The sequence below is a fragment of the Aeromonas sp. QDB34 genome, from assembly GCF_027705405.1.
Classification (GTDB): Bacteria; Pseudomonadota; Gammaproteobacteria; order Enterobacterales; family Aeromonadaceae; genus Aeromonas; species Aeromonas hydrophila.
The window spans coordinates 1-56,174 of record NZ_JAPDBT010000021.1 but is presented as its reverse complement, the minus strand read 5'-3'; the positions used below and the strand labels follow the sequence as shown (position 1 = coordinate 56,174).

52 protein-coding genes and 1 riboswitch (1 of these 53 running past the window's edge) are annotated in these 56,174 nt (G+C 60.4%); of the genes, 15 read left to right on the top strand and 37 right to left on the bottom strand.

Annotated elements, in window-relative coordinates; translation table 11 throughout:
• On the bottom strand, positions 1-1,232 hold the 5' portion of the coding sequence (locus OKC29_RS19490) for a sigma-54 dependent transcriptional regulator (RefSeq protein ID WP_017409846.1). Its footprint begins 190 nt before the window's first position; 1,232 of the gene's 1,422 nt are visible here — the first part of the coding sequence; it begins with the start codon at positions 1,230-1,232; its stop codon lies off the left edge, out of view.
• Positions 1,233-1,510: 278 nt separating this feature from the next.
• Positions 1,511-2,380 (bottom strand): DUF2726 domain-containing protein, encoded by an 870-nt coding sequence (locus OKC29_RS19485; RefSeq protein WP_270669543.1) that lies wholly within the window; start codon positions 2,378-2,380, stop codon positions 1,511-1,513.
• Positions 2,381-2,591: 211 nt separating this feature from the next.
• Here OKC29_RS19485 and OKC29_RS19480 point away from each other — a divergent pair, with 211 nt between their 5' ends.
• From OKC29_RS19480 to ppx, 3 genes are all read left to right on the top strand, one after another.
• On the top strand, positions 2,592-3,104 hold the full coding sequence (locus OKC29_RS19480) for a glycine cleavage system protein R (protein WP_176228427.1): 513 nt from the start codon (positions 2,592-2,594) through the stop codon (positions 3,102-3,104).
• Positions 3,105-3,179: 75 nt separating this feature from the next.
• The gene (gene ppk1 / locus OKC29_RS19475; RefSeq protein ID WP_073350878.1) at positions 3,180-5,249 is read left to right on the top strand and encodes a polyphosphate kinase 1; all 2,070 of its coding nucleotides are present in this window, start codon (positions 3,180-3,182) and stop codon (positions 5,247-5,249) included.
• A complete protein-coding gene (gene ppx, locus OKC29_RS19470) occupies positions 5,239-6,729 on the top strand; it encodes an exopolyphosphatase (RefSeq protein WP_076361343.1) in 1,491 nt (496 codons plus the stop codon). Before ppk1 ends, ppx begins: the two co-directional genes overlap by 11 nt.
• 64 nt (positions 6,730-6,793) lie before the next feature.
• On the opposite strand, the gene mgtE is transcribed toward ppx, so the two are convergent.
• From mgtE to OKC29_RS19400, 14 genes are all read right to left on the bottom strand, one after another.
• Positions 6,794-8,137, bottom strand: coding sequence for a magnesium transporter (gene mgtE / locus OKC29_RS19465; RefSeq protein WP_024944833.1), 1,344 nt, complete (start codon positions 8,135-8,137; stop codon positions 6,794-6,796).
• 120 nt (positions 8,138-8,257) lie between these two features.
• Positions 8,258-8,427: riboswitch (M-box (ykoK) riboswitch) on the bottom strand.
• Positions 8,428-8,641: 214 nt separating this feature from the next.
• Positions 8,642-9,850 (bottom strand): flagellar hook-associated protein FlgL, encoded by a 1,209-nt coding sequence (gene flgL / locus OKC29_RS19460; protein WP_024944832.1) that lies wholly within the window; start codon positions 9,848-9,850, stop codon positions 8,642-8,644.
• A gap of 4 nt (positions 9,851-9,854) precedes the next feature.
• Entirely contained in the window at positions 9,855-11,855 is a 2,001-nt protein-coding gene (locus tag OKC29_RS19455) for a FlgK family flagellar hook-associated protein (protein ID WP_270669538.1), read from the bottom strand.
• A 3-nt stretch (positions 11,856-11,858) separates the two neighbouring features.
• Positions 11,859-12,950, bottom strand: coding sequence for a flagellar assembly peptidoglycan hydrolase FlgJ (gene flgJ / locus OKC29_RS19450; protein ID WP_024944830.1), 1,092 nt, complete (start codon positions 12,948-12,950; stop codon positions 11,859-11,861).
• A 44-nt stretch (positions 12,951-12,994) separates the two neighbouring features.
• On the bottom strand, positions 12,995-14,092 hold the full coding sequence (locus OKC29_RS19445) for a flagellar basal body P-ring protein FlgI (RefSeq protein WP_011706637.1): 1,098 nt from the start codon (positions 14,090-14,092) through the stop codon (positions 12,995-12,997).
• Positions 14,093-14,100: 8 nt separating this feature from the next.
• Entirely contained in the window at positions 14,101-14,772 is a 672-nt protein-coding gene (flgH, locus tag OKC29_RS19440; RefSeq protein WP_270669546.1) for a flagellar basal body L-ring protein FlgH, read from the bottom strand.
• A gap of 14 nt (positions 14,773-14,786) precedes the next feature.
• Complete coding sequence (flgG, locus tag OKC29_RS19435) at positions 14,787-15,575, bottom strand: flagellar basal-body rod protein FlgG (RefSeq protein WP_011706639.1); 789 nt, start codon at positions 15,573-15,575, stop codon at positions 14,787-14,789.
• Between the two features lie 14 nt (positions 15,576-15,589).
• Positions 15,590-16,336: a flagellar basal-body rod protein FlgF gene (gene flgF, locus OKC29_RS19430; protein ID WP_011706640.1), complete on the bottom strand. Its 747-nt coding sequence runs from the start codon at positions 16,334-16,336 to the stop codon at positions 15,590-15,592.
• Between the two features lie 135 nt (positions 16,337-16,471).
• A complete protein-coding gene (gene flgE, locus OKC29_RS19425) occupies positions 16,472-17,806 on the bottom strand; it encodes a flagellar hook protein FlgE (RefSeq protein ID WP_016351321.1) in 1,335 nt (444 codons plus the stop codon).
• Positions 17,807-17,816: 10 nt separating this feature from the next.
• A complete protein-coding gene (locus OKC29_RS19420; RefSeq protein WP_085735716.1) occupies positions 17,817-18,545 on the bottom strand; it encodes a flagellar hook assembly protein FlgD in 729 nt (242 codons plus the stop codon).
• A gap of 15 nt (positions 18,546-18,560) precedes the next feature.
• Positions 18,561-18,980 carry a flagellar basal body rod protein FlgC gene (gene flgC / locus OKC29_RS19415; RefSeq protein ID WP_011706643.1) on the bottom strand — a complete coding sequence of 140 codons (420 nt, stop codon included), beginning with the start codon at positions 18,978-18,980 and terminating at the stop codon, positions 18,561-18,563.
• On the bottom strand, positions 18,980-19,378 hold the full coding sequence (flgB, locus tag OKC29_RS19410; protein WP_011706644.1) for a flagellar basal body rod protein FlgB: 399 nt from the start codon (positions 19,376-19,378) through the stop codon (positions 18,980-18,982). Before flgB ends, flgC begins: the two co-directional genes overlap by 1 nt.
• A 63-nt stretch (positions 19,379-19,441) precedes the next feature.
• Positions 19,442-20,266 carry a CheR family methyltransferase gene (locus tag OKC29_RS19405; RefSeq protein WP_011706645.1) on the bottom strand — a complete coding sequence of 275 codons (825 nt, stop codon included), beginning with the start codon at positions 20,264-20,266 and terminating at the stop codon, positions 19,442-19,444.
• Between the two features lie 18 nt (positions 20,267-20,284).
• Positions 20,285-21,196 carry a chemotaxis protein CheV gene (locus OKC29_RS19400; protein WP_011706646.1) on the bottom strand — a complete coding sequence of 304 codons (912 nt, stop codon included), beginning with the start codon at positions 21,194-21,196 and terminating at the stop codon, positions 20,285-20,287.
• Positions 21,197-21,418: 222 nt separating this feature from the next.
• On the opposite strand from OKC29_RS19400, the gene flgA reads away from it, so the two are divergent.
• From flgA to OKC29_RS19385, 3 genes are all read left to right on the top strand, one after another.
• Positions 21,419-22,024, top strand: a complete 606-nt coding sequence (gene flgA, locus OKC29_RS19395; RefSeq protein WP_333562760.1) for a flagellar basal body P-ring formation chaperone FlgA — start codon at positions 21,419-21,421, stop codon at positions 22,022-22,024.
• Positions 22,025-22,114: 90 nt separating this feature from the next.
• The gene (flgM, locus tag OKC29_RS19390) at positions 22,115-22,435 is read left to right on the top strand and encodes a flagellar biosynthesis anti-sigma factor FlgM (RefSeq protein ID WP_011706648.1); all 321 of its coding nucleotides are present in this window, start codon (positions 22,115-22,117) and stop codon (positions 22,433-22,435) included.
• Positions 22,435-22,848 (top strand): flagella synthesis protein FlgN, encoded by a 414-nt coding sequence (locus OKC29_RS19385; RefSeq protein WP_011706649.1) that lies wholly within the window; start codon positions 22,435-22,437, stop codon positions 22,846-22,848. Before flgM ends, OKC29_RS19385 begins: the two co-directional genes overlap by 1 nt.
• A gap of 57 nt (positions 22,849-22,905) precedes the next feature.
• Here OKC29_RS19385 and yfcE read toward each other — a convergent pair whose 3' ends face one another.
• Both yfcE and OKC29_RS19375 read right to left on the bottom strand, forming a co-directional pair.
• Entirely contained in the window at positions 22,906-23,448 is a 543-nt protein-coding gene (gene yfcE, locus OKC29_RS19380) for a phosphodiesterase (RefSeq protein WP_270669533.1), read from the bottom strand.
• A gap of 10 nt (positions 23,449-23,458) precedes the next feature.
• Entirely contained in the window at positions 23,459-25,096 is a 1,638-nt protein-coding gene (locus tag OKC29_RS19375) for a peptide ABC transporter substrate-binding protein (protein ID WP_270669532.1), read from the bottom strand.
• A gap of 225 nt (positions 25,097-25,321) precedes the next feature.
• Here OKC29_RS19375 and OKC29_RS19370 point away from each other — a divergent pair, with 225 nt between their 5' ends.
• Complete coding sequence (locus OKC29_RS19370; protein WP_270669531.1) at positions 25,322-26,227, top strand: DMT family transporter; 906 nt, start codon at positions 25,322-25,324, stop codon at positions 26,225-26,227.
• A gap of 11 nt (positions 26,228-26,238) precedes the next feature.
• Here the strand turns inward: OKC29_RS19370 and rsuA are convergent, their stop codons facing one another.
• Entirely contained in the window at positions 26,239-26,931 is a 693-nt protein-coding gene (gene rsuA / locus OKC29_RS19365) for a 16S rRNA pseudouridine(516) synthase RsuA (protein ID WP_016351327.1), read from the bottom strand.
• A 174-nt stretch (positions 26,932-27,105) separates the two neighbouring features.
• On the opposite strand from rsuA, the gene OKC29_RS19360 reads away from it, so the two are divergent.
• Positions 27,106-28,302 (top strand): HD-GYP domain-containing protein, encoded by a 1,197-nt coding sequence (locus OKC29_RS19360; RefSeq protein ID WP_085735708.1) that lies wholly within the window; start codon positions 27,106-27,108, stop codon positions 28,300-28,302.
• Here the strand turns inward: OKC29_RS19360 and OKC29_RS19355 are convergent.
• The gene (locus OKC29_RS19355; protein ID WP_024942451.1) at positions 28,299-28,487 is read right to left on the bottom strand and encodes a hypothetical protein; all 189 of its coding nucleotides are present in this window, start codon (positions 28,485-28,487) and stop codon (positions 28,299-28,301) included. The two genes, OKC29_RS19360 and OKC29_RS19355, sit on opposite strands and share 4 nt — an antisense overlap.
• A 99-nt stretch (positions 28,488-28,586) precedes the next feature.
• Positions 28,587-29,237: a fructose-6-phosphate aldolase gene (gene fsa, locus OKC29_RS19350; RefSeq protein WP_270669530.1), complete on the bottom strand. Its 651-nt coding sequence runs from the start codon at positions 29,235-29,237 to the stop codon at positions 28,587-28,589.
• Positions 29,238-29,365: 128 nt separating this feature from the next.
• Here fsa and OKC29_RS19345 point away from each other — a divergent pair, with 128 nt between their 5' ends.
• The 5 genes from OKC29_RS19345 (at position 29,366) to OKC29_RS19325 (ending at position 36,589) form a co-directional block, all read left to right on the top strand.
• Positions 29,366-30,262 carry a glycyl-radical enzyme activating protein gene (locus OKC29_RS19345; RefSeq protein ID WP_270669529.1) on the top strand — a complete coding sequence of 299 codons (897 nt, stop codon included), beginning with the start codon at positions 29,366-29,368 and terminating at the stop codon, positions 30,260-30,262.
• A 62-nt stretch (positions 30,263-30,324) separates the two neighbouring features.
• Entirely contained in the window at positions 30,325-32,757 is a 2,433-nt protein-coding gene (locus OKC29_RS19340) for a formate C-acetyltransferase/glycerol dehydratase family glycyl radical enzyme (protein ID WP_024944819.1), read from the top strand.
• 92 nt (positions 32,758-32,849) lie between these two features.
• A complete protein-coding gene (locus OKC29_RS19335) occupies positions 32,850-33,596 on the top strand; it encodes a DeoR/GlpR family DNA-binding transcription regulator (RefSeq protein WP_011706659.1) in 747 nt (248 codons plus the stop codon).
• A 127-nt stretch (positions 33,597-33,723) separates the two neighbouring features.
• Positions 33,724-34,617, top strand: a complete 894-nt coding sequence (locus tag OKC29_RS19330) for an EamA family transporter (protein WP_270669528.1) — start codon at positions 33,724-33,726, stop codon at positions 34,615-34,617.
• A gap of 121 nt (positions 34,618-34,738) precedes the next feature.
• On the top strand, positions 34,739-36,589 hold the full coding sequence (locus OKC29_RS19325) for an extracellular solute-binding protein (RefSeq protein ID WP_270669527.1): 1,851 nt from the start codon (positions 34,739-34,741) through the stop codon (positions 36,587-36,589).
• A gap of 114 nt (positions 36,590-36,703) precedes the next feature.
• On the opposite strand, the gene OKC29_RS19320 is transcribed toward OKC29_RS19325, so the two are convergent.
• Positions 36,704-37,096 carry a DUF2750 domain-containing protein gene (locus OKC29_RS19320; RefSeq protein WP_005302792.1) on the bottom strand — a complete coding sequence of 131 codons (393 nt, stop codon included), beginning with the start codon at positions 37,094-37,096 and terminating at the stop codon, positions 36,704-36,706.
• Between the two features lie 93 nt (positions 37,097-37,189).
• On the bottom strand, positions 37,190-37,747 hold the full coding sequence (locus OKC29_RS19315; protein WP_270669525.1) for a hypothetical protein: 558 nt from the start codon (positions 37,745-37,747) through the stop codon (positions 37,190-37,192).
• Between the two features lie 250 nt (positions 37,748-37,997).
• Here OKC29_RS19315 and OKC29_RS19310 point away from each other — a divergent pair, with 250 nt between their 5' ends.
• On the top strand, positions 37,998-38,246 hold the full coding sequence (locus tag OKC29_RS19310; protein WP_011706664.1) for a TIGR02647 family protein: 249 nt from the start codon (positions 37,998-38,000) through the stop codon (positions 38,244-38,246).
• On the opposite strand, the gene OKC29_RS19305 is transcribed toward OKC29_RS19310, so the two are convergent.
• From OKC29_RS19305 to OKC29_RS19275, 7 genes are all read right to left on the bottom strand, one after another.
• On the bottom strand, positions 38,233-38,538 hold the full coding sequence (locus OKC29_RS19305; protein ID WP_049048036.1) for a hypothetical protein: 306 nt from the start codon (positions 38,536-38,538) through the stop codon (positions 38,233-38,235). The genes OKC29_RS19310 and OKC29_RS19305 overlap by 14 nt on opposite strands.
• Positions 38,539-38,659: 121 nt before the next feature.
• On the bottom strand, positions 38,660-38,869 hold the full coding sequence (locus OKC29_RS19300; protein ID WP_005331438.1) for a cold-shock protein: 210 nt from the start codon (positions 38,867-38,869) through the stop codon (positions 38,660-38,662).
• A gap of 204 nt (positions 38,870-39,073) precedes the next feature.
• Entirely contained in the window at positions 39,074-40,174 is a 1,101-nt protein-coding gene (locus tag OKC29_RS19295) for a dihydrolipoamide acetyltransferase family protein (RefSeq protein ID WP_270669523.1), read from the bottom strand.
• Positions 40,171-41,157 carry an alpha-ketoacid dehydrogenase subunit beta gene (locus OKC29_RS19290; protein WP_270669521.1) on the bottom strand — a complete coding sequence of 329 codons (987 nt, stop codon included), beginning with the start codon at positions 41,155-41,157 and terminating at the stop codon, positions 40,171-40,173. Before OKC29_RS19290 ends, OKC29_RS19295 begins: the two co-directional genes overlap by 4 nt.
• The gene (pdhA, locus tag OKC29_RS19285; protein WP_270669519.1) at positions 41,154-42,245 is read right to left on the bottom strand and encodes a pyruvate dehydrogenase (acetyl-transferring) E1 component subunit alpha; all 1,092 of its coding nucleotides are present in this window, start codon (positions 42,243-42,245) and stop codon (positions 41,154-41,156) included. The genes OKC29_RS19290 and pdhA overlap by 4 nt, the downstream gene beginning before the upstream one ends.
• 281 nt (positions 42,246-42,526) lie before the next feature.
• On the bottom strand, positions 42,527-43,552 hold the full coding sequence (gene astE, locus OKC29_RS19280) for a succinylglutamate desuccinylase (protein ID WP_270669518.1): 1,026 nt from the start codon (positions 43,550-43,552) through the stop codon (positions 42,527-42,529).
• 275 nt (positions 43,553-43,827) lie between these two features.
• Positions 43,828-44,037 carry a DUF1127 domain-containing protein gene (locus tag OKC29_RS19275; RefSeq protein ID WP_011706670.1) on the bottom strand — a complete coding sequence of 70 codons (210 nt, stop codon included), beginning with the start codon at positions 44,035-44,037 and terminating at the stop codon, positions 43,828-43,830.
• Between the two features lie 521 nt (positions 44,038-44,558).
• Between OKC29_RS19275 and OKC29_RS19270 the strand changes: the two genes are divergently transcribed.
• Positions 44,559-45,452: a DNA replication terminus site-binding protein gene (locus tag OKC29_RS19270; RefSeq protein WP_270669517.1), complete on the top strand. Its 894-nt coding sequence runs from the start codon at positions 44,559-44,561 to the stop codon at positions 45,450-45,452.
• Between the two features lie 122 nt (positions 45,453-45,574).
• On the opposite strand, the gene OKC29_RS19265 is transcribed toward OKC29_RS19270, so the two are convergent.
• The 7 genes from OKC29_RS19265 to OKC29_RS19235 form a co-directional block, all read right to left on the bottom strand.
• The gene (locus tag OKC29_RS19265; protein WP_270669516.1) at positions 45,575-49,417 is read right to left on the bottom strand and encodes a DEAD/DEAH box helicase; all 3,843 of its coding nucleotides are present in this window, start codon (positions 49,415-49,417) and stop codon (positions 45,575-45,577) included.
• Between the two features lie 214 nt (positions 49,418-49,631).
• Positions 49,632-50,285 (bottom strand): YceH family protein, encoded by a 654-nt coding sequence (locus OKC29_RS19260; protein WP_270669515.1) that lies wholly within the window; start codon positions 50,283-50,285, stop codon positions 49,632-49,634.
• Positions 50,286-50,436: 151 nt separating this feature from the next.
• Entirely contained in the window at positions 50,437-52,167 is a 1,731-nt protein-coding gene (locus OKC29_RS19255; RefSeq protein ID WP_270669514.1) for a PglL family O-oligosaccharyltransferase, read from the bottom strand.
• A 92-nt stretch (positions 52,168-52,259) separates the two neighbouring features.
• A complete protein-coding gene (locus tag OKC29_RS19250; RefSeq protein ID WP_270669513.1) occupies positions 52,260-54,323 on the bottom strand; it encodes a YjbH domain-containing protein in 2,064 nt (687 codons plus the stop codon).
• A gap of 17 nt (positions 54,324-54,340) precedes the next feature.
• The gene (locus OKC29_RS19245) at positions 54,341-55,099 is read right to left on the bottom strand and encodes a capsule biosynthesis GfcC family protein (protein WP_270669512.1); all 759 of its coding nucleotides are present in this window, start codon (positions 55,097-55,099) and stop codon (positions 54,341-54,343) included.
• A complete protein-coding gene (locus OKC29_RS19240) occupies positions 55,096-55,716 on the bottom strand; it encodes a YjbF family lipoprotein (protein ID WP_187364505.1) in 621 nt (206 codons plus the stop codon). Before OKC29_RS19240 ends, OKC29_RS19245 begins: the two co-directional genes overlap by 4 nt.
• A gap of 119 nt (positions 55,717-55,835) precedes the next feature.
• Positions 55,836-56,174: hypothetical protein (locus tag OKC29_RS19235; protein WP_270669510.1), on the bottom strand; the 339-nt coding region annotated here is incomplete at its 5' end.

Genomic DNA, 56,174 nt, shown 5'->3' with positions numbered 1-56,174 from the left:
GCGTGGCTGGCGGGCAGATCCAGCTCGGGCGGATCCTGGAACACGGCGGCCAGTGCATCGCGCTCGTCCATCTCGGTCAGCCGCTCGTCCCGCGGCTCGCACGGCAGCAAACGATAGCGGCTCGGCAAGTCAGCCACATCGACAATCTGCTGCGGATAGAGGATGAGCAGCCGCTCCAGCAGGTTGGAGAGCTCGCGCACGTTGCCGGGCCAGGGATACTGCATCAGGGATTCCATGGCGCGCTGGGTCAGGCGGATCATCCCCTGATGCAGCTCGGCATGGCGATTGAGCAACTCCTGCAGCAACAGCGGGATGTCGTCGGCCCGATCCCGCAGCGGCGGGGTCTCGATGGGGAAGACGTTGAGGCGATAGTAGAGATCTTCGCGAAAACCCTGGGTACGGATCATCGCTTCCAGATCCCGGTGGGTGGCCGCGATGATGCGCACATCCGCCTGGATGGGCTTGCCGCCGCCAACCCGATCAAACAACCGCTCCTGCAGCACCCGCAGCAGCTTGACCTGCATCGGCAGCGGCATGTCGCCGATCTCGTCGAGAAACAGGGTGCCCCCCTGTGCCAGCTCGAAGCGGCCGCGCCGGGCGGCGATGGCGCCGGTGAAGGCCCCCTTCTCGTGGCCGAACAGTTCACTTTCCAGCAGCTCAGCCGGAATGGCGCCGCAGTTGATGGGCACGAAGGGGCCCTGGCTTCGGCCGGACAGCTCATGGATGGCGCGGGCCACCACCTCCTTGCCGGTACCCGATTCGCCGAGGATCAGCACGTTGGCATCGGTCTCGGCCACCTGGCTGATGAGCCGACGCACCTCCTGGATCCCCTTGCCCTTGCCCACCAGCAGGCGCAGCAGCGCCTGCCCCTTGTCGTGGGTCTGCTGGCGAGGATGGAGGGAAACGAAGGCCTGGCAAAAGTGCAGATGGCGGGTCAGGGATTCGTAGGTGAAGGGCGCCTCGGCCACCCCGATAAAGTTGCTGTTGGGAAAGTCGGCCTCCACCAGCGACAGGAAAGGCACCCGGGGGAATCCGGTCAGCAGCTCGCCCAGCGGGCGGCCGTTGAGGGAACCGGTCAACACCCCCTGCAACGGGCCGGATGACTCGATGGCCACATCCAGATCGCCCTCGGCAACGTCCTGCCAGGGGATCCCCATGAACGAGAGAACTGTCCCCAACTGTTGGCGCCGCTGCGCATCGGCGTCAACAATCAACACTCCCATTGCCATCATATCCATCCCTCTATTCTCGACGTAACTTATTGTTTTATTGTGCTTATGTGGTCAAGCCACGCACTTTATGCAGGATGCACAAAGTGCCAAAATTCCGACGCATTGTCAAAATTTGTCGCATTTCACCTAAGTTTATCGACCCAACGGCGCAACAAGATAAATTTTGTCGCCTCTTTTTTTGGGTACGGTGGGCAGGCAGCGGGCAAACAAGAGAGGCAGGAACACCAGCAGGTGCGCCTGTTTGCGGCCGGCAGCAGGCCGCAAACAGGCGGTGGGGATCAATGGCGGGCGTGAGTATGGGGGGCGGCGTAGCGACACTCGGGGAAGCGGCTGCAGGCCAGGAACAGCCGGCCGGCATGGGGGCCCTTCTTGGCTTCCCGCTCCACCAGCGGCGCATCACAGCGCGGGCAGTGCGGCACCTGATGGGGATACTCGTCCTCATCCTCCTCCACCTCGGCAAACAGATTCTCCACCAGCTCGGCGTCGGCCGCCGGCAGCGGTGCACTGCGCGGCGATACGATCGCTTTGATGGGGGCTACGGCCGGAGCACGACCGCCATGGCGAGGCTCTTCCACCTCGACCCGATCCAGCTGCAGGGGGCTGAAGGTGGGCTCGCGGCGATCCCCTGGCAGCAGATCCTCATCCGGGGCACGGCGGGGACCGCTTAGCAGCGGCAGGATCTGTTCGCGCAGCTCCTCGACCTGATAATGGCTGCTTGCCGGGATCTGCAACAGCGGCAGACCAGCGCTGTCAAAGGCCGCCTTGAGGAAACTGTCGCGCACCTTGCGCTTCTGGTGACGATGGGAGCTGTCATCGAGCTCAATGGCGCAGATGAAGGAGAGATCGGAGGGGTGGCAGAGCAGATAGTCCACATGCTTGGCGCTGATCTTGTTGAACGCCTGCTGCCACTTGCTCTTGCCCATGCCCGTCTCCGGCGTCAGCACATCGGCCACCCGCACCTTGGCAAAGACCCGGACCTGGTCGCCGACCGCCAGATCCAGCACACCGAGGAAGGAGCGCTCAGCGGGGCTGAACAGGGTTTCCTGCAGATCATAGGGCAGCGCCTTGCCCTTCTTGCCCCTGCTCCAGAAGATCGCCAGCAGCAGCAACACCAACAACACCAATCCCGATACGACAAGGCTATTCATACGCGCACATCCCGTTCACAAGAGCTATCCGGTTCACAATACAAAACAGGGGCATCACTCTACCACGGTGCAGCGGGCGCAGGCAGTGCAGAAATGGCGCCAACCCCCTCCCGGCGGTGCTTTTTCGCCATATTTGCGGTGGGCGGGGCTTCATATGGCCTGTGACAGCAGGCACAATGCTACGGAGTACCCATTTTCCAAGGAGAGCAGGATGCAAAAGCAATTGGTCGTGACCGTGATAGGCGCTGACAAGCCCGGTATCGTCGAGAGTCTGGCGGACGTCATCACCCACCAGCAGGGCAACTGGCTGGCCAGCTCCATGAGCGAGCTGGCAGGACAATTTGCCGGCATCCTGCACGTCAGCGTGCCTGACGAACACTACCGCAGCCTGTGCGAGGCGCTGGTGATGCTGCCCGGCCTCACCGTCAGCTTCGCCGAAGGCCAGCTCAGCCAGGAGCCGGAACGGCAGGTGATGGTCAGCGTCACCGGCAACGACCGAGCCGGCATCGTCCACGAGGTGGCCAGCATCCTGCGCCAGCTCAACATCAACGTGGCCGACCTCACCACCGGCTGCGAACCGGCCCCCCACTCCGGCGCCCCGCTCTTCTACGCCCACGCCCTGGTGGCGCTGCCGCCCCGACTCGCACTGGGGGATCTCATCAGCGCGCTGGAGTCGCTGTCGGACGATCTGGTGGTCGACATCGATCAGGCCATCATCGACTGAGCGGATGGTCATCAATCTGTCATATTTCCACGCCATAACTGCCGCGCAGACGCGACCTGACCACAGAGGCATCACATGAGCACCGACAAGCAGTATGAAGAGAAGGAGCTGAGTTGGCTCTCATTCAATGAACGGGTGTTGCAAGAGGCAATGGACAAGACGGTCCCGCTCATCGAGCGGGTCCGCTTCCTCGGGATCTTCTCCTCCAACCAGGACGAGTTCTTTAAAGTGCGGGTATCGGACGTCAAGCGCCGCATCCTGATCAACGAAGTGCACGGCGGCGACGACGAGGCCAAGGTGCTGCTGCGCGCCATCCAGCAGAAGGTAATGGCGCTCGGCGAGGCGTTCGACAACACCTACAAGGAGCTGTTGATAGCGCTCGCCCGCCACAACATCTTCCTGGTCAACGAGTACCAGCTCTCCGAGTCCATCCAGCAGTGGCTGCGGGTCTTCTTCAAGGAGAAGGTGCTGCGCCACATCATCCCGATCCTGCTCAACAAAGAGGTCAACCCGGTCAAGTTTCTGAAAGACGAGTACACCTATCTGGCCATCGAGATGAAGAAGAACGGCCAGGTGATCCAGTACGCGCTGGTGGAGGTACCGACCGACGATCTGCCCCGCTTCTTCCAGCTGCCGCCGGAGGGCACCCGCCGCAAGAAGCAGATCATCATCCTCGACAACGTCATCCGCTTCTGTCTCGACGAGATCTTCAAGGGCTTCTTCGACTACGACGAGATAGCCGCCTACGCGGTCAAGCTGACCCGGGATGCCGAGTATGATCTCTCCGACCAGCTGGATCTGAGCCTGGTCGACAAGATGAGTGATGGCTTGAAGCAGCGCCTCACCGCCATGCCGGTGCGCTTCGTCTACGAGCGGGAGATGCCGGCAGCCATGATCAGCTTCCTGAAGCTCAAGCTGCAGATCAGCTCCTACGACGCCATCATGCCGGGCGGCCGTTATCACAACTTCAAGGATTTCATCGGCTTCCCCAACGTGGGCCGGGATTATCTGGAAAACCCCAAGCTGCCGGCGCTGGATTGCCGCGATTTTGACGGCTTCGTCAACGCCTTCGACGCCATCACCAGGCAGGACATACTGCTCTACTACCCGTACCACAAGTTCCACCACTTCACCGAGCTGGTGCGCCAGGCGGCGTTCGATCCGGCGGTCAGCGCCATTCGCATCAACATCTACCGGGTGGCCAAGAAGTCACGCATCATCCACTCCCTCATCGACGCCGCCAACAACGGCAAGAAGGTGACCGTGGTGGTGGAGCTGCGCGCCCGCTTCGACGAGGCGGCCAACATCGACTGGGCCAACATCCTGACCGATGCCGGCGTCAAGGTGGTGTTCGGGGTGCCGAGCCTCAAGATCCACTCCAAGCTCTGCCTCATCACCCGCCACGAGCAGGGTGAGGCGGTGCGCTACGCCCACATCGGCACCGGCAACTTCAACGAGAAGACGGCGAAGATCTATACCGACTTCTCCCTGCTGACCCGCCACCCGGACATCACCGCCGAGGTGGAGGGGGTGTTCGAGTACATCGAATATCCCTATCGGCGCTACAAGTTCAACCACCTGCTGGTCTCCCCCATCAACAGCCGCCGCCAGCTCTACCGGCTCATCGACAACGAACTGGCCAACGCCAAGGCGGGCCAGCCGAGCGGCATCACCCTCAAGATCAACAACCTGGTGGACAGAGACCTCATCAACCGGCTCTATGCCGCCGGTCAGGCCGGGGTGCCTATCCAGATGATCATCCGCGGCATGTGTGCCCTGCGTCCGGGCGTGCCGGGCCTCAGCGACAACATCAGGGTGATCAGCATCATCGACCGCTTCCTCGAGCACCCGCGGGTGATGGTGTTCCACAACAAGGGCAATCCCCAGCTCTATATCTCCAGCGCCGACTGGATGAGCCGCAACATCGACGGCCGCATCGAGGTGGGCACCCCCATCTATGACGAGCGGCTCAAGCAGCGCATCCTCGACATTCTCGAGCTACAACTGAGTGACACCTGCAAGGCGCGGGTCATCGATGCCGACCAGAAGAACGAATACGTGAAGCGGGGCAACCGCCGCAAGATCCGTTCCCAGGTCGCGATTTACGACTACCTCAAACGCATAGAGTCAAACAATGGACAATAGCCTGTACGCCGCCGTCGATCTCGGCTCGAACAGCTTTCACATGGTCATCGCCCGCCTCACCGAGGGACGGCTGCAGATCGTCGATCGGATAAAAGAACGGGTCCGGCTGGCAGAGGGGATGGACGGCCAGCGCCGCATGTCTGCCGAAGCCATGACCCGGGGCCTCGACTGCCTCGCCCTGTTTGCCGAGCGGCTGACCAACATCAAGCCGGATCAGATCCGCATCGCCGGCACCTATACATTGCGCCGTGCCAGCAACGCCCGCGAGTTCGTGAGCGAGGCGGCCAAGGTGCTCAACCACCCCATCGAGATCATCAGCGGCCAGGAAGAGGCGCGCCTCATCTATCAGGGGGTCGCCCATACCCAGCACATCGAAGGCCAGGTACTGGTGGTGGACATCGGCGGCGGCAGCACCGAGCTCATCATCGGCGAGGGGTTCGATCACAAGGCGCTCACCAGCCGCAAGATGGGGTGCGTCAGCTTCACCCAGAGCTTCTTTGCCAACGGCAAGCTGAGCGAAAAAGCCTTCAACAATGCCGTGCTGGAAGCTCAGCACCAGCTCGCCCCCATCATCAACCAGTACCGCAAGCTGGGCTGGCAGAGCTGCCTCGGCAGCTCGGGCTCGATCCGCACCGTGCGCGATGTGTTGCAGGGGGAAGAGTGGACCGATGGCGCCATCACCCTGGCCGGGCTCGAGCGGCTCAAGCAGGAGATGATCAGGCACAAGCGGGTCGGCGATCTCAAGCTGGCCGGCCTCACCGAGGAGCGTCAGGAGGTGTTTGCCGCCGCGGTGGCCATCCTGCTTGGGCTCTTCACCTCCCTGCCCATCGAGCGGATGGACTATTCCGATGGTGCCCTGCGCGAAGGGCTGCTGTACGAGTTCGAGGAGCGCTTGCAGCACCATGACATTCGCGAGCGCACCGCCCTGGCACTCTCCACCCACTATCGCATCGACAAGCGTCAGGCTGGCCGGGTTGAACAGAGCGTGCTGACCCTGTTCGATCTGCTCAGCGGCCCCTGGGAGATGCCGGAGGAGCCCTATCGCGCCATCCTCGGCTGGGCGGCGCGGCTGCACGAAATCGGCCTTGCCATCAACTACAGCGGCATCCACAAACACTCCGCCTACATCTTGCAAAACACCGACCTGCCCGGCTTCAACCAGGACGATCAGGCCCTGCTGGCCGCGCTGGTACGCTTTCACCGCAAGGGGCTCAAGCTCTCCGAGCTGCCCTCCCTGCCCAACCACGACGAACAGACGGTACTGCGCTGCATCCGCATCCTGCGCCTCGCGGTCGCCGCCCACCACAGGCGCCAGGACAACCTGCTGCCCGATTGGCATGTGCAGGCCGCCGGCGATCAGCTGGTGGTCACCCTGCCACTGGACTGGTGCGACGAGAACAAATTGCTGATGCAAAATCTGGAGAAGGAGCACCGCTACTGTCAGGAGCAGGGCTGGCCACTGCTGTTCCAGCTCGGCTGACGCCGACGCAGCGAGACAAAAAAGGCAGCCCATGGGCTGCCTTTTATATTTTCGGGATGGCGGCTTACTGCAGCTCGGGCAGCAGCAGCTTGGCAATTTCGAAGTAGATGATGAGACCGGTACCATCCACCAGAGTGGCGATGAAGGGGGCGGATACCACGGCCGGGTCGATGCGGAAGCGACGCAGCACCATGGGGATCACAGACGCAACGGTGGCGCTCCACAGCACGATGGCGATGATGGTCAGGGTGACGACCATGCCGATCTGGGGGCCAACGCCCAGGCTCCAGGCCCGTACCCAGGCGGCCAGCGCGATGGCGGCCGAGATGAGCAGACCGGTGGAGATCTCCTTTTTCAGCACGGTGCCGAGGTTGCGCAGGCTCACCTCCCCGACCGCCATGGCTCGCACTATGGTGGTGGTGATCTGGGTACCACTGTTGCCGCCGGTACCGATCAGGAGCGGAATGAAGAAGGCCAGCGCGATGGCCGCTTCCAGCTGCTCCTCAAACGCCCGCAGCACGGTACCGGTATAGGCTTCGGCCACGAACAGGATCAGCAGCCAGCCCACCCGCTTGCGCCACAGTTGCCAGGGAGTCGCCTGCAGATAGGGAGTGTCGAGTGGCGAGGAGCCACCCTGCATCTCCGCATCCTCGGTCGATTCGAGCTCCAGGATGTCGGCGGCATCGTCCACGTGGAAGATCCCCACCAGCTTGCCCTGATCCTCGACCGGCAGGGTCGAGATGTCGCGGTCAATCAGCAGGCGGGCGGCCAGTTCCTGATCCGCCCGGGCGTTGATGCGCACCGTCTCCCGGTCCATCAACTCGCTCACCGGCAGTTGCGGGTCGGCAATCAGCAGGGACTTGAGCGAGATGCTGCCAAGCAGGCGGTGGTCGTTGTTGACCACATAGAGGTTCTGGAACAGCTGGGCGTTGTCCCAGGCATCGTGGATCAGCTGCTTGGCACTACCCACCGTCTCCTGATCGCCGATGGCCAGGAATTCGTGGCGCATGTTGGCGCCCACCGATTCGGTCGGCCAGTCGAGCAGGGAGTAGAAGGTGGACTGCACCTGCTCCGGGAAGCGGGCAAGCAGCATGGTGCGATCACTGCTGCCCAGCCGGCGCAGAATGGTCAGCATGTCGCGACGGGGCATGGCCCCCTGCAACACGCTGACGATGCTGGCATGCAGCCGCATCAGCAGACGCCCGGCACAGTCAGCAGACAGCGAACTGAGCAGCGCCGCCCCATCGGCAGTGGGCAGGGTATCGAAGATGCAGTTGAGCTCTTCCGGACGCAGGGTCAGCAGCTGATCGGCACGCTGAACCGGATCCAGGTTGTGCTCCAGCCAGCCCTGCAGGGCAGCCAGATCGAGCAGTTGATGACGATTGAGTAGAGTCTGTGTTTTCTTCATCACAAATGACCTCATGTGATTTCAGGCAAGCCTGAGCGCGAACGGTGATCCGTCGCCGTCTGAAAGAAAACAGCAATTTGATTGACGAGTAATAGGCAGGAAATGACGCCGTCCGGCGTGTCATCATCCCCACGTACCAGCTTTAGCACTGCATAACGTATCCGGTATGCCGGAAGCCACTTGGGTTTACACCTTAATCCGATGAAAACTGTCCTGATCTTGGGCGTCTCTGGACGTCGTGAGATCAGTGGCCTGTGTTTATACAGGAGCCTCGCCTAACGAGATGCTGCAAATATGTGCACAACCCTCTGTTGTGCGGGCTGCATGATTATCGAATGCTCAATAGGAGTCAACCCGTCGCAATGCGCTAAATAGCCTGTGGCAACAGCTTGTTACAATTGGCCGACATGGGGAGTTGAATGAGGATAAACGAGCGGGAAAAACAGGGGCCAAGCGGGTAACCATCGCTCGCAGCCATCAAGGCCGCGAGCGATGAGTGACCAGTCAACGAATGTAGTCGAACAGGGTCAGCTTGCTGATCTTGCTGAAAGAGAGCTGGGTGGCGCTCAGCGCCGCATCCTCTTTTGACAGGGTGGCAATCACCTCATAGAGATCCGTTTCGGAGACCTTGGCCCTCGCCTGCTGGTTCAAGGTACTCAGCCCTTCGTTCGAGCCCATCACCTGCTCCAGGCTATTCAACCGACTGCCAACCTCCCCTAACCCCTGATCCATGTTCTGGCGGGCATTCTTCATGTGGGCGGTGGCATCCGCCACCTTCAGCTGGAAGGTATCCGGCGTGATGTTGGGATCCCGCAGCGCGGTGATGAAATCAGACATGCCATCGAGGATGTTGTTGTTCTGGGGTGGATCCAGTACGAAGTTTTGCGCCGCCCCTCCAGCTGGCAGCGACAGGGTCAGCTCCAGCCCGTTGAAGGGGATCTTGTTGCCTGCCACATAGTCGCCGCTTTGCAGCAAGGCACCGCCGCCATCCCTGATCTCATAGGTATCCGGCGTACCGGCGATGGTGTTCACCGTATACTGGTTGCTGGCGAGTGAGGAGTCGTAGTTGTTGCGATAGAAGCTGTCGAAGTTGCCCTGATCGGCCACCCCGACCTGAATATTGGCGCTCCCCGCGCTGCTGGTTCTGCGGGTCGGCACTATCTCGAACAGATTGAAGCCGGAATCGTTGGCAGGGATCTGCACCGTTGGCGACACCTGAATGTTGCGCTGGCCGGTATCCCCCTGAAAGACATAATTGCCGCTGGCATCCTTGATGAAGGGCTGGGTCTTGCTCTGGTTGCCGCCGAAAATGTATTCGCCCTGGGAGTTCTTGCTGTTCATCAGGTCGAACATCTGCTTTTGCAGCCCCTCCAGCTCGCTGGCGATAGCCTTGCGTTCTTCTAAATCCATAGCTGAATTATTTGACTTCTGGATCAGGGTCTGGGCACTGGTCATGGCGGTGTTGAGGGCGGTCAGCACCGTCTCCTCGTGGCCCAGGCTGTTTTCCAGCAGGCTGCCGTTGACCCCGTACTGCTTGAAGAGATCGATCTCCTTGGTGAGCGCCAGCTTCTGGCTCATGCCGGAGGGATCTTCCCCCGCCGTCTTGAACTTGTTGCCGGTCATCAGCTGCTCATACGCCGTGCTCAGCCGCTCGTTGGCGCCGTTCAGCGAGGAGATGTTGCGGTCATAGACCATGTTGGTGGTGATACGCATCGATTTACCTCACTGATGACAACAGGGTATCGAAGATGGTCTTGGCGGTGCTGACAATCTGGGCGGAGGCGGCATAGGACTGCTGATAACGGATCAGGTTGGCCGCCTCCTCCTCCAGGCTGACACCGGAGACACTCTCGAAAATCCCCTTGCTCTGGGTCAATTTCGTTTCGTCTGCCTTGAGCTGGCTCTTGGCCTGGCTGGCGGTATTGCCCACCCCGGTCACCAGACTGGAGTAAGCCTCGTTGAAGGTCATCTTGTCGTTGCTGGTGCCGGCGTTGCTGCTCTTGCGCACCAGATCCTTGTTCTGCAGATCCGCCAGAGCCAGCCCGTTGGCGTTGTCGGCAAAGCCGTCGGTGTTGTAGCTGAGGGTAAAGCTGTCCTTGGCCTCCACCTTGCCGGTAATGCTGAACTCGTAACCCGGAGTCTGGGTCGGAGTGGCATAAACCTTGGGGCCGCCCAGTGGACTCTCGAGGGCAGCCATCAGGTTCTGTCCCTTGCTGGAAGCGGGGGCTACCCCAATCAACGTGGTACCGTCCGCCGCATAGACCTCATAGTTGCCGCTGCCGTCTATCTTCACTATCTGAGGTGAGGCCGGATTCAGACTGTTGATACCAAAGCCTGAGCCGGCACCGGTATTGGTAATGCCATTGAGCTTGATCTCGCCCGAACCGAAGTTGTTCTTGCCTTTATCGGCCTTGAGCGGCGATGCCAGCGCCAGATCTTCGGCCCGGGTAGCCAGCTGACCCAAGCCGGCGGCTGCCCGCTTGGTCGGCTGCAGCAGGATCCTATCCCCCGCCGCCGGGGTACCGGAGAGATCGATCTGGATACCGTGACCCGCCACCTGCACCGTGGCGGGCGGCGTGGTACCTGTGGTCAACGAAGTGCGGTTGCCATCCTTGTCCACCGAAAACACCTCGTAACCGGTGGCGCTGCTGAACTGCACTTCGTAATCAAAGGTAGTCACTTCCGTGCCCTTGCCGGGCACGAAGCTCACCTTGGCGGCGCCACTGCCGGTGTTCTGGCTGTAGGTCAGACCATCGCTCGTACCGAGAGAAAAGAGATCCCCCCCCAGTTCGTTGTCCAGATCCATCCCCAACCGGTTTTGCTGGTTCATGGCATCGGCCATGGCGGCTGCCAATTGACCTAGCTCGCGCTTGGCCGGCTCCAGATCGTTGCGGGCGGAGAAGAGACCACCGAGACCGCCACCAATATCCTTGTTGTTCAGGGTGATCTTGTTGGGGTCCATGTTCAGCTGCAACTCGGACTCACGGGCATCGGGATTGCCCGGCACCACGCTGAGCTGGGCAACGCTGCCGTTGAGCACCAAGGAGTGGCCGGTGCTCATGTTGACCAGCATGCTGCCGTTGGCCTGCGGCACGGTACGGATCTCCATCTTCTCGGAGAGCTGGCGAATGGCCTCGTCGCGCTGGTCGAACAGCATCAGGTTCTCTTCCGGCGTGCCCTGGGTGCGAATGATGGCCTGGTTCAGATCGTTGATGCTGTTGATCAGGCTGTTCACCCGCTTGGCTTCATCGCCGATGGTGGTGTTGATGGTGTCGGTCTGCTTGTCCAGCTGGGCCGACAGGGTGTGAAAGCGGTTCACCATGCCACTCAGCCCGCTCAAGGTGGTCTTGCGGCCGGAGATGTCGGCAGGCGCTTCGTTGGCAGTATGGAAGCCCTCGAAATAGGAGCTGATGGCGGCGCCGACGCTGTTGCTGGTGTCACCCAGCAGGCTGTCGGTGTTGGCGAGTTGCTGATAACGGGTGGAAGAGGCATAGAAGGCGGACGTGTCGCGTCTGACCTCTCCCTGGGCATAGGCGTTGATGACCCGCTCGGTCAGCATGTCGCCGGTACCCAGTCCGTTGGCATTGGTATAGATCAGGGTCCGTTCACGCACATAGCCTTGGCTATTGACGTTGACGATGTTGTTACTGGTGGTCTGCAGCAGTCGCTGCTGGGCCATCACACCCGAGGTACCAATTCCAAGCAGATCGCTTGCCATGACTTACAGCTCCATTTCTGTATTGTTGGTCGCGGAGTAGCCGGCAATGGCATCACTGCGCAATACCTGTTTCAGTTTCCTGGCGTAGTGCGGGTCGGTGGCGTATCCAGCCTGTTGCAAGGCTTCGAAATAACGATCCGGACTGTCCACCTTGGCCAGGGCTCCCTTGTAGCGGGAACCCGAGGTCAGGAAATCGACATAGTCGTTGAAGCTCTCCTCGAACGACTCGTAGGAGCGAAACGCCGCCTTCTGGCGCGATGCCACTCCCTTCTCGTATTCCAGGGTGCTGACCACCGTCTTGGGCCCTTCCCAGCGCGGATCGGCCTTGATGCCGAACAGGTTGTGGGTCACCTGCCCCTCCCCGTTCTTGATCACCCGCTTGCCCCAGCCGCTTTCCAGCGCCGCCTGGGCTACCAGCACTGCCGGGCTCAATCCCAGCTTGTCGGCCGCCTTCTTGGCCAACGGCATCAGCCGGTTGACAAACTCTTCAGGGGTGTCAAACACCTGTGTCGTTTCATCGAGCGCCTTGGCACCGCGAATGCCGTGTCCCACTTGCGCAGGCCCCATCGGCGGTATGGTGCGGCGACTGCGATGAGCCGTTGCCAAAGGCTGCACATCGCCACTCATCTCCTTGTCAGCAAAATCTTTGCCAACTTTTGAAGCTGAGATGAGATCGTTGGCGGCCGAGGTGGGGGGTTGATAGGGTTTATAGACCCGCTCCGTACGCTGCGGCATCTTGAGCACCCGCCCGTCGTGATGGGTAAAGGTCTCCGGCGAGAGCTGCTTGGCCACCATGGCAGCCAGACCGATGCCACCCTTGCTCGACATGTCGGCGACCCGCTGCTCATCCAGCATCCCCTCGTAGAACTGGGTGTAGCTGCTGTTGAAGGGGCTGTCCTGGGTCAATACCTGGTTGGCCTGGCGCATACTCTGGAACAGGGTCTGGGTAAAAATGGACTCAAACTGGCGAGACGCCGCCATGAGCGCATCCGCCTTGCCCTCCTTGCTCTGGCTCAGCTGGCGCAGGCGATCCAGGTTCTGGATATCCTGCACCATGCCCAGATTCACGCCGCTGTTGGTATCTAACTCTGCCATTTTGCTTACCTCATTGCCGCCCGTGGCAACCCCTTGCCGCTTTATTACAGTATGACCAGCTGGCCTTCGATGGCGCCGGCCTGTTGCAGCGCCTCCAGGATCGCCATCAGATCGCCGGGCGCCACCCCGACCTGATTCACCGCCCGCACCAGATCATCCAGGGTGGCCCCGGTATCCAGCTTGAACATGCGTCCCTGCTCCTGCTGCACGTTGATGGTGGAGTTGTTGGTGACCGCCGTCTGCCCGCCGGAGAGAGGATTGGGCTGGGACACCTGCTGATTTTCCGCGATGGTGACCGTCAAGCCGCCGTGACTGATGGCCGCCGGCTTGAGCCGCACCTGGCTGCCGATGACGATGGTGCCGGTCCGGGAGTTGACGATGATCTTGGCTGCCTCGCTGGCCGGATCCACCTCCAGGTTCTCGATGGTGGCGAGGTAGGAGACGCGCTGGCCCGGGTCCCGCGGTGCATAGACCTTGACCGAGGTAGCATCGAGCGCCTGCGCCGTGTTGGGGCCGACCAGATCGTTGACCACGTCCGCCAGCCGGCGCGCCGTGGTGAAATCGGGGCGGTTCAGGTTGAAGGTGATGGTATCCCCCTGGCTGAAGGAATTCGGGACTTCCCGCTCCACGGTCGCTCCGTTGGCGATGCGGCCCACGGTCGGGGTATTGATCACCACCTTGGAGCCGTCAGCCCCCTCGGCACCCAGCCCGCCAACCACCAGACTGCCCTGCGCCACCGCATAGACCCGGCCATCCAGCCCCTTGAGGAAGCTTTGCAGCAGGGTGCCGCCACGCAGGCTCTTGGCCTCGCCGATGGCCGACACGGTGACGTCTATGGTCTGGCCCGGCTTGGCAAACGGCGGCAGATCCGCATGAATGGCCACCGGCGCCACGTCCTTGATCTTGGGCTTGATGTTGTCCGGCACCTTGATGCCGAAATTGTTCAGCATGGTGCGAAAGGTCTGCTCGGTGAAGGCGTTGCTCTTCTCACCCGTGCCCGGCAGACCGACCACCAGACCGTAGCCGATCAGCTGGTTGCTACGTACCCCTTCCACCGAGCTGATGTCCTTGATCCGGGAGGCATGGGCCATCCCCAGGGGCAACAGGCAGCAGAACAGGGCAACAAGACGGAGCGACTTCATAACACCTCCTAGAGCGGCCACCAGGGGCCATTGAAAAAGCTGGTGAGCCACCCCTGTTCCTGGGTATTGGCCAGATCGCCGGTGCCACCGTAATGGATGCGCGCATTGGCCACCTTCTGGGATGAGACGCTGTTGTCGGTGGTCACATCCTCGGGGCGGATCATGCCGGTGATCCGGATATATTCGTTGCCGTTGTTGAGCATGATCCACTTCTCGCCGCGCACCAGCAGGTTGCCGTTGGGCAGGACCTTGGCCACGCTGACGGAGATGTTGCCCTGCAGGCTGTTGCTCTGATCCGCCTTGGCCTGCCCCTTGAAGGCACCGTTCTGGCTGAGGGAAGCCGACAGATCGTAGGGACCGGCCGTCACCGGCACACCGCCCAACACAGCTGGATTCATGGTGAATTTATTATCCTTGCCGCTCTGGGTATTGGCCTTCTTGGAGGCGGAAGTGTACTCGGCCAGCTCGATGGTGATGATGTCGCCCACCTTGTGCGCCTTGATGTCCGAATAGATGCCGTTGACCTGATCGGGCTGGAAGATGGCACCGGTCGGCCTGACCGAGACCGGCTCCGACTCCCCGTAGACGGGGGCAAACTCGGGATCATCGGGCTTGGCGGTATTGGGCGTGCTGCTGCAGCCCCCCAACGCCAGCAGTCCCAGCATCCATATGGCTTTCATCATGCGCCTCCTACTTATGTGCGCTGGATCAGGAAGGACATCATGCCATCCACCGCCGAGAGAACCTTGGAGTTCATCTCGTACACCCGCTGGGCCTGGATCAGGTTCACCAGCTCTTCGGTCACGTTGACGTTGGAGGTCTCCAGCATGCCCTGCTTGATCACCCCCAGTCCGTCCGTCCCGGCGACACCCTGCACCGGCGCACCGCTGGACTGGGTCTCGACAAACATGTTCTCGCCCATGGGCTGCAGGCCCGAGGCGTTGACGAAGTCAGTGGTGTTGATCTGGCCCACCACCTGGGAGGCGCCATCCCCTTTGAGCTGCACCGACACCTGGCCATCCTCGCCAATCGTCACGCTCTGAGCGTTCTCCGGGATCTGGATCTCCGGCTGCAGCGGATAACCGTTGCCCGGCGTGACGATGGTCCCTTCACTGTTGAGGGTGAACTGGCCGTTGCGGGTATAGGCCGCGCTGCCATCGGGCAGCTGGATCTCGAAGTAGCCGCGGCCGCTTATCATCAGATCCAGCGAATTGTCCGTGGTTTGCACGTTGCCCTGGCTGTGGTTCTTCTGGGTGGCCACTACCTTGGCCCCCGCCCCCAGCATCAGGCCGGAAGGGCGCTCGGTGTCGGCCGATGAACGGCCACCGGGCTGGTTGATGTTTTGATAGAGCAGATCCTCGAAGATGGCCCGGGATTTTTTGTAACCCACGGTGCTGGCGTTCGCCAGGTTGTTCGAGGTAACCGAGATGTTGGTCTGCTGTGCATCCAAGCCGGTCTTGCTGATCCAGAGTGCAGGGTTCATGTAAAACTCCTTGGTTAGCTGATACGCAGCAGCTGGGTTTGAGCCTCGTCATTCTCTTCCGCGGTCTTCATTATTTTGACCTGGGTTTCAAACTGACGTTGCAACCGAATAAGGTTGGTCATTTCATCGACCACGTTGACGTTGCTCCCCTCGAGGGAGCCGGCAATCAGGCCGACAGTGGCCGATGCCGCTTCATTCTGGCCATCCTTGCGACGGAACAGGCCGTCCTGCCCCTTCTCCACCGCATCCACCGCCGGATTGACCAGCTTGATGCGCTGGAAATTCTCCGGCAGGTTGGCGGCCGCGCCTTCCGGACGGCCACTGATGGTGCCGTCCCGATTGATTTCAATTTTCTCCATCGGCAGCGGCAGCACGATGGGCTGACCGCCGTCGTCCACCACGTTCAACCCGGTGGAGGTTTGCAGGTTGCCGGTCGCGCTCAGTTGCAGATTGCCCATGCGGGTATAGGCTTCACCGCCCTTGGGATCCTGCACCGCAATCCAGCCCTGGCCGTCAACGGCAACGTCAAGATCCCGACCCGTGGTCATCAGCATGCCATGCTGCAGATTCTGGCCTGGCCGCTCCGCCATGGCGAACACCCGGGTGGGCAGCCCCTCGCCAAACGCCTGCATGCTGCGCGCCTGCTCGAAGTCGGACTTGAAGCCGGTAGTATTGGCGTTGGCCAGGTTGTTGCTTCGAACAGCCAGGCTGTTCATGCTCTCCTTGGCGCCCGACATGGCGATGTATAGCAGGTGATCCATAGGATCCTCCGTCAAACTGATGACTCTGACAGAGGAACTGCAATTTGAATGCCAATCCCCATTGCCTCGGGTCGCCAAGGCGGCAAATCCCCATGAAAAAGGGCGCCGAAGCGCCCTTTGTTAACAAGAGAATGATTAGCGGATCTGCAGTATGGTCTGCTGCAGGGAGCTGTTCACTTCCAGCGAACGGGAGTTGGCCTGGAAGTTGCGCTGCGCGGTGATGAGGTTGACCAGCTGGGAGGTCAAATCCACGTTGGATTGCTCCAGCGCAGAGGACTTGATGCTGCCCAAGGTGCCCGAGTTGGGGGTGCCGGGCAGCGCATCGCCAGACAGCAGAGACTGGCGCCAGGAGGTATCACCGACCTGGGTCAATCCTTGCGAGTTGGCGAATTTGGCAAGTGCCACCATGGCAACCTTCAACGTGGTCGCATTGCTGTAGGTCGCCGACACAATGCCGTCCGGCGTAATCTCGACCTTGGTCAGGTTACCAACGGTGGCACCATCCTGAGTCAGTTTGGTGACGTTGAAAGGCGAGCTGTATTGAGTCACATCACCGAGACGGATCTCCAATGTCTGGGTGGGATCGGCACCGTTGTTGATGATCCCGGCCGTCGTGCCAAGGGCGACGGTTTTGATCGGGTCAACTGGAACAGTCAGCGTGGGATCCAGTTTACCACCGGAGGTAAACGTCATCTTGACGCCTGTGGGGATGCCTGCAGCCGGGCTGGGTGAACCACCAGCGATATCAATGGGCTTGTTCCCTTCATACATGTACATGCTCCAGGTACCCGGTGTCAGCGGTGTTCCCGGGGCAGCCGGATCCTCATGGCGGACAAAATATTTGGTGATCACATGGGGAGCACCAAGCGAATCATAAATTGTCACCGAGGTTGAGTGGGCAAAGGTGGCCGAGTTGGTGGGGTCAAACGCAGCCGGTGACGTGGGTTTGGTTTTCGACTCGATACTCAGGTTGAAACTGGCTTCCACCAACTCGGTCATTTTTGGCTCACCCGCCCGGTCCGGTATTTGAATCGGTTTGGTGGCGTTGATGCTGACCGCCTTGGGCGTCCCATCCGTGTTGATTTCATAACCTTGCAGATAGTTGCCCTGATTGTTGACCATATAGCTGTTTTCATTCAGCTTGAAGGCGCCGGCCCGGGTAAAGGTACGATCCAGGTTGGTCAGACCGTCCGACGTCACGAAGAAGCCGTTGCCCTGAATGGACAAATCAAGGGCGTTGTTGGTGAACTGCAGCGCCCCCTGGTGAAACTGCTGTGCCACCGCCCCCGTTGCCACACCATTGCCGACCTGGGTCTTGGCATTGACGAAGATGGAGTTGGCGTAGACGTCCGCAAACTCGGCACGAGACTCTTTAAAGCCCGTGGTATTGACGTTGGCAATGTTGTTGGCGGTAACGTTCAGATCTTTCTGTGCCGCGTTGACACCGCTCAAGGCATTGTTAAATGACATATCCAGCTCCTTAGATCGATGCTGTTGGCGTGGGGGTTGATGGTGTTTTCACCGTACCTGCAATCTGCAAGATACTGTTCAGACTTGTTGTACCGAGTCCTTTCAAATTGAGCTGAGTCGGACTGCTTGCCGTACCCAGGATCACGCTGTCGACCTTGCCATAGGCAAAGATCGGGACACTCTCCGACTTCCCGTCCACGGTACCGTTTGCCTTGAGGGTGTATTTGCCCTCTTTGGCCGGGTTTCCGTCCTTGTCCTTGCCATCCCATGCAATCTCAATGTTGCCCTTCTGGTCACCTTCCAGCGGAAACTCCTTGATGACCTGCCCGCTCTCGTCTTCGATGGTGATTTTGACGTTGGAATACTTGTTTTCTGTGCCCACGGCGACCACGCCTTGCAAAGAGCCCTCTTTTTCCAGGTAACCGACATTGCTCTGCAGCAAGACGTTTTGTCCCACCAGCGCCGAGGCTTGCAGCGCCTGACTGGAGGTCATCAGGCTATTGAGGCTGCCAATCTGGTTGGAGAGGCTGCTGATCCCCTGTGACGTCGACATGGAGGTCATCTGGGACAGCATCTGGGCGTTGTCCACCGGCTTGAACGGATCCTGATAGGAGAGCTGCATGGTCAGCAACTTCAGGAACGACTCCTGATCCAGCTCCTTCTTGGGCGTCGATGTCGTGCCCGTGGTCTGGGTGGTCGTGCGGCCGATGCCGTTCACGCCACTGGTTGTATCTGCCATCTATGCGTCCCCCTGTCAGGACTTGCCGAGGTTGAGCGTCTGCTGCAGCATCTTCTTGGCAGAGTCTGCAACCTGCACATTGGTTTGATAGCTGCGCGAGGCGTTGATCATGTCCGCCATCTCTTCCACCATGTTGACGTTGGGTTTGAAGATGAAGCCGTCTTTATCCGCCATGGGGTGGTTGGGGTTGTACTCCTTGAGCAAGGGTGCCTCGCTCTCGACAATCCCCTTTACTTCAACCCCGGCCGACGCCTGCTTGTCCGACATGGCCTGATCCAGCTGGGCGGCAAAAATTGGCCGCCTGGCATGGTAAGTTTTTTCCACGCTGGAGCTGACGCTGTCGGCGTTGGCCATGTTGCTGGCTACCGTGTTGAGGCGAACAGACTGTGCACTCATTGCCGAGCCTGCAATGTCAAAGACCTTGAACAAACTCATCACTGCTCTCCTTTCAAGGCCTTCAGCAGGCCGCTGATCTTGCTGTTCATAAATTCAAGGGAGGTCTGGTATTCAAGGCTGTTGCGCAAAAACTCGCTGCGCTCCTGCTGCACGTCGACCGTGTTGCCATCACCGGTATCGGGCTGCAGGGGATTGCGATATTGCGTAACGCCTGGCGCATCCATCTGCAGGGCAAAATGCTTCTCACTGGTCGTGGCAAGGCCAAAGCCCTGTTGTTGCTGGGCCTCTTCCAATGCTTGCGAGAAGTTGATATCCCGAGCCTTGAAGCCCGGCGTGTCCGCGTTGGCAATGTTGCTGGACAACACCTCTGCACGCTTGGAGCGAACGCTCAGCGTGTATTGATGAATACCAAATGCCTTGTCGAATGAAATTGCCATAGCACACCTCCTGCTTGATAAATTATTAGCAAGAGGTGTGCCAAAGAGGGATTTAAGCGGGGATCATTTAACCTTGTAGACGATGCCGGGGTTGCACCGAATCATCTCGAACCTGTCGGTCAACCCGGCCAGCGACTCGGAAGCCCCCAGCATCAGATAGCCGCCGGGATTGAGGCTGGCAGCAAACTGGTTGAGGATCTTGGACTTCACTTCCGGTGCAAAATAGATGAGCACGTTGCGACAGAAGATGATGTCGAACTTGCCAAGCAGGCTGTAGCTTTCCAGCAGGTTCAATGGCCGGAAGGTGGTCAATTTTCTGACACGCTCCACCACCCGCATCTTGTTGTCACCATAAGGTTCGAAGAACAGCTTCTTGCGCTCGGGCGACAGACCGCGAGCCAGCGCCAGACTGTCGTACACCCCTTCCTTGCACTGATTGAGCATGGTGCTGGAAATATCAGTCCCGACAATCTGCACCCCACCTGGCAAGGTGCCCGGTTTTTTGACCTGCTGTTCCAGTGCCGTCATGGCAATGGAGTAGGGCTCCTGCCCAGAAGAGGAGGCCGCAGACCATATCTTGATCGGTCGGCCACTCTTGCCGAGCTCGGGAAATATCTTGTCCGTCAGCAGCTGGAAGGGGTAGGTATCGCGAAACCACAGGGTTTCGTTGGTAGTCATGGCATCAACCACTGCCATTTTCAGGTCACGCTCACGCACACTCATCGCTCGAGTAACCAGATCAGACAGACTCTCAATACCAAACTGAGTCATCAAGGGTGAAAGCCGACTCTTGACCAGATACTGTTTGTTGTCACCCAGCACGATTCCGCTCTGTACCGCCAGAAAATTGCTGAATTGTTTGTATAAGTCGTCCGAAAGTGTCTTCATGCAGTTTGTTCTTCTTGATTAGAGTGCGCCTTGTACGGCCTTGGCCAATTCATCCGGCTGGAATTTGGCAATGAAATTGTTCGCACCGACTTTCTGCACCATGGCCTGATTGAACACCCCACTGAGGGATGTGTGCAGAATAACATGTAAGTCCTTGAGATTGGGATTGTTGCGGATCTCGGCGGTAAAAGTATAACCATCCATTTCCGGCATCTCGATGTCCGAAATCACCAAGGCGATCTGATCCTTGATGGGACCGTTTTTGGACATCTCCAACAACATGTTGAGCGCTTCACGCCCATCCTTGGCCAGTACGCACTGCACGCCGATGGCTTCGAGCGCACGCTGTACCTGCTTGCGAGCCACGGAAGAGTCATCAGCCACCAGCACCGGACGGCCCAGGGTCGGATGCTCCACGCTGGCTTCCACCAGCTCTTTGCTGACCTCGGTCGATACCGGCGAGATTTCATTGAGAATGCGTTCCACGTCCAGGATCTCGACCAACTCACCGTCGACCTCGGTCACTGCCGTCATGTAGTTGATGCGCCCCGCCCCTTTCGGCGGCGGCAGGATGGATTCCCAGTTCATGTTGATGATGCGCTCGACCGAGTGCACCAGGAAGCCCTGAATGGAGCGGTTGTATTCGGAGATGATGATGAAACACTTGGTCAGATCTTCGATCGGACGCTTGCCCATCGCCATGCTGAGGTCAATCACCGAGATGGTCTGGCCGCGAATATGGGCCACCCCGCGAATGCAGGAGTTCAGCTTGGGCATGACAGTCAAGGGAGGACACTGCAACACTTCACGTACCTTGAATACGTTGATGCCAAATCTTTGACGTCCATTGAGACGAAACAACAATAACTCCAGCCGGTTTTGCCCAACTAGCTGGGTACGTTGGTTGACCGAGTCCAGGATACTGGCCATAAACACTCCCTAAAAACGCTTGGCATTAATCATGCATGCGTGTTGGCTTGCGTCAGACTATCGATGTCACTGCGAACGAATTCTGAAGCAAGCATAGTTAAATATGGTGATATACGTGAACAACTTATCGGCCAGCGAGCGAAAATGATTAGTAGACTTTTCCTCACCTTACTGCTGTTTTGCGGCATTTCTCACGCCACGGCATCCGAGGTGACCAGTTACTTGCAAGAAAAAGCGCAGGATTTTGTGCTCGGCCAGCTTGATGTCCCGCTCGATGCCCAGGTACAGGTGCAGGCAGCCTCCATCGATGAGCGCCTGCCTTTGAGTCGCTGCGACAAACATCTTGCCATCACGCTGCCCGCCAAGATGGAGATCCGCCGCAATACCACCGTCTACCTCAAATGTGAGGAAGAGAAGCCCTGGGATCTCTACTTGCCGGTGCGGGTCAGCATACAGAAGCCTTATGTGACCGTCTCCACCCCGGTGGCCAAGGGCGATATCCTGAGCGAAGGCGTGTTGACGCAGGCCTATCAGGATCAGACGCTGATCCGCGGCGACTATCTCAGCGATACCACAGCGCTCATTGGCGTGCGCAGCAAGCGCGAACTCAAGCCAGGCCAGCCTATCCGGCTCAGTCAGGTCTGCGTGGTCTGCAAGGGCGATCAGGTGACTCTCAGCGCAGAAAATAGCAGCATGCAAATCAAAACCATGGCCCGAGCCTTGCAAGATGGCAGCTTCGGAGACATGATCAGGCTCGTCAATATCCGCTCAGGCAAAACGGTGCAGGGTAAAGTCAACGCTGTTGGCTCCGTGGTGGTCACCTTCTGAGTGTTTTTCAGATCACTTTTTTTCTAAAGTTATGGCGATGACCACCGATAAACAGGTAAGCGAACAGCAAAGCAGACGAAGGTAAACACTATGGCTATTAACAATATCAACAACTTGGCGAACAACCGGTTGCAAAATACCGGCAGCAGCCAGGGTGCCAATACCAAACCAGCGACCTCGTCCCCCGATAACCGTGCGGCGACCGTCAAGACTGACTCCGTCTCCTTGACCAGCGAGGCGCAGCAATTGCAACAGATGCAGAAGAACCTCAACTCAGCTTCCACCGGCAATGAAAGCCGGGTCGAGAGCCTGAAGAAAGCCGTGGCCAATGGTGAATATCAGGTCAACAGCGAAGCTGTGGCCAAGAAGATGTTCAGCTTCGAATCCAACCTCGACAAGTTGCTGGGATAATGGATTTACCTTCGCTGCTGCACACGCAAGACGACTACCTCTCCCAGATGCAAGGCTTGCTGGAGGAGGAGTTCAATCTGCTCAAGCAGCACCAGGCGCTGGCGCTGCCCGAGCTGGCAGAGCGCAAGCAGAAGCTGCTTGCCGATATTGAAGAGCTGGACAAGGCCATGGCGCTGCTGCCAGACCTGAAGCAGCAACTGAATGCCTACCCCGAGCAGATGCGCACCCTGCGTGAGAAACTCGATGCCTGCCAGGAACAGAACGATCTGAACGGGCGCCTGCTCGAGCTCAGCATCGTCTCCAACCGCCGGCTGGCCAGCTACCTGAGCAAGCTGCGGGATCGCAACTCCCTGACCTATGACGCCAAGGGCAATACCCGCTCCGGTACCCGCTCCATCGGCATCAAGGCCTGATCCCCCCGTTATGACGGCTGGCTGCTCCGCAGCACGACCATCCCAACCCCTTCTCTTTTACAGTTCCAGCCGCAACAGCTCTTCGCTGTCCGCACAGGCGTGAATACCGAGCACTCCATTCTCGTAGCGGCCATAACTTGCCGCCAGATTGCCGCGTGGAAAACAGATGGATCCCGGGTTCATCAGCACCAGCTCCCCTTCGCGCTGCAGCACGGGCAAATGGGTGTGACCGTTGATGAACAGGCTGCCGGCAGGTAGCGGCACCTCTGCAGGCCGATAGAGATGGCCGTGGCTGACAAACCAGCGCCGACCATCCACCAGCATCTGGTTGTAAGGGGCTGTGATGGGGAAATCCAGCAGCATCTGATCCACTTCCGAATCACAGTTGCCCCGTACCGCCATGATGCGGGAAGCCAGCGTATTGAGTCGCTCGGCCACGGCCGCAGGGGCATAGCCCGGCGGCACCGGGTTGCGCGGGCCGTGGTTGAGCAGATCGCCGAGCAGCAGGTAGTGATCCGGCTGCCAGGGGGCAAGCTGGTCCAGCACCCGCTCCAGCGCACTCAGGCTGCCGTGCAGGTCGGAAAGAATGGCAATTTTCATGGCAAGCTCCTTACTGCTGGCTGAAGTAGAGATCCTTGGTAGCGATCGCCCCCTTGAGGTTCTGCACCGGCAGGCCGCGCAAGGTGGGATCCACCAGCCGCATCTGGTTGTAGTGATAGACGGGAATGGCCGGCATCTCGTCCATCAGCAGCTGCTCGGCCTGGTGGTAGAGCCCGCTCCGCGCATTGCCATCCAGGGTATCAGCCGCCTGCTGCAGCAGGCCGTCAAAGGTCGGGTTGCAGTAACCGCTCTCGTTCTGGGGATCCTGGCAGCGGAAGCTATTGAGCATGGCGGAGGGCTCCACGTAATCCCCGAACAGGAAGGAGCGGGCCAGCATGAAATCGCCGCTGTCCTTAGCCACCTGATAGGCATTCCACTCCATGTTGTTGAGCGTCACTTCAACCCCCAGCGGCTTCCACATGGATGCGACCGCCAGCGCCAGCTTCTTGTGATTCTCCGAGGTGTTGTAGGTGAGCGTCAGCTTGAGAGGATGTTGACTGTCATAGCCCGCCTGGGCCAGCAGCGCCGAAGCCTTGGCCAACCGAGTCGGCTGATCCTGCAAGGCCAAGGGGGAGCTCAGCGCTTCATAGCCCGGCATGCCGGGCAGCAGCGACCAGGCGGCCTGCTCTCCCTGCCCGCTGACCTTCTCGGTCAACAGGTGCCGATCGATGGTCATGGCCAGCGCCTGGCGCACCCGCACATCCTGCAGCTCGGGGCGGCGCAGGTTGAAGGTGTAGAGGTAGGTGCCCAATAGCGGCAGTCCCCAGATCCGCTCAGGGGTCGCCTCCTTGGTCTTCTGGTAATACTCCAGCGCCACCTTGTTGGTGAGCTGGATCTCCCCCGCCTCGTAGCGCAGCCGCTCGGCATGCTGGGAGGCGAGCGGCAGGTAGGTCACCCGCTGGATCCGGGTGTGGGCATCATCCCAGTACTGGACGTTGCGCTCGGCCTCGATGCGCTCATTGGGCACCCAGTTCACCAGCTTGTAGGCGCCATTGCTCACCAGCTTGCCAGGCTGGGTCCACTGCTTGCCAAACTGGCTGACCGCTTTCTGGTTGACCGGCACGAAGGGGCGCTGGCTTATCAGCTGCAGGAAGTAAGGCACCGGCCGCTCCAGCGTCACTTTGAGGATCTGGTCGCTTTCCGCCTCCACCCCCAGGGTGTTGAGATCGAGCGCACCGGCGTAGATGGACTGGGCATTGTTGATGCCGGTCGCCAGCAGCAGGCCGGCTGAGGGCGAGGCCTGGGCCGGATCCAGCAGACGGCGCCAGGCATAGACGAAATCGGCGGCGGTGAGCGCGTCACCATTGGACCACTTGAGCTGGGGGCGCAGGAAGAAACGCCAGACCAGCCCGTCCTCGCTGGTCTCCCAGCGCTGGGCCTGGGCCGGCACGATCCGCCCCTGCCCATCTTCGCTCACCAGCCCCTCGAACAAGTCCACCAGCACCACTTCACCGGGAAAACCCGAGCGGATCTGGGCCGGATCGAGGGACTCTGGTTCGGCGCCATTGCCCTTGACCAGGGTCTGGCGATCAGACAGCGCAGGCTCCTGGGATACCGTGGTCGCCTGCAGCGGCGGCGCCAGCAGCAGACCCAGCAGCAAGGGAGAGAGCCAGCGACGGGCTGGCCGGGAAGCGGGGCACAAAACCATGACATAAACCTCGTTCAAAACACTTATTTCAAGAAGGGGGAAGGCCGGCGGCGCGCCTGAATACGAATGCATGATGCCGCGCTTGTTATCCCCGAAGACGCCCCGTATTGTATCGGGCTTGCCCAAGAGATGGAGTCTCTCGGGCTATTTTTTTCCGTAGTTTTTTATGAGGTGCGAGCGGTTGTCGCCTGCGTCCTGCATCTGGCTACATTTTCAGGAGTTTTTATGGGGTACGAGTGGCTGGCACTGGCAGCAGCCAGTTTATGGGCGGTAGCTGCCCTCATCTCCGTCAAACCGGCGCGCCACCTGGGGGCATTTGCCTACAGCCGCTGGCGCATGTTGCTGGTCAGCCTGATGCTGGGGTCGGCCAGTCTGGCCACCGGTGGCTGGCAGACCCTGACCCAGAGCGCCCTGCCCCTGCTGGCACTGTCGGGGCTAATCGGCATCTTCGTCGGCGACACCGCCCTGTTTGCCTGCATGAACCGGCTGGGGCCAAGACGCAGTGGCCTGCTGTTTTCCTGCCACGCCCTCTTCTCCGCCCTGCTCGGCCTCTGGCTGTTTGGCGAACAGCTCGGTGGCTGGCGACTGGTGGGGGCCATGCTGGTGTTTGCCGGCGTCATGCTGGCCATCCTGTTCGGCCGCCGTGGCAATGCTCAGCAGAGTGAATGGGAACAGGTGCGCGGCCATCTCGTCATCGGCATCGGTCTGGGCCTGACCGCCGCCTTCTGCCAGAGCCTGGGTGCCATCATCGCCAAACCGGTGATGATGAGTGGTACCGTGGATGCAATCAGCGCCTCCGGCATCCGCATGGGCAGCGCCCTGCTGGCCCACTGCACCCTGCGGGCGCTGAGAGTACCGCTGTCATTGCCGCACAACCCCATCAACCGCCAGGTATTGGGGATGATCGGCATCAACGGCTTTCTGGCGATGACCATGGGCATGACGCTGATCCTGGTCGCCTTGCGCCAGGGGGACGTCGGCATGGTGGCGATCCTCTCCTCCACCACGCCGGTCATCCTGTTGCCACTGCTGTGGTGGCACTCGGGTCAGCGCCCTTCCCTGGCAGCCTGGGCCGGGGCCCTGCTGGCGACCCTGGGCACCACGCTGGTGCTGGGAGCCAGCGGACACTGACTCCCGAAGGGTCAGAACCGGGCGATCTCGTCGGCGGTGAGCTCGCGATATTCGCCCGGTGCCAGCTCTTCATCCAGCGTCAGGTCGCCCACCCGCTCCCGGTGCAGTCCCACCACCTTGTTGCCGATGGCGGCAAACATCCGCTTCACCTGATGGTACTTGCCCTCGTGGATGGTTAGACGCGCCTCGCACTCTCCCAGGATCTCCAACTGGGCCGGCCGGGTCTTCTCGGTCTCGCTGCGCAGCAGCACCCCTTCGGCAAACAGCGCGATGGCATCCGGGCTGACCGGGTCTGCCAGCCAGACGTGGTAGGTCTTGGCACACTCATGACGGGGGGAAGTGATGCGATGGGACCACTGACCGTCGTCGGTCACCAGCACCAGGCCGGTGGTGTCGAGATCGAGCCGCCCCACCACGTGCAGCTTGCCCATGGCCGGCTCATCCATCAGGAAGAACACGGTGGGGTGATCCGGGTCTTCGTTGGAGCAGACATACCCTTCCGGCTTGTGCAGCATGAAGTAGCGGTTGCGCTGATCCAGGGTCAGGGTGACACCGTCAAATTCCACCTGGCTCTGCTCGTTGATGTGGAAGGCGGGCTGCTTGACCACGATACCGTCCACCATCACCTCTCCCTGCCGGATCAGTTTGCCCGCCAGCGAGCGGGTCAAGTCGGAACAATCGCAAAGAAATTTATCGAGCCGCATGCACAACCTCAGAGTCCATCAAGAAAGGGGCGTCATTATATCGGCCGGGGCCGACAACTCCAGCACTAAGCGCCGCGGCCGCCACGCATGTCGCCATGACGAACCGGGGCGCCGGTGTTAGACTGCCAACAGAGGGCCTAACGTTACGCATAATAATAAAGTTCAGGAAGCCGTATGAAGTCGCAAACACCTCATCCCGTTATTCCCGTCAACCAGCTGCAACCCGGCATGTACGTGATCGCCATCATCAGCCAGACCGGCGGCATGGAGATTGCCCAGATGGGGCTGGTGACCACCCGCCAGCAGATCAACGATCTGGTCAAGCGCGGCGTACTCACGGTGCGAGTCGATCTCGCCCGCAGCAAACTACCCGGCATCGAGCAGGTCATCTCCCCCGATCCGGCCATCTCCCCGGCCAGCACCCAGCGTTCCTCCGGCAGCGGCAACAGCGAGGGGCGCGAGCTGAAGATCCGCCGGCTTTATCAGGAGGCCCGCGAGCTGCAGGGCAAGTTCATCCGCCACCTCAAGGCGGGGGAGCCCATCGACATCACGCCGCTGGCGGCGGTCGCCGAGGAGATGGTGGACACCATGTTCACCCACGGTGACGCCATGCTCTGCCTGGCCCGCATTCGCGCCAAGGATGCCTACCTGATGGAGCATTCGATGAACGTCGCCATCCTGCTGGCGAACTTCGGCCGCTATCTGGACCTGGATCGCAGCGTGCTCAAGGAGCTGACCCTGGGCGGCCTGCTGCACGACGTGGGCAAGATCATGACCCCGGACGAGGTACTCAACAAGCCGGGCAAGCTCACCGACGAGGAGTTCGCCGTCATGCGCCAGCACGTGGTGCACAGCTACGAGATCCTGAGCAACACCCCCGGCATCACCGCCACCATGCTGGAGGTGGCCGCCAACCATCACGAACGGCTCGACGGCACCGGTTACCCGCAGCGGCTCAAAGGCGAGCAGCTCTCGCTCTATACCCGCATGAGCGGCATCGTCGATGTCTATGACGCCGTCACCGCGGATCGGGTCTACAAGCAGGGCATGCAGCCAACCCAGGCGTTTCGCATTCTGCTCAAGGGGATCAATCACCACTTCGATGCCGAACTGGTCACCAAGTTCATCAAGTGCATGGGGGTCTATCCAGTGGGGACGCTGGTGCAGCTCTCCAACCAGCGGCTGGCCATCGTCATGCAGCGCAATCCTCATGAGCCGCTCAAACCGGTGGTGAAGGTGATCTATCACGGGACCCAGCGCCACTATCTAGAGGTGCAGTGGCTGGATCTGGCCAAGAACGGGGTGCAGGAAACCATCGAGAGCACGGTCGATCCCAAGGAGTTCGGCATCAACCTCGCCAACTTCGTCTAGTCGGCATCCCCCTCCCGCAACCGTTCGGCGCAGTGCTGGATGAGAAACTCCTCATCCAGCGGCGACAGATCGAAGCGGATGCAGGCCTCTTCGATGGCCCGGATGTCGTGTTGATGGTGCTCGCTGAGCCAGCGCACGGCGCGGCGCAGATCTTCACCATGGGGCAGCAGGGTATGGTCGCTCATGGGGCACCTCCGATCAGCCATCGATAGTGGCCCATCACTGCGGGCCCTCTCTTCTAGCTTAGCCCGCCTGCCGCCCCTTCATCCTGCCTTCAAGCAGCCTCAGGCAAACGCCCGCTGCCAATCCTCGTCAAACTTCGCCAGCGCCGCATCCACCGCCGGCACCCGCAGCAACTGTTCGGCCACGTCGAGCGGTAATGTGATGGACTGGCAACCCGCCAGCAGGCAGTCAAGCGCCTGGCGCGGAGTGCGGAACGATGCCGCCAGCACCTTGCTGTGCGGCGCATGCAGCGCCAGCAGCTGTTGCAGCTCCTGTGCGGTGGCGATGCCATCGCCCCCCTGGGCATCCAGCCGGTTGACGTAGGGCGCCACGTATTCCGCCCCCGCCACCGCCGCCAGCCAGCCCTGCAGCGGGGTATAGACCGCCGTGCCCAGGGTCGGTACCCCGTTGGCCGTCAGGGTCTTGATGGCCGCCAGCCCCTCTTCACATACCGGGATCTTGATCACCAGGTCCCGGTCCAGCTCACGCAGGGCAAATGCCTCGCGCACCATCTCGGTCTCGGTTTTGGCCATCACCTGGGCAAACAGCCGCGCCTTGGGACCCAGCACCTCCCGCAGGGCGGGCAGCAACTCGGTCAGCGGCATACCGCCTGCCGCGGTAATGGACGGGTTGGTGGTGACGCCGGCCAGCGGCAGGATCCGTGACCAGCGGCGCACCGCAGCCACATCGGCAGTATCGAGATAAAGCTCCATCTCTGACTCCTTAATGGGATGTTCAATCTGTCGCCATTCTAGCGAGATAACATCCGCACATTGTTTGATCAAAATCAAATCATCTTTCGAATGAAAGAAAATAGAATGCAAAAACAAAAGGAGGCGGTATGATTTTCGACCTGCAACGCTATTCAACTCACGATGGCCCCGGCATTCGCACCCTGGTGTTTCTCAAGGGGTGCTCGCTGGCCTGTCGCTGGTGTCAAAACCCGGAAAGCCGCTCTCCCAAGCCGGACATACTACTCGACCGGCGCCAATGCATCGAGGGATGCCGGCTCTGCAGCGACGCCTGCGCGGCAATCTTGCGTGACAGCCAAGGTGTCCAGCTCACCCGCTCAACCCTCGGCAATCAAGATGTGGAACGGCTGCGCGGCCTCTGCCCCAGCGAAGCGCTGCAGGTGTGCGGCCGGGAGGAGAGCCTGGACACCCTGATGGCCACCATCCTGCGGGATCGCCCTTTTTTCGAGCGCAGCGGCGGCGGGGTGACCCTCTCCGGCGGCGAGCCCTTCATGCAGCCCGAATTTGCCGCCAGCCTGCTGGCCCGCTGCAAGGCCGAGGGACTGCATACCGCGGTAGAAAGCTGCCTGCACGTGCCTTGGCACCAGATTGAACCTAGCCTCCCCCACCTCGACCTGCTGCTGGCTGATCTCAAGCATGTGGATGAGGAGCGCTTCTTCGACTGGACCCGCGGCAAGGTCGCCCTGCCCCTGGCCAACCTCAAGCGTCTGGCCGAGCGCGGCGTGGCCATGCAGATCCGGGTGCCGCTCATCCCCGGCTTCAATGCCGACCGCGCCTCCATCGAGGCCATTACCCAAGCTGCCGCCACTCTTGGCACAGTGCAGGAGATCCACTTTCTCCCCTACCACACCCTGGGCGCAGGCAAATACGCCCTGCTCGACCAACCCTATCAGGCGCCCCTGCAGCCACTCGATGACCCGGCACTGCTCGCCTTTGCCCATGAGTGTGCCCGTGCGCAGGGGCTGACCCCGCTCACCCGGGGCTAGCAATACCCATGACATCCGCCACTTACCGTCAACTCACCGTCCTATGACCAGAGGATAAGACCATGACCCAGCTCGACCTCACTACCCTGCCCCCGCGGATCCGTGCCCACAAGGAGAGCCTGATCCACATCGTCCAACCGCCGGTCTGCACCGAGCGCGCCCGCCACTACACGCAAGCCTATCAGGCCCATCTGGCCCGGCCGCTGCCGGTGCGCCGCGCCCTGGCGCTGGCCCACCACCTCAAGGAGCGCACCATCTGGATCAAGCACGACGAGCTCATCGTCGGCAACCAGGCGAGTCAGGTGCGGGCGGCGCCGCTCTTTCCCGAATACACGGTGGGCTGGATCGAGAAGGAGATCGACGAGCTGGCCGACCGCCCCGGCGCCGGCTTTGCGGTGAGCGAGGCAGACAAGCTGGCCATTCACGCCCTCACCCCCTTCTGGCGTGGCCAGACGGTGCAGGATCGCTGCTACGGCCTCTTTACCGACGAGCAGAAGGGGCTGCTGGAGAGCGGCATCATCAAGGCCGAGGGCAACATGACCTCGGGGGATGCCCACCTCGCGGTCAATTACGAGCAACTGCTTGCCCTCGGCCTCGACGGCCTCAAGGCCAAGGTGGCCGAGCGGCGCGGCCGGCTCGATCTGGCGGACTGGGCCGATCTGCAGCGCGAGCAGTTCCTGCAGGCCGTCGCCATCACCTTCGATGCCGTCAGCCAGCACATCGAGCGTTACGCCGCACTGGCCCGCGAACTGGCGCAGCAGGAGCCGCGCCCAGAGCGCCGCTGCGAGCTTGAGACCATAGCCCTCAACTGCGCTCACATCGCCCACCGGCCCCCCGAGACCTTCTGGCAGGCGCTGCAGCTCTGCTACTTCATTCAGCTCATCCTGCAGATCGAGTCCAACGGCCACTCGGTGTCGTTTGGCCGGATGGACCAATACCTCTATCCCTGGTATCGCCGCGAAGTAGAGCTGTCGGAATCCCTGCCGCGCACACGCGCCATCGAGCTGCTGCAAGGGTGCTGGCTCAAGTTGCTGGAGGTAAACAAGATCCGCTCCGGCACCCACTCCAAGGCCTCCGCCGGCAGCCCGCTCTATCAAAACGTCACCATCGGCGGCCAGAACTGGCGGGATGGCAAGGCCCATGACGCGGTCAACGGCCTCTCCTACGCGATTCTGGAGTCCTGCGGCCAGCTGCGCTCGACCCAGCCCAACCTCTCGGTGCGCTACCACGCACGAATGAGCGAGGATTTCCTCGACGCCTGCATCCAGGTGATCCGCTGCGGCTTCGGCATGCCCGCCTTCAACAACGACGAGGTGGTGATCCCCGAGTTCATCAAGCTCGGGGTGAGCGAGGAGGATGCCCACCACTACGCCGCCATCGGCTGCATCGAAACCGCGGTGCCCGGCAAGTGGGGCTATCGCTGCACCGGCATGAGCTTCATCAACTTCGCCCGCATCCTGCTGGCGGCGCTGGATGGCGGCCGTGACGCCACCACCGGCAAGGTCTTCCTGCCCCAGCCCCAGTCACTGCGGCAAGGCTCGTTCGGCCACTTCGACGAGGTGATGGCCCGCTGGGATGAGCAGGTGCGCTACTTCACCCGCAAATCCATCGAGATCGACTGCGTGGTCGACAGCGTGCTGGAGGCCCAGGCCCACGACATCCTCTGCAGCGCCCTGGTGGATGACTGCATCGAACGCGGCAAGACCATCAAGCAGGGGGGCGCCGTCTATGACTGGGTCTCCGGCCTGCAGGTGGGGATCGCCAACCTGGGCAACAGCCTGGCGGCGCTGAAGAAACTGGTGTTCGAGCAGGGCGTGGTGGATCAGCGCGAGCTGGCCGAAGCGCTCGAGCAGGATTTTGCCGGGCTCGAGGGCGAACAGCTGCGCCAGCGCCTCACCCACGCGGCCCCCAAATACGGCAACGATCTGGACGAGGTCGACCTGCTGCTGGTGCAGGCCTACCAGAGCTACATCGACGAGCTCAAGGGGCTGCACAACACCCGCTTCGGCCGTGGCCCCATCGGCGGCACCTACTATGCGGGCACCTCCTCCATCTCGGCCAACGTGCCGTTTGGGGCGGCCACCATGGCCACCCCGGATGGCCGCCACGCCCGCACCCCGCTGGCGGAAGGGGCCAGCCCAGCGTCAGGCTCGGATCGCCTCGGCCCCACGGCTGTGTTCAACTCGCTCGGCAAGCTGCCCACGGCGGCCATCCTCGGCGGCGTGCTGCTCAACCAGAAGCTGAGCCCGGCCAGCCTTGAAAACGAGCGGGACAAGACCAAGCTGATGAGCCTGCTGCGCACCTTCTTCGAGGTGCACAAGGGGTGGCACGTGCAGTACAACATCGTCTCGCGGGAAACCCTGCTGGCCGCCAAGGCCCATCCCGACCAGTATCGGGATCTGGTGGTGCGGGTGGCGGGCTATTCGGCCTTCTTCACCGCCTTATCCCCCGATGCGCAAGATGATATCATCGCCCGCACCGAGCACAGTCTCTGACGGGCCCCACCAGGGGCAGCTGTGCCCCTTTATGACCGGCAAGCCACCCGCGCGGTGGCTTGCCGCTATCCACTGCCAGCCAGCGAGGCCCCATGAACCCACGCCACCAACTGATCCTCACCCTGGTCCATCAGGCCCGCAAGATGAGCGTGAGCGAGCTCTCCCAACGTACCGGGGTATCGGAGGTGACGGTGCGCAACGACCTGACCGCGCTCGAAAAACAGGGGCTGCTCAAGCGGGTGCACGGCTCGGCCATGGCGCTGGAGAGCGACGATCCCGACGCCCGGATGAACATCAATTACCTGCTCAAGGAGCGCCTCGCCGAGCGAGCCGCCCAGCTGGTAGAGGATGGCGAGACGGTCTTTATCGAAGGAGGCAGCGCCAACGCCCTGCTGGCCCGTCATCTGGCCCTGCACAAGCGGGTCACCATCATCACCATCAGCAGCTACATCGCCCACCTGCTGCGCGACACCCAGGCTCAGGTAGTGCTGCTCGGCGGCCTGTTCCAGCATCAGAGCGAGAGCGTGGTGGGGCCACTGACCCGGCTGTGCATCGAGCAGGTACACTTCTCAAAGGCCTTCATCGGGGTAGACGGTTTTCATCCCGAGATGGGCTTCACCGGCCGCGACATGATGCGGGCCGACGTGGTCAACAGCGTGCTGGCCAAGGGGGTGACTAATGTGGTCATCACCGACAGCAGCAAGTTCGGCGCCATCCACCCGAGCCCGCTCGGCACGCCAGGCCAGATCGGCGTGCTGGTCACCGACGACGCCCTGCCCGCCCCCATGCGGGCCACCCTGGCCGCACGCGGCATCACAGTGCACTGCGTCGCCGCCTGAATCGCACCTTGCCCCCCGTTGCCAGGTTGCTCCCCCGCCTGGCGGCTTGACGGCGCCCACCGAGGCTGGGGTATGCTCGTCCTCTTTTGGCCTCTCCTGCCAGAGGCCACAGACCGAAGGACGCTGCATGCACACCAAGGACAAATTTCTGGCTGCTCTGGTCATCCTCTGCTGGGGGCTCAACTTCGTCGCCATCAAGTGGGGGCTGGAGGGGATTCCCCCGCTGCTGCTGGGGGCGCTGCGCTTCGTCGGGGTGGTCTTTCCCGCCATCTTGCTGGTCCCCAGACCCGCCATGCCGTGGCGCTGGCTGCTGGCCTATGGCGGAGCCATCAGTCTGGGGCAGTTCTCCTTTCTGTTTTGCGCCATGAAGTTTGGCATGCCGGCGGGCATGGCCTCGCTGGTGCTGCAATCCCAGGTGGTGTTCACCCTGCTGTTCGCCATGATCTGGCTGGGTGAGCGCTGGCAACCCCACCACTGGGTGGCCCTGCCGCTGGCGGGGGCCGGCCTCTATCTCATCGCCACCCATGGCGAAGGCAATCTCACTCTGCTCGGCTTCGTGCTGACCCTCTGCGCGGCCGCCTGCTGGGGGCTTGGCAACGTCATCAATCGCCAGATCGGGCTGCGCTACCAGACCACGCTGCCGAGCCTTATCGCCTGGGGTGGACTGGTGCCCATCCTCCCCTTCTTCGCGCTCTCCTGGTTGTTCGAGGGGCCCGAGCTGATGGCCAGCAGCCTGCTCAACATCAGCTGGCAGGGGTTCCTGTGCGTGCTCTATCTCTCCTTTGTCGCCACCTGGCTCGGCTACGGCCTGTGGGGACGGCTGCTGATGCGCTACCCGGTGGCGCAGGTGGCCCCTCTCTCCCTGCTGGTGCCCTGCGTCGGCATGGTGGCCGCGGCCCTGCTGCTGGACGAGCACCCCACCCTCTTGCAGTGTCTGGGCTCCGGTCTGGTGCTGCTGGGATTCGTGGTGCATCTGCTGGGCGGCCGGCTGCGCTGGTTCAAGCCGCAGGCTGCAGCCTGATCCTTATTTGCCCGCCACCATTGACCAGGGCGGGGAAACTTTCCATGATGAGCCAGCCCCCATCGGGGCTGGAGCCACCAGCGAGTGGCCTGCAGGACGCAGCCATCAGGAGAGCAAGGACATGCCATCGACCTTCACCACCAGCCCCCGCATCATCCCGCGCCTTCTGCGCACCAGCGCCATTGCCCTGACCCTCTGCCTGAGCCACTACGGCTGGAGCGCCACTATACCGGCCGGTCTGACCTGGGAGAGCAACAACGCGGATCCCGCTTTCGCGGATCCGGCCGCCAAGCGGGGCGGTACCTTTCGCGGCTTCATGACCAGTTTTCCGCTGACCCTGCGGGTGTACGGTCCGGACTCCAACGGCGGCTTCGCCGGCTATATGCGGGAGACCAACCTGCCGCTCTTGAGCACCCATCCCGTCACCGGCAATCCCATGCCGATGCTGGCCAACGAATGGGCCTTCGGGCCTGACCACAAGACCCTCTATCTGCGCATCAATCCCAAGGCACGCTGGTCGGACGGCCAACCGGTCACCGCCGATGACTGGCTGTTCACCCTCAAGCTGCTGCGCAGCAAGGAGATCAACGATCCCTGGTACAACAACTACTACAGCACCCAGATAAGCCAGGTGACCAAGTTTGATGACCACACCCTGGCCATCTCCAGCGGCACGGCCAAGAGTCGCCAGGATCTGCTGGAATCACTGCCCTTCAGCCCGGCCCCCAGCCACGCCATCAAGATCACCGCCGAGTGGGTCAAGGCGTACAACTGGAAGCTGCTGCCGGTGACCGGCCCCTATCAGCTTGGCGAGGTGAAGAAGGGCAAATCGGTCACCTTCGAGCGGGTCAAGGATTGGTGGGGCAATGACGAGCGCTACTTCCAGCACCGTTTCAACCCGGATCGGATCGAGCTCAAGGTACTCAGGGATCAGAACATCGCCTGGCAGCACTTCCTGCGCGGCGAGCTCGATACCTTCCCGCTGGTGATGCCCAACTGGTGGCACGACAAGAGCAAAACGCAGGAGTTCACCAAGGGCTATATCGAACGCCTCTGGTTCTACAACCAGACCCCCCAGCCCCCAACTGGGCTCTATCTCAACACCGCCGATCCGCTGCTGCGCAATCTCGATGTGCGGCTCGGCATCCAGCACGCCCTCAATCTCGACAAGATGCTCACCACCCTGCTGCGGGGGGATTACCAGCGCCTCAACAGCTACGGCTCCGGCCAGGGGGAGTTCACCAACACGGATCTCAAGGCCCGCCCGTTTGATCCCGAGCTGGCGCGCCACTACTTCGCCAAGGCCGGTTTCACCAAGCCCGGCCCCGACGGTACCCTGCAAAACAGCCAGGGCCAGCCGCTGACCCTGGCCATCACCTACACCACGGCGGAGCATGCCCAGCGCCTCACCCTGCTGCGCGAAGAGGCCAAGAAGGCGGGGCTCAACCTCGAGCTCAACCTGATGGATGCCTCGGCCGGCTTCAAGTCGATGCTGGAGAAAAAGCACCAGAGCGCCTGGATGGCCTGGTCAGGCAGCCGTTATCCCGCCTATTGGGAGTTCTTCCACAAGATCAACGCCAACAAGCCGCAGACCAACAACATCATGAACATCGATGATGACGCCATCACGGCCCTGGTGGAGCAGTACGACAAGGAGTTCGACTTCGCCAAAAAAGCGGCGCTGTCGCGCCAGATCCAGCAACGGCTCTATGAGCTGGCCAGCTTCGTGCCCGCCTACCAGGTGCCCTACACCCGGGAAGGGGCCTGGCGCTGGATAAAACTGCCCAAGTTGCCGGCGACGCCCAAGAGCGAGGTGCTCTACTGGCCGCTGGACGGCAGCAACAGCGGCTACAGCTACGGCGGCCTGTTCTGGATTGATGAAGAGGCCAAGACGCAGACCCAGGCCGCCATCAAGGCGGATCAGGCCTTCCCGGCCGTCACCCGGGTTGATACCACCTATCAGCAGAAATAGGGGCCTGCGCAGCCTGCCTCTTTGCCAAGGTTGGCCTAGGCCACCAACAAAAAGACCCCGCACAGTGGCGGGGTCTTTTTTGCAACCGGGGTTGCCAGCTGGAAGCAGCAGCGATTAACCGCGCTTGGCCTGCTTCTGGGCGATGGCGTCGGCCACGTCGGCCGGCTCCAGCACGATACCTTCCTGATCCGGGGTCGGGAACACGGCAACGCACAGCTCATCCTGCTCCATGCCGTCGATCCAGCGCTCCAGCCACACCTTCAGGGTGATGGACTGCGGCTTGCAGTCGGCCCACTCCCCTTCGGCCCACGCCTTGGCGTATTCCGGGTGCGGCCATACCGGGATGCAGTCTTCATCGTCGGTGGTCAACATCATGACGCCGTGCTCGTCGGTCAGAACGAACAGCTCTTCGTGCTCAACCAGCTTGCTGATGAAGTGATCAAAGCGGTAGTCCGCGTTCAGTTGCAGCGCTGCATTGCGCTCGGTGTCGCTCAGTTCATAGCTCATCGGTCAAGTCTCTTGTGCAATAAAGGGCGCCATGTTCACATCTTGCCGGCGCCTTGTCCAGTATGAGAGATCGGTCACCGATTTTTCGCGATCTCATCCCAGCTCGGGGGTCACCAGGGTGATCTCCGCCAGCTCGCTGAAACGCTGGCGCAGCCAGTAGGCGGACTCCACTTCGACGAAGCAGAGCTGCTCCCGTCCGGCCAGAGCAGCGGCCATGATCTGCTCGAAACGGGCCTGTTGTTGCGCTTGCCAGACGGCGGCCAGCTTGCCGCCATGGGCCTCATCCACCACCTCGCGGCGCAACTCGAACAGGTTGTCGGTGATCGGGCTGTTGATCTTGGCCGGGCTATGCCAGTACATCAGCAAATTGTCCATCATCTCGCTGTCGTAATTGGCCAGCGCATCCAGCTCGGGTGTCGTTCCCTCTTCACCGGTAGCAAAATCACACCAGGCCGCCGTCAGTGGAGCCAGGGTCTGGGCGGCTGCCCCCTTGCCATGCTGACGCAGGGCGGCGACATCCGCTCCCTTGCAGGCTGGCAGCCAGACATCGCCCTGATGCTGCTCGAGCAGGGGCAACAACAGGGAGGCGGGATAGACGGGGAAACGCGTCCCCAATGTGTGCAGCAGTGATACCAGTGTGATCTTGACCATGGAATACGCCTTGAACCGGAGGCCGATACGCAGCGTTCGGCCAGAAAGACAAAGGAGGCTCTTATCCTATCATGTTTGGCATGGCAGGGGCGGACTCAACTACGCCTCCCGCAAGCACTGGCAGGACGACCAAAAAAGCAGCGTTTGAGCACGCATGGAAAGGAGAAAGCCCAATAGTTTGAGCCAGCGCCCACTAAAGTGGATCCGGGAATGCTAGTTTGCATACATCTTTAGCGTAAGGAGTGCATTCATGATCGGGATCGACCAGGTTTCTAACGAGTTTGTAAACGATTTGAAAATACTGGCATGTTTTGATCCGGCCAACATGAGCCTGGGGATCAAGTTGCGCAGCGACATGTCCGACGAACTCTGCCAGGCGGCGTCACGTCTGCATCAACAGGGGCTCATCAGCGCGGAAGATGGTGGCTATCTGACGCCATTCGGCATGACCATGGTCGAGCACCTGCAGCACCTGCTGGTCGCACTCAAACCGCTTTGATTGCTTTGGGAGCCCACAGCGAAAAGTTGAGCAGCTCCCAGCGTTTCCCCTGACGCAGCAGACAGGCAAACAGCAAAGGACCTTCGGGTCCTTTTACTTTGCCATCGACCATCCACTCCCCCACCCGTTTTGGCAATGGTTGAGCCTTGATCTCATCGGGCAGGGAGCCGCCGCCCACGCGCACCTCGACAAACTGCTGGCATACGGCCTTTGCCTCGGCCTCGACAGCATCCTGCCCCTGCACATCGGCAGAGGTGATCAGCGTGGCGGCAAGCAGAAGAGATGGCAGCATAGTGGAGGCAACGAGAGAGTAGGAAGTAGCATCATTCACTCTCTGCAGATGAGAGTGAAGCGTTCATAAACAAAAAGCCGTGGAACCAAAGGCACCACGGCTTTCTTAAATTCTGTAAGAATTACAGAGCAGTTACGTTCTCAGCCTGCGGGCCTTTCTGACCTTGGGTCACAGAGAACTGTACGCGCTGACCTTCAGCCAGGGTACGGAAACCGTTACCGCTGATAGCGCTGAAGTGAACGAAAACGTCCGGGCCGTTTTCTTGCTGGATGAAGCCAAAACCTTTGGTTTCGTTGAAAAACTTAACGGTACCGGTGATCATGTTAGACATATCTTTAAACCTGTATTCAAAATAATTACTTATGCTTTTCAGCGGATAAAGCTCAAAAAACGGGATTAACTTATGAACAACAGGAAAAGATGTAAGACATCATATTCATTGACATAACTATCGCCCTTTCAAGCTGGTTTAGATTATACGTGGCTTTGGGGATTACGCAAACAATTTGTGCCCTGCCACGGCAGGGCACACATGTCACAATGAGGGGGCTTCCAGCGCCTGTACCAGGGCCTTGAGGAAGCGTGCCGCCTCACCGCCGGTGCAGGCTCTGTGGTCGAATGTCATCGACAACGGCAGTGCTCTGACCGGGCGTGCCTCCCCGTGGATGAACACGACTTTCTCAAACAATTTGCCCGCCCCTATGATGGCCACCTGAGGCGGCGTCACGATCGGGCTGGCATAGCGCCCCGCGATGGCGCCGAAGTTGGTGAGGGTGATGGTCGCCCCCTGCAACATCTCGCGCGGCACCGCGCGCGCCTTCACGTCGGCAATCATTCGATCCAGCCCTTGGCGCAGATCGGCCCCTTCCCGCTCGGCCACGTTTTCCATTACCGGCACATAGAGCCCGTGCTTGGAATCCACCGCAATGGCCACGTTGACCTCTCTGAACAGCCGTCTTGACAGGGTGTCGCCGTCAAACCAGGCATTCATGGAGGGTTCCGCCCGACATGCCACACCGATGGCCTTGATGAGGCGCACCGTGACGTCTTCATCGGGGCGCCAGTGACGCAAGTCCACCTCATCGGTGATGCTGACCGGCACGACCGTTTTATGGGACAACTCCATCGCCTTGGCCATGGCCCGGCGCGAGCCCTTGAGGAACTCGTTGCCACAGCTCTGCTGGGCCTCGAATGCCTGCTGCACATCCTGTTCGGTCACCATGCCGGCACTGCCGCTCCCCTTGAGCCGCTCGATATCCAGCCCCAGTCTCTGGGCCAGCAGGCGCACGGCCGGCATGGCCTGCACCAGGGCACCGCCGGGGGCAATGGCTCCCACCACGAAGTGATCCTCGATATGCTGCTGATGGGCATTGACCTTGCCGACGACGGTGCCGTCATCCTCACCGCCTTCAAACTCCACCAGCGGTGCGCCGATGTGAAGGATGTCCCCCTCGGCACCACACAACCTGGCAATGACCCCCGCCACTGGCGAAGGTACATCCACCAGCGCCTTGGCCGTCTCTACCGACAACAACACCTGGTCGACGCTCACGGTATCGCCCGCGCTGACCTTCCATTCGACGATCTCGGCTTCGGCCAAGCCTTCACCCAGATCCGGTAATTTGAAAAATTTCATAGCCACTGGTTCTCCATCAGCTGATGAGCCGCATCGGCAATGTCCTGCTCGGTGATGAGGTAATACTCTTCGTTGCGGTAATAGGGGACGGCGGCGTCCACCCCGGTGAGCCGCTTGGGCGGTGCCTTGAGGGAAGTCAGCGCCTCCTCGGTGATCCGCGCCACGATCTCGGCGCCAACCCCGAAGCTGCCGCACGCCTCGTGCACCACCAGCAGGCGGCCGGTCTTGCGAACCGACGCCAGGATGCTCTCCATGTCCAGCGGCTTGATGGTGGCGAGATCCAGCACTTCGCATTGAATGTCCTGCTCCGCCAACAGGTTCGCGGCCCGCATCGCCTCCTGGATGCAGGCTCCCCAGGCGACGACCGTGATGTCACGGCCGGGGCGCAGGGTAAAGCAGACATCCAGCGGCAGACCGATGCCGTCATCCACCACGTCGGATTTCATCGAGCGATAGATGCGATCGGGCTCGAAGAACATCACGGGATCCGGGTCGCGAATGGCCGACAACAGCAGGCCATATGCCCGTTTCGGGCTGGAGGGGATCACCACCCGCAGCCCCGGAATATGGGCAAACAGCGCCTCGACGCTCTCGCTGTGGTGTTCAGGGGAGTGAATGCCGGCACCGTAGGGGGAGCGGTAGACGATGGGGCAGGTGATGCGGCCCCGGGTGCGGTTGCGCATCCGCGCCGCCTGGCAGATGATCTGTTCCATGCCCGGGAAGATGAAGCCCTGGAACTGGAATTCAGCCACGGGCTTGAGCCCCTGGGTAGCCATCCCGACCGCCACCCCGGCGATCAGCCCCTCGGCCAGCGGGGTATCGATCACCCGCTTGAAGCCGAACTTGTCGCGCAGGCCCACGGTGGCGCGAAACACCCCGCCGTTGACCCCCACATCCTCGCCGAGTACCACCACGTCCGGGTCCCGCTCCATCTCGTGATGCAACGCCAGATTGACGGCCTCGAGCAACGTCATATCACTCATGCTTCCTCCCCGCTGTGCTGCTGCATGCCCTTGGCGATGATGCGCTGGCGCTGCGTGCGGTAATCCTTCGGCAACTCGGCAAACTGATAATCGAGCAAGGTTTCCGGCGCCTGCGCCGCCGTGTTTTCATACACGGCCACGGCGTGCTCGACCTCGCGGGCCGCCTCGGCCAGCAATGCCTGCTCCTGCTGCTCGTCCCACCAGCCCTGTTCAAACATGAACTGGCGCAGCCGCTTGACCGGCTCCTTGGCCCAGGCGGCTTCCACCTCGGCCGCTTCCCGATAACGGGTCGCATCGTCGGCCGTGGTGTGATCCCCCAGCCGATAGCTGACCGCCTCGATCAGGGTCGGTCCCTTGCCGCTGCGGGCACGCTCGACGGCGCTGCGGGTGGCCTCATAGACGGCGACCACATCGTTGCCGTCCACCTGAATGCTGCGCACGCCGGCCCCTATGCCTTTCTGGGCCAATGTGGGGGCGCTCGACTGCAGCTTGCGCGGCACCGAGATGGCCCACTGGTTGTTGTTGATGATCATCACCATGGGCAGGTGCCAGACGCCAGCACAGTTGAGCCCCTCCAGGAAGTCGCCCTTGGAGGTGCCGCCATCGCCGATGGTCACCACGGCGACCCTGGGTTGATTGCGCAGTTTGAAGGCCGCGGCGATGCCGGCGGCATGGGTGATCTGGGTGGCGATGGGCACGCAGATGGGCAGGTCCTCGGAGAGTTCACCATCCGCCTTGTAAAAGACGCTGCCACGCTCGTCCCCGCCCCAGTACTGCAGGTTTTTCTCCATGGGCACGCCCCGTACATAGAGAGTGGGCATGTCCCGGTAGTAGGGCACATAGACATCCTGCGGCTGCATGGCGAGCCCGACCCCTATCCCGACCGCCTCGGCGCCCAGGTGGGAGGGAAACGTACCAAGCTTGCCGGTTCGCTGCAGCGCGATCGCTTTCTTGTCATAGCTGCGCACCATCACCATGTTGCGGTAGAAGGTGTGCAGTATCGCCTTGTCCAGCCAGGTCGGTAGTGTGGCGACCGGGCGCCCTTCCTCATCGAGGTAACGAAGGAAAGGGATGTCGACATGGGTCATAACTGGCTCCTTGCCGTTGTCAACGTCACCACCATGAGGTGACCCTTTGAATGTAAATAGATTGTTAACCAAAGGGCAATGAGATTCAGCCAGGTAAGACCAGTAGAAACTTCTTTAATTTCAGAAAGAAGCTGGATTTTTCGGCTGAGAGGAAACGAAACAGGGAGCCGCGTCGGGCTCCCTGTCAGGATGGAGACGGGATCGCTCAAGGCTCCCGAAAAGGGCTGCACGCCCTGCAATGCCGGTGGCAGCCTGCCATTGCCATAAGAAGTGGCGCCGGGTTACTCCCACAGCCGGGTCGGCACCACCAGCAACACGGTACGCTGGCCGATGGCCACGTTGGCGTTGGGAAACACCACCGCCTCCCGCGGTTTCTCTACCGTGTAGCGCAGCTCGCCATCCTCGGCCAGCACGAAACCCTGGGGAAATTCGGTGAAATTGTCCACATCGCTGGCAAACAGGAAACGAAACTGCTCCGAGCGCTTGTTGATCACCCGGTCGATGGCAAAGATGGTGAAGTCATCCGCCCGCCAGGGCTCCAGCACCACCTCGTCCCAGGTCACCAGATCCTGCAGCGCCTGCCGGGTTTCGATGAAACGGGTCATGTCGTTCTCACCAAACGGGCGCACCTTGCCCAGCTCCACCGTGAAGGCGTGAGCACCGTGGCGGTGGGAGCTGTAATAGCTGAAGGTGGTGGTGGGGCCGCTGGAGAGCAGAATGGTGCGCACGCCGCAGGCGCCGAGAAACTGCACCTGCTCCTTGCAATGGGGCCGCTCGTGGGGGAAGGGATAGACGGCAAACTTCTCGTGACGCGAGCCGCGAATGGCGGTGTGCAGGTCGTAGTGGTAGCGCGGTCTGGCCGGATCGGTGAAGAAGCGGCTCACATACTGCTCGAGGCGCATGGCGCGGATCCGCTCCTGGTTGCACAGCCCCTCCCCCTTGCTGTGGGCACCGGAGAAGAGCCGGTTCATGTTCTCCTCCACTTCGCGCACGCCCAGGTTCATGGCCGCCGGGTTGCCGAACAGGAACAGCACCCGGTGACGGGCCCTGAGCTCGCCACTGAGCAGGCGGCTCAGCAGCTGGTTGCAGATCTCGATGGGGGCCGTCTCGTTGCCGTGGATGCCGCAGGAGAGCACGATATCCTTGCGCCCGCCGGGCAGGTCGCCGGCGCCGCAGGCAGGCTCCAGGCAGAGCACCCCGGTATCCCACACACTCACGCGAGCACCATCCGGCAGATCAAACGAGAACGGCTCAAGCTGCCACTCGTGGCGGCGAGTCAGGGCCAAAAAGTCATGCTGGGGAATCATCCATCTCACCCTTTTGTCAGGAACGCTTGGCCGGATTATACGCAAGGCCCTCGGGCTTAAAATCAATTTTTAAACAAATTCAAACAGTAATGTTACAAGTGTGGGAGGGAAGAACATGACGGGGGAACAAAAGGGGTCGGCTACAGGCCGTGAGAGAGGGAAACGGGTACAACGAAGAGAACGGGCCCAGGCAAACGGGGCTGTATGTCACGCCATGGCGGCGCTGGTTGGCAACAGTGAGTCAGCAGTAAAACGAGGCATCCTTGCCCGGCAGATCAACCACGCCAGAACGGCTTGGTGGTCTCTTGATAACGATCGGCTTCGTTCAGACCGATGTCCTTGAGCAGGTACTCGGGCAGCTCGGAGAGCTGGCGACGGCTGCGGCTGCGTTCCAGCCAGGTCAGTACGGTCATTTTGACGCGAGCAGCCAGATTCAGTTGGCTGGAATGCTGGTAACCGGCTTCGGTATAAGTCATGTTGGCCATGATGTGGCTCCTCTTTACGATGTCTGCGCGGGGTGCGAATTTGTTGCGCAAAGCTTAGTCAGGGGGGGTAGCCGACTCAATTGACGAATTTTGATAGCAGACATTATTAAAACTAATGGTTGATGTCGTCATAGGCATTAAACTAACGCATTGATTAATAAAGACTTAACTATCTTTCCGTCTGTACAGGATACCCTGCAGCATATTCTCCTGCATGGATCCCTTCTAACTATGCAGTTTCCTCTACTGGCTATGCATTCACTGTGAGCACAAGCAAGACAGGCAACCTGACTTTTACATTCAGTTGTTAACCAAGCGATCTTTTATTGATCCTTTATTAACAGTTAAATACAAAGTCTTTACCTTCAAATGACTCCGATCTTTTGTCCCTCTCCAACCCCCTGGAACGCAGGCACTTGGCACTCATGTCGCAGGCTGATATGGTTATTTATACAGTGCTTTCACTGCCCTACGATCAACCCGTTCACCAGGGCTGACAGAGGCAAACACAGGACATGCCGATGGAGACATTTACCCCCACAGCCGCCTTGCGCCAGCAGATGGAGCGGCTTGAACAGGCGCTGGACAGCCTGGCCACGCAGCTGGAACAGCTTGAGTTGCTGGAGGCCCACGTCTATCCCCTGCCTGCCGTACCGCAAGGACAGGAGCATGAGCCCATCGAGCAGATCGTGGTGGGCTATCTGGGTGAGGAGGCCGCACTGGCCGCTACCCTCAGCGCCTATCGGGATCACAGCGCCCGCCCCGGCTGCTCCACCAAGGCCACCCACCGCCTGCCGGGCTGGCTGCGCTTTCCTGCCGCCTGTGCGCCCCTGCTGCAGCCGCTGATCGACGAGGTCAACGAGTGCAAGCTCGCCTTCAAGGCGCTGGTGCAGCAGGCGGGCGGGCGGGATGAGAAGTTCGAGTTGGTGCACAGGGCGCTGCCCGGGGTCATCACCCTGCAGGTCTATCGCAAGCTCACTTGGCTTCAGGGAGATCTGCATTCGCTCGGCTTCACCTGGGCTGACAAGCAGAGCATCAGCAGGCTCAGCCGGGAGCAGGTGCTGGAGATGCTGGAGCGCAGCCGCCGTTATATTCCGGCGCTGTCGAACAATGAGGAGTGGAGCAAGATGGTGGATCAGGAGGTGTACGACATCCGCCGCCTGCCTGCGGACGCAGAGCTCAGGATCCGCCGGCCGGTCAAAACCCATCCGATGATCAACCTGCTCTGGCAGGACCGGGAGCCTCGCAAGCAGCAGCTCAAGGCGAGCCTGCCCCTGCTGCTCTGCTCGGACACCCAGCCCACCGTCACCCACCTTGGCCACTACCCGCCCAAGCTGCGCCAGGCCCGGCGGGATCGCAAGATTGGCGGCGAGCCCATCATCGAGCGGCTGCATCTCTACCTCTATCAGGGATAACCGGCACGAGCGGCGGTGCAGCCTCGCCCAGGCGTCACGTGCGCCACACGGCACGAGCCAAACAACAAGGGGAGCATCACTGGATGCTCCCCTTGTCTGTTGCCCGAGTCAGCTGCTCACCGTCAGCTCATCAGCAGGGCCCGCAGGCTCTCTACATCCAGCCCACGCACTTCCGACTGGCCGCTCAGCAGGCCGTCGGCCAGCGCCCGCTTCTCATCGTGCAGGGCGACGATCTTCTCCTCCACAGTCTGCTCGCACACCAGCCGATAAACGGTCACCGGCTGGGTCTGCCCCATGCGGTGGGCCCGATCGCTCGCCTGATCTTCCACCGCCGGGTTCCACCAGGGATCCAGGTGCAACACGGTATCTGCCTGGGTGAGGTTGAGGCCTGTGCCCCCCGCCTTGAGGCTGATCAGAAACAGCGGCACCGCCTCGTGGCGAAAACGCAGGATGGACTCCTGCCGTGACTTGGCCGAGCAGCCGCCATCCAGGTAGCAGTAGTCCCACTGCTGCTGCTCGATGCGGGCCCGCAACAGGCTCAGCAGATCGACGAACTGGCTGAACACCAGTACCCGATGACCATTGCCGATGGCCTCCTCCAGCAACGCCATCGCCTCGTCCAGCTTGCTGCTGGCCTGGGACCATTCGGGCATTACCAGCTGGGGCGAGCAGCAGAGCCGGCGCAGCCGGGTCAGCCCGCTCAGCACGTGCATCAGGGCGCGGCCGTCGGCACTTTGTACCTGCTGCACCACTTCGCGCCGGGTTGCTTCGTAGAGCTGACGCTCTTCGGGGGAGAGGCTGATGTGATGAATGATCTCGGTCTTGTCCGGCAGTTCGGTCAGCACCTGCTGCTTGAGCCGACGCAGGATGAAGGGGCTGATCACCGCCCGCAGCAGCGCCATGTGCTGGGGATCTTTCACCGCCTTGCCGAAGCGGCGCTTGAACTCGCCGAGGCTGCCGAGCAGGCCGGGGTTGATGAAGGTGAACAGGCTCCACAGCTCCCCCAGGTGGTTCTCGATGGGCGTACCGGAGAGGGCGAGCCGAAAATCACCGTCCAGCTGGAACAGCAGCTTGGCTCGCTGGGTACCGGCATTTTTGATCTGCTGCGCCTCATCCAGCACCATGGAAGACCAGCGACGGGCTTTGAGCGCCTCTGCCAAACTGCCGAGCATGCCGTAGTTGAGCAGGATGATCTGGCCCGCCTTGGCTTCGCGGATCATCCCTTCCCGCTCGGAGGGGTTGTCAAACACCACCACCTCCAGCTCGGGAGCAAAGCGTGCGACCTCCTCCTGCCAGTTGGTGACCACTGACTTGGGTACCACCACCAGCGCCGGGCCCAGATGCTGGCGCATGCGCAGCACGATGAGCGCCTGCAGCGTCTTGCCAAGGCCCATGTCGTCGGCCAGGCAGGCGCCAAAGCCGTGGTGGGCCAGGGTCGCCAGCCAGCGAACCCCCTCCTTCTGATAATCCCGCAGCGGCCCCATCAGCTCGGCCGGACACTCCACCTCTTGCTGCCACTCCTGTTGCAGGGAGTGCCAGGCGGCATCCCCCTCGGTGGTGATGACGGAGAGCAGGCGGGTCAGCGGGTAGGCCAGCTTGTGATTGATGCGCTGCTCTTCATCGAGCATGGCGCCCAGCATGGTGAGCCGCTCCACCAGCTTGTCGCTCAACATCAGGCTGGTCTTCTCGTCCAGCTGAACGGTGCGTTGACCCGGGGTCAGCTGGCGCAGGATAAGGCGCAAATCGAGGATCTGGTGCTCATCAAGCGAGAGCGCCCCCTCCACCTGGAACCAGTCCTGGCGACGCTCGATCCGCAGGCTCAGGGCGGCTTCATCGAGGCTCTTCAGACGCGCGCTGTCTTGATGCCAGTGAATGACCACGCCGGCATCCACCAGCTCCGGCAGGGCGTTGACCAGCGCCAGTGCCTGCTCTCCCTCGAGGCGCCACTCGCTGCCGGGCAACTCGATGGGCAACTGGTTGCGCAGCCGCTGGGCCTCGCCCTTCTCGGCCGCCAAGTCCCGCTGCCAGTAGTGATAATCCTTGATCCCCTGGCGCACGATGGCCTCGCCCTTGCCAAGGGGCTGCGGCGGCCAGTCGTCGAACCGGGTCACCAGCCGGACCGCCAGCTGGCCATCCTGCCAATCGAGCTGAACCGAGGCCACGCCGGGCCAGGGAGCCAGCTCGGCATTGCCGTGCAGGCCCGCCACCTGGCTGTGCCAGGGCAGCCCAGCAATGGCGTCCAGGGTATGCTGCAGTTCCGCCAGCCCCTCGGCCGGCAGCAGCGGAATGGCTTCCAGCGCGGGCAGCCGATCGAGCAGCGGCTGCGGGGTGAGGATGAGTTGCCACAGATCCTGCGCCAGCGGCAGTATGTGAGCCCCTCGCGCCGCAGCAGCCGGGCTCAGCACGGCGCTCATGCCCTGCTCGGTGGCCACTATCTGCAGCAAGGGTGCCGTGATGGCCAGCTGCAGCTTCTGCCCTCTGGCATTGAACAGGCGGGAATGGTTGGCAAGCGGGGCCCACACCTCGCGCGGCAATCGCCCCAGCGTACGCGGCAGCGTGCGGACCAGCGCCCAGTCCTCTTCGTCGAGCAGGTTGGCGTACTGGGTGGAGAGCAGGGTGGGATCGACCCGGCGACCGGCTGTCCACTCCCCCTTGGTGCTCTGTTTCTGGATCTTGCACTCGAGCTCGGGCCCTTCCGCATGCAGCAGCCAGACCAGTCGCTCCTGCGGCTTGCGCACGCCGCTGGCGCGCCCCAACCCCTGCAGCCAGTTGAGCCAGCTGGCGGAGGCCGGTGTCTTGTCCTCGGTGTCCTGCTCATCGGCCTCCTGCTCGCCGCTGGCGGCGCGCAGTTGCTGCAGCGGCTGCTGCTGCGCCCCCTGCCCCAGCAACAGCCGCAGCAGATCCTGGCAGAAGGCCATCAATCGGTGGCGGGGGGCAGCATCCAGTACATGGGAGAGATCCCATTTGTGCAGGATGGCCACCTGGGGGCTCTGCTCCCCATGCCGGGCGAGGGCGCAGAGATCGAGCCAGAGGTAACCCCAGTGCAGCTCTTCCGGCGGCAATTGCAGGGTATCGAACAGCCCGACCGCCTGGCCGTGGCGATCACCCGCCCACTGCCCCAGCAGATCCGCCAGCAGCGGAAACTGGTTGGCCAGGCTGCGCTGCCACTTCTTGCGCTGCTCGCTGGCGAGCACGGGATCGGCTTGCTGCAACCAGCCAAGCCAGAGCAAGGCACTGAAAGTCAGTGGCCACTTACCCTGCCCATCCTCTTGCCCCTCCTGCGTCTGCCAAGCCCCCAGCACTGCCAGCAGGCGTTCGGCCAGGGGCTGCTCTCCCCCCTGCTCCGCCAGTTGTTGCAGGGCGGGCCAGTGAGTGTTTGCTTTCCCGCTCAGCTCGCCACAGAGCCACTGCCACTCGGCAGCAAAGCCATCGCTCAGCTTGGCCAGCTCGGCGGCACACTCTCCGGCCGCCTGGGCCAGCGGCCACTGCTCATGGGGCTCGGCATCCAATAGCGTTTGCAGGGCGAAGTGCTGCAGCATCAGCCGCTGCCACTGGGGGCTCGAACCTGCCAGCAACCGGTGGGCATCGGGCAGATCAAGCAGGCTCAGCAGATCGGCCGCCAGATAGTAAGCGGGCACTTGCCCGGCCTCCCCCAGACAGAGCTCACGCACCAGCGCCTGCGCCATCTCCTGGCCGGTCACCGACGGCACCCGCGCCCAGTTGGGCATGGGACAATCGCCGCGGCGTACCGCCAGGATCAACGCCAAGGTTCCCTCTGCCGTCAGACTCCACTGTTGTTCCCCACGCAGCCGCACCAGCCCCAGCAGTTGCAACTGACTCAACTTGTCGAGCAGGGCCTGCCCAAACGGCAGCTGTTCTTGCAAATAGCGGGTACTGGCGGTGCGCTGCAACTGCAGCTCACCGAGCAGGGCATAACAATCTGAAGAGAGAGTGGACGCAGACATCGAGACTCACGGGCAGGTGCAAAAGCGGAATTTTAACGGGAAAGCGACGGCGGCTCGACCCTTAACGACGAAATAACGCAAAAAAGCTGCGCTATCCACGTCAGGGGCGGGCCAGGGGCAAGGTGGGGCCATGGGGTTCACCGGATGGAGATGACAGAAAAGGCGCACAAAAAAAGGCGCCTCGGCGCCTCTTGATGCACATATTGTCAGCACATCAGCCTTCCAGCTGCGCCAGACGCTCGGCCAGCAGCTGCAGTTGCGCCTTGAGGCGCTCGACCTCCTCCTCCAGCGCCGTCAGTCGATCCGCCGCGGGCGAGGCATAACTGCTGGCGGGGGCCGCCTCGGTCAGCGCCTGCAGATCCACTTCGCCACTGAACAGGTGGGCGTAACGGGACTCGCGCTTGCCCGGCTCGCGCGGCAGCTTGACCACGTAGGGTCCCTGCTCGGCCAGCTTGGCCAACACGGCATCGACCTGGGTCACGTCGTCGAAGCTGCACAGGCGGTTGGTACGCGAGCGCAGCTCTCCTGGCGTCTGCGGGCCGCGCAGCAAGAGTTCACAGATAATGCCGAGCTCCTGAGCGGCGAACTTCAGCTCGCCGAACTCGGTGTTGCAGAAGCGGTGCTGATAACGGGGAACCCGGGCATTGAAGCCGGCGGTATTGACCACCAGCCGCTTGCGGATCAGCTCATCCACCACGGCCCGGATGTCGAGCTCGGACAGTTCCAGCACCGGTTCGCGGTTGCTCTTCTGGTTGCAGGCATTGACCAGCGCATTGAGAGAGAGGGGGTATTGATCCGGGGTGCAGATCTCTTTTTCGATCAGACAGCCGATCACGCGGGCCTCCAACGGGCCAAGCACTAACTCCATTTCATACTCCCTACTGAACAAGACGTTGAGGCCACTATCTTAGCCATGGCGCCTCTACCGTCCAGCAGAGGCTGCCATTTTTGCGAGGCGATGGGGCAGTTGATGAAACATCGCACAGCCTGCCCACCCGGTATGGCCTCGACAGCCGCTATCAGGCCGAGGGTTTGCGTTCCAGCGCCGTGGCCACGGAGGTGGCAGCCGAGCCGGTCAGCAAGGGATCACCCGGATAGAGCGCCAGCGCCTCGCGGCGCAGTGCCCGGGCCTCCTCTTTTCGTCCCAGCGCATCCAGCGCGATCACCATGTTGGCGTAAATGTTGGCTCGCGGCGTGTGGCGCACAAACGCCTGACCCCAGTCGAGATAGGCCTCCAGCTCTGCGTGATTGTTGGCCTGCAAACCCACCATCAGCCGCACCGAGTTGACGTCAAACTCGACCCGGGTCAACCAGGCCATGGGGTTGACGACGTCGAGCAGCAGGGTCGGCTCCTTGTAGCCACCGCGCTCGTACTTGGTGACCACCCAGGCGGTATGAATGGCGGTCAGCATGAAGGGCACCACCAGCAGGGGAATGATGATGGCCACGAAGCGCAGCAACAACCAGGGGCGATAGACATACTCGCGCCAGCTGGCACGGCCCGAGGCTTGCAGCCCCTCCTCCACTTCCGCATCCAGCACATACACCAGCAGCAGCAGGGCCCACCACAGGGCGATGGCGTGATAAAGCGGATACTCGGTCTGGGTGTGCAGCAGGATGGGGGTCACCAGGGCCAGTAGCGCCGCCCCCTTGACCCAACCGGCCTTGCTCACGCGCCACAACAGAGCACCGCCCATCAGCACCATGCCGATCATGGGAGCCAGCCCCCCTTCCACCGCCCAATAGAGAAACTCGTTGTGGGGGTGATCGAGGTTGTATTCAATCTGTACCATGGCCGGGTTCAGCGCCTTGTCGGCCATGTAGTGGTGCAAAAAGGTGGTTTCAAAGCTGCCGTAACCCCAGCCAGCCCAGGGAGACTGGGCAATCAGCTTGGCGGCGTAGGGCCAGTAGATGGAACGCATGCCGCCGGACTGATAAGCCTCCAACCCGCGTTTGACACCGCTGATCCCGTACTGGGAGGCGATCCCCAGCCCGATACCGAGTGCAACCAGTCCCAGTACCTGCGCCAGTCGCCGCTGACGATACAATGCGGGCACGAGCAGGAGTAGCGCCAACAGACCCCCCAACTGCCCCACCCGGGATTGCAGCACCACCAGCAGCAGGCTGGCCGCCAGGATCACCCCATAGCGCAACCCCTTGAGCCAGGGGTTGGCATTACCGCGCAGTTCCAGCCAGCCGGCCAGGGCAAGCCCGGTCGCCATGAAGGTCGCCATCACATTGGGTTGTTGAAAGATGCCGTAGGGGCGATTGGCACGGGTGTCATACCCCAGCCAGTTACCCGGGATCAGCAGGTAGTACTGCACCAGGCCGAGCAGCGCCTCGATGGCCACCGCGCCCAGCAACAGATAGAGCAGCCGGTCACGGGACACCCGCACCAACTGCCACTGATAGAGACAGAACAGAAACAGCAGACCGGCGAACAGCCCCAGCAAACGAGGAATCGCATAGTCTTTCAGTTCAAAGCCGGGATAGGCCATGGGCAGCAGCAACAGCAACGCCCCCAGCCAGAGCCAACCCTGCAAAGAGGAGAACACCAGCCGCTGCTGCAGCGTCACCTGCCACAGCCCCAGACCGATGACCAGACTGGCGAAGATCCAGCCCCAGGCATTGAACGGCAGATAGAGCCCGGCCCCACCAGGGTTGTGCATGAAAAAATGCATGCCCAATAGCCAGTACAAGACGAATAACCCAAAACATGTTCTCTGGATCAGATCGGGAAAACGCACCATGAAACCTCTTCCATGCACCAAAGCAAAAAAAGCCGCGATAGCAGAACACTATCACGGCTTGTTGTCTTTACGAATTAGGGCGATAGCCTTTGTTACAGCGGCAAACGCTCCGTCAGATCATAGAGCGATTGACTACGATTGAGCATCTGACCGCCATCCCTTGTCAGCGGAACCCAACCGATGGTGCCCTTGGATGTAGTCGGACGAATCAGCATCAGATCGAAAGGTATGGTCACATAAATACCTTTGGTAAAGCTGCCTTCACCATATTCATCTGCCGACACATCTGTCAGCGTTGCATAGGCCCCCATGACAATGCCTGAGTCGAATCGCTTCGAAAAGTCGAATGTCGCGCCGACATCTCCAGCCAGGTAGCGACCAACAGCAACCTTCGCTGTGACACCTTCCAAGAAAGGCAATTGCCAATAGCCAGTCACATGACCGGTAACCACATCGTAGTCGGCCATCTTGAGGGTATTATTCCAGTCCCGCTGTTTCACCCAGTTGCTGTCTACCCCTAATGCCCATGACTGCCCGAAAGGCCGATACAATAGCTCACCGCCAGCACCGGCATACATCATCTCAAGGTATCCGCCATAAACCTGGCCATACCAATCCCGGCTGAATTGATCCAGATGAGTCAGTTGCAGGTTATTCAACAAGATATTGGATGAATCGACATACTCTCGGATCCACGTTCTGACACGGGGCAACTTGTCCGCATCTGCCGGCGGAGTCTTGTAGTTAAACTCATCAAAGTTATTGGCCACGTTGAAAAACAGTGTGCCTTGCAGCCAGTTCTTATCGGAAAGACGTAGCTCACTGTTGGCATTGACGCCGACTTGATACATGTAAAATGACTCAGGTCCACCAAAAGACTGGGTCAGACTTGGGTCAAATGAATAAGAAAAAAGCTCGGCATCAGACTGATAGCGTACATCTCCCATCAGTGGTTCCGGTGCTTGCTTATGGCTTTTGACCGACTTCTCATCCCCCAAAACCGGAGGCATATTGGCTTCTCGCACAGAATCGAGGTCAATTACTGTCTCTTGCAGTGCAAGATTGCGCTGGCGTTCAATTACTTTCAACTCCGTCACTGAAGCAGGTAATTGATTGGCCGCAATCACAGCCGTACGTTCAAGCGTCTCCTGAGGATCTCTGTATTTATATTGTTGACCTGACAGAAACACAGAGTTTTGATGCTGAGTGATAGTAGACTCTTGCCAGCCCGCATTTCGGTCAAATTGATCCGCCATTGCAGTCCAGTTGACGGCAGTATCCTCAGCTGGCACCCTGTTTTCCATATAGACAGGGCGAGGCTCATCCAAATGGTTCTGCCGCAAGTCATTGAAGTTGGTCCGCAGTGTCACACCCCACATCAGAGTATTTCCTCTCTGATAGCTAAGATGAGTATCCATATAATCGAATACACGATAGACCACACCAACATTGATCGGAGATGACTGTGTTACCTTTCCCGCAAACTCATTACTATAGTCGTTACCATCATATTCAAGTTTCAGTCTCAGTGGCTGCCATGGTGTTTGGTATTCCACCCCACCAAACAGAGCCGAGTTTCCATGAAACATATTCCCTGTTTCAAATTTACCGCCACCACTGGAATAAGAACCATCACGTCCACACCAGTCGTTTTTCCAACGGCAGAATGGATTGGTTATATTTCCACTTTCGCCCATATTGCCCCACCCCATTCCTAGAGTGAAGTCGAAAGGACCGTAACGTTTGCTGGCAACAACATACTCACTGTCAAATAGCCCGGTCCCCATCAGGTCTCGAAATCCGAGTGATACTGTGGGTAGCCAGGTAGATTCTTGCATCAAACGGAACTTGAAATCGATGCCTTTGTCTTTGTAAGTTTGATCACCACTAAAACTAGGTGAAGAACTATATAGTCGGGTTCTTACATCAGTATAACGCAGGGTTGCTTCAAACCATTCAAAAGGCTGTACAGAAACAGACCAACGACGATATTGTTCATTGTCAAAATAGTTGGCGCTGAACTCACCCTCTTTTGCCATTCTGGCAGTAGGCATTTGCAGCAGGCCAACGCCCCCAAAATCACTTTGTGAGGGGCCCAGTGGCTCAAAGATATCCGCATTGGCGTTGGCGGCATGACATACCAACAGGGCAATCAAGGAAACTCTTGGGTACATCATTTTGGCATCCGGTTAGCAAACAATGTCAGAATTCGTTCATTCAAGTTTTGATACTGCTTGGGAAGTACGTCAGGCGAGAATCCCACAAAAAGTGTTGCCCCCGGCATAGCTTCAACATGTCGTTCATTCCAAATTGCAACAGGAAACCAATCATATTTTCCACTGGGAGATACAAGATATACTCCAGCAGGGTCTCCTCCCTCCAATATATCTTTTCTTTTCCAATACTCACGTAATCCAGCACCAGGCAAGAGAGGAACACTTCCGATTTGTTTTACCAAACCGGCGATCTGTATCTCTGGATGGCGAGGAGCAAGATACAACTGATAATGGCCTTTCAATATGGGATCATCAACACCGGCACGCGCTTGATTTATATCAGGATCTACAGACACATCAAAGCGGCCGGTTAACTCAAGCTGCTGCAATTGCTGCAACAATTGCAGGGTAGAAGATGCCAGCGATGGCTCCCCCATGTCAGACCACATTTTGGATAATACGGTCAAGTCTGCCAATAATACTTGGCGCTGATGCTCGAGCTCTTGCTGACGTGCCGGTGTTGATATTTGTCCGACCGGCCAATAAGGGTCATATGACAAGATAGCAGGATCACTCAGCGCACTGCTTAGCGTTATCTGCTTGGCATAATAAAGGTCTTTTACTGGCTGACCTTTCCACCATATGGATATAGTCGCATCAGCCCAAGCAGCGTTAGTTACTAAAATAGAGATGAGAAATATATTTATAATTTTCATGATGAGTAGGGCTTGAGAAAAGTCATTTCAATGACAGGAAGGGAAGGGCCTAATTGTTGCTTGAGTTTGCGAACTTGGCCGGAATGCTCATCAATCCAAAAATAATTGTTCCATTGCACCTCACTGGGAGACGCAGTAACAGACTCTTCGATAATAGTTGTTGTATATGGTTTATCCATCACTTCTAACACCTCATTACCAACGCGGCGATAATGGGCACTCAAAGGATAACCACTGGTATATTTTTGTGACCACTCGGCCACGCTGTACCACACCATGGATGGTAGTTTATCCAGACGTGCAATCCTTAAAGGATCTTGGTCCAGATATCCGAGATAACGTAAATCATTCGGCAAGCCAATTGTTTTGACCAAGCGTCCATGTACTGTGATGAACATCACCCCATCAGCACTCATCCATGACAAGCGATCGCCATTGACATAAGCCAATACAACCAAAGCTTGTGGCAGATCGCCGACTTTGATGTAGGCGCTTGCATAAGGAAGCTGTTTGAGTTGCGTAGACGTCAGCACAATCTCATTTTCTTTATGAAAGACATATCCCAAGGTTTCTATTGTCTGATTCGTTGAGGTACTACAACCAGTCAGAAACAACATACCCGCCCAGGCTAGTACTCGTGGGGGTAGAAAAGAACGGTACGATATCACGCGCGAAGAACCATCCATGAAGAGAGAATAAAAGATAAGGCTGCTCGGTTCGAGCAGCCTTATTGGACTTATTTGGTCGAAGTGGTTGTGCTGGTGTTGTTGTTACGGCTATTGGATTCAGATACAGCCACCGCGGCTACCAGAGCGGCAGCGGCACCGACAGCAACAGCAGTAGTGGTTACACCTGCAGCCGCTGCGGCTGCCCCAGTACCGGCAGCACCACCGGCAGCACCTTCTACAACCACAGCTTCCTCTGCAGCCATCACATTAGCGGAAACAGCCAGCAAAGCAGCCAGAGCAAACGCAGTCTTCTTCATACTATCTTCCTTTTCCCCCGGTGTCAGAATAGTTGTCGCCTGACCTGAACCATTTAAAAGTGAAGACCGGGGGCGGATAAAGAGTGTCGA

What these genes read in the sequence shown, in the direction of transcription:
- OKC29_RS19405 (WP_011706645.1), bottom strand. Translation starts at nt 20,266, where the DNA reads ATGAAGACACTTTCGGACGACTTATACAAACAATTCAGCAATTTTCTG.
- OKC29_RS19260 (WP_270669515.1), bottom strand. Translation starts at nt 50,285, where the DNA reads ATGGAGTTAGTGCTTGGCCCGTTGGAGGCCCGCGTGATCGGCTGTCTG.
- flgM (WP_011706648.1), top strand. Translation starts at nt 22,115, where the DNA reads ATGGCTATTAACAATATCAACAACTTGGCGAACAACCGGTTGCAAAAT.
- ppk1 (WP_073350878.1), top strand. Translation starts at nt 3,180, where the DNA reads ATGAGCACCGACAAGCAGTATGAAGAGAAGGAGCTGAGTTGGCTCTCA.
- OKC29_RS19445 (WP_011706637.1), bottom strand. Translation starts at nt 14,092, where the DNA reads ATGAAGTCGCTCCGTCTTGTTGCCCTGTTCTGCTGCCTGTTGCCCCTG.
- flgL (WP_024944832.1), bottom strand. Translation starts at nt 9,850, where the DNA reads ATGCGTATCACCACCAACATGGTCTATGACCGCAACATCTCCTCGCTG.
- OKC29_RS19370 (WP_270669531.1), top strand. Translation starts at nt 25,322, where the DNA reads ATGGGGTACGAGTGGCTGGCACTGGCAGCAGCCAGTTTATGGGCGGTA.
- OKC29_RS19330 (WP_270669528.1), top strand. Translation starts at nt 33,724, where the DNA reads ATGCACACCAAGGACAAATTTCTGGCTGCTCTGGTCATCCTCTGCTGG.
- ppx (WP_076361343.1), top strand. Translation starts at nt 5,239, where the DNA reads ATGGACAATAGCCTGTACGCCGCCGTCGATCTCGGCTCGAACAGCTTT.
- OKC29_RS19295 (WP_270669523.1), bottom strand. Translation starts at nt 40,174, where the DNA reads ATGAAATTTTTCAAATTACCGGATCTGGGTGAAGGCTTGGCCGAAGCC.
- OKC29_RS19305 (WP_049048036.1), bottom strand. Translation starts at nt 38,538, where the DNA reads ATGCTGCCATCTCTTCTGCTTGCCGCCACGCTGATCACCTCTGCCGAT.
- OKC29_RS19265 (WP_270669516.1), bottom strand. Translation starts at nt 49,417, where the DNA reads ATGTCTGCGTCCACTCTCTCTTCAGATTGTTATGCCCTGCTCGGTGAG.
- OKC29_RS19245 (WP_270669512.1), bottom strand. Translation starts at nt 55,099, where the DNA reads ATGAAAATTATAAATATATTTCTCATCTCTATTTTAGTAACTAACGCT.
- OKC29_RS19270 (WP_270669517.1), top strand. Translation starts at nt 44,559, where the DNA reads ATGGAGACATTTACCCCCACAGCCGCCTTGCGCCAGCAGATGGAGCGG.
- OKC29_RS19300 (WP_005331438.1), bottom strand. Translation starts at nt 38,869, where the DNA reads ATGTCTAACATGATCACCGGTACCGTTAAGTTTTTCAACGAAACCAAA.
- OKC29_RS19355 (WP_024942451.1), bottom strand. Translation starts at nt 28,487, where the DNA reads ATGAGCGACCATACCCTGCTGCCCCATGGTGAAGATCTGCGCCGCGCC.
- flgJ (WP_024944830.1), bottom strand. Translation starts at nt 12,950, where the DNA reads ATGGCAGAGTTAGATACCAACAGCGGCGTGAATCTGGGCATGGTGCAG.
- OKC29_RS19315 (WP_270669525.1), bottom strand. Translation starts at nt 37,747, where the DNA reads ATGGTCAAGATCACACTGGTATCACTGCTGCACACATTGGGGACGCGT.
- OKC29_RS19240 (WP_187364505.1), bottom strand. Translation starts at nt 55,716, where the DNA reads ATGTTGTTTCTGACTGGTTGTAGTACCTCAACGAATCAGACAATAGAA.
- OKC29_RS19310 (WP_011706664.1), top strand. Translation starts at nt 37,998, where the DNA reads ATGATCGGGATCGACCAGGTTTCTAACGAGTTTGTAAACGATTTGAAA.
- OKC29_RS19340 (WP_024944819.1), top strand. Translation starts at nt 30,325, where the DNA reads ATGACCCAGCTCGACCTCACTACCCTGCCCCCGCGGATCCGTGCCCAC.
- mgtE (WP_024944833.1), bottom strand. Translation starts at nt 8,137, where the DNA reads ATGAAGAAAACACAGACTCTACTCAATCGTCATCAACTGCTCGATCTG.
- OKC29_RS19455 (WP_270669538.1), bottom strand. Translation starts at nt 11,855, where the DNA reads ATGGCAAGCGATCTGCTTGGAATTGGTACCTCGGGTGTGATGGCCCAG.
- OKC29_RS19345 (WP_270669529.1), top strand. Translation starts at nt 29,366, where the DNA reads ATGATTTTCGACCTGCAACGCTATTCAACTCACGATGGCCCCGGCATT.
- flgB (WP_011706644.1), bottom strand. Translation starts at nt 19,378, where the DNA reads ATGGCAATTTCATTCGACAAGGCATTTGGTATTCATCAATACACGCTG.
- OKC29_RS19290 (WP_270669521.1), bottom strand. Translation starts at nt 41,157, where the DNA reads ATGAGTGATATGACGTTGCTCGAGGCCGTCAATCTGGCGTTGCATCAC.
- OKC29_RS19485 (WP_270669543.1), bottom strand. Translation starts at nt 2,380, where the DNA reads ATGAATAGCCTTGTCGTATCGGGATTGGTGTTGTTGGTGTTGCTGCTG.
- flgG (WP_011706639.1), bottom strand. Translation starts at nt 15,575, where the DNA reads ATGAACCCTGCACTCTGGATCAGCAAGACCGGCTTGGATGCACAGCAG.
- flgF (WP_011706640.1), bottom strand. Translation starts at nt 16,336, where the DNA reads ATGGATCACCTGCTATACATCGCCATGTCGGGCGCCAAGGAGAGCATG.
- flgE (WP_016351321.1), bottom strand. Translation starts at nt 17,806, where the DNA reads ATGTCATTTAACAATGCCTTGAGCGGTGTCAACGCGGCACAGAAAGAT.
- OKC29_RS19325 (WP_270669527.1), top strand. Translation starts at nt 34,739, where the DNA reads ATGCCATCGACCTTCACCACCAGCCCCCGCATCATCCCGCGCCTTCTG.
- OKC29_RS19400 (WP_011706646.1), bottom strand. Translation starts at nt 21,196, where the DNA reads ATGGCCAGTATCCTGGACTCGGTCAACCAACGTACCCAGCTAGTTGGG.
- OKC29_RS19360 (WP_085735708.1), top strand. Translation starts at nt 27,106, where the DNA reads ATGAAGTCGCAAACACCTCATCCCGTTATTCCCGTCAACCAGCTGCAA.
- OKC29_RS19375 (WP_270669532.1), bottom strand. Translation starts at nt 25,096, where the DNA reads ATGGTTTTGTGCCCCGCTTCCCGGCCAGCCCGTCGCTGGCTCTCTCCC.
- astE (WP_270669518.1), bottom strand. Translation starts at nt 43,552, where the DNA reads ATGATTCCCCAGCATGACTTTTTGGCCCTGACTCGCCGCCACGAGTGG.
- OKC29_RS19320 (WP_005302792.1), bottom strand. Translation starts at nt 37,096, where the DNA reads ATGAGCTATGAACTGAGCGACACCGAGCGCAATGCAGCGCTGCAACTG.
- flgH (WP_270669546.1), bottom strand. Translation starts at nt 14,772, where the DNA reads ATGAAAGCCATATGGATGCTGGGACTGCTGGCGTTGGGGGGCTGCAGC.
- OKC29_RS19385 (WP_011706649.1), top strand. Translation starts at nt 22,435, where the DNA reads ATGGATTTACCTTCGCTGCTGCACACGCAAGACGACTACCTCTCCCAG.
- OKC29_RS19255 (WP_270669514.1), bottom strand. Translation starts at nt 52,167, where the DNA reads ATGGTGCGTTTTCCCGATCTGATCCAGAGAACATGTTTTGGGTTATTC.
- OKC29_RS19420 (WP_085735716.1), bottom strand. Translation starts at nt 18,545, where the DNA reads ATGGCAGATACAACCAGTGGCGTGAACGGCATCGGCCGCACGACCACC.
- flgC (WP_011706643.1), bottom strand. Translation starts at nt 18,980, where the DNA reads ATGAGTTTGTTCAAGGTCTTTGACATTGCAGGCTCGGCAATGAGTGCA.
- yfcE (WP_270669533.1), bottom strand. Translation starts at nt 23,448, where the DNA reads ATGAAAATTGCCATTCTTTCCGACCTGCACGGCAGCCTGAGTGCGCTG.
- OKC29_RS19275 (WP_011706670.1), bottom strand. Translation starts at nt 44,037, where the DNA reads ATGGCCAACATGACTTATACCGAAGCCGGTTACCAGCATTCCAGCCAA.
- pdhA (WP_270669519.1), bottom strand. Translation starts at nt 42,245, where the DNA reads ATGACCCATGTCGACATCCCTTTCCTTCGTTACCTCGATGAGGAAGGG.
- OKC29_RS19480 (WP_176228427.1), top strand. Translation starts at nt 2,592, where the DNA reads ATGCAAAAGCAATTGGTCGTGACCGTGATAGGCGCTGACAAGCCCGGT.
- rsuA (WP_016351327.1), bottom strand. Translation starts at nt 26,931, where the DNA reads ATGCGGCTCGATAAATTTCTTTGCGATTGTTCCGACTTGACCCGCTCG.
- OKC29_RS19335 (WP_011706659.1), top strand. Translation starts at nt 32,850, where the DNA reads ATGAACCCACGCCACCAACTGATCCTCACCCTGGTCCATCAGGCCCGC.
- fsa (WP_270669530.1), bottom strand. Translation starts at nt 29,237, where the DNA reads ATGGAGCTTTATCTCGATACTGCCGATGTGGCTGCGGTGCGCCGCTGG.